Consider the following 42,642-nt stretch of genomic DNA (forward strand, 5'->3'; position numbering starts at 1 on the left):
AGTGTTCCCCGATTTTCCTACCGGGGGACTTGGCGTCCGTCTATGTTGGCGACCGGGGGAAGAGCGATGCGTCAGCGCCGCGTCCCGTCCGGTGAGAGGGCATTTATGGGCGAGGACGAGTCGGGTCAAACTCTTTTTGCAATTTTATTTCAATTTTTTTGGGGATTTGCCGCTAGGGACCGGAATCATGGGGGTTTGGGCAGGTCAGCATCGCTGCCAGACATCCGGTCGTTACGGGAACATGACAGTTTATGGTTGAAGACACAGCACCTGGAATAACCGACTCTGGCTTTGCCAACCGCGTGAAAACCGCGGTTTTCTGGCGATCGGGCAGCCAGATCGTGAGCCAGCTGGTGATGTGGACCACCACGCTTGCGGTGATCCGAATCCTCGACCCATCCGATTACGGCCTGTTCGCGATGACGCAGGTGGTGATGGTGATGCTCACCTTCCTCAACGGATACGGCTTTGCCAGCTCGCTGATCCAGCAGGAGCGAATCGATCGCTTCCGCGTGCGCCAGGCCTTCGGGCTGCTGCTGATTCTCAACTTCGGCATCGCCGCGATCCAGTTCACCGCCGCACCGGCCATTGCGGCCTATTACAACCAGCCGATGGTGACCGACCTGCTGCGCTGGCAGACCATCATGTATATCGCCACGCCCTTCATGGCCGTGCCCGAGGTGCTGATGAGCCGCGCGCTCGATTTTCGCAGGCTGGCGATCGTCAATCTGGTCTCGGCCTTTGTGTGCGCGACCACCTCCATCGTCTGTGCGCTGTCGGGATGGGGTGTGTGGACATTGGTCGCCGCGCCCGCATCGATGGTGTGGACCCGCGCGATCGGGCTGTGCATCGCGCAGCGGTTCATCGTCTGGCCAAGCTTCAACTTCAAGGGCACCGGCGCGATGATCGGCTTTGGCGGGGCAATGCTGACCAGCCACCTTTTGTGGAGTATCCAGACCCAGGCCGACGTGCTGATCGCCGGCCGTGCGCTCGATCCGCACGCGCTGGGGCTCTATGCCGAGGCGCTGTTCCTGGCGCAGATGTTCTCCGCCAAGGTGATTCCCCCGCTCAACGAGGTTGCCTTCCCCGCTTATGCCCGGCTGCAGGCGGAACCTGCGCGGCTGCAGGCGGCGTTCCTCAAGGCTATCGCGCTGATCATGCTGATCAGTTGCCCGGTCTATGCCGGGCTGGCGGTCACCGCGCCCGAGGCGGTCTACACATTGTTCGGCGCAAAATGGCTGGAGATGGTGCCGCTGGTCCAGCTGTTCGCGATCGCGATGCCTTTCATGACGCTGCACGTGCTGATGGCGCCTGCGGTCAATGCGCTGGGCCACCCGCGGATCACGGTGCGCTGCTCGGCCTTTGGCGCGGTGGTGATGCCGCTGATGTTCCTGGTCGGCGTGCAGTTCGGCGTGAACGGGCTGGCGATGGGCTGGGTGATCGGCATGCCGCTCGTGCTCGCCTTTACATTGTGGCAGTCCTGCCCGGTGATCGGGGTGCGGGTGCGCGATGTGCTGATCGCGTGTGCGCCCGGGGTCGGCGCCGCGGCGGCGATGGCGGCCCTGGTGTGGACGATGCGGGTGGGCCTGGCAGGCGCGCTCGACAGCAATCTGGGCGAGGTGATGGCGCGGCTGGCGCTGCTCGCTGGGCTTGGTGCGCTCAGCTATGTGCTGCTGCTGCGGATGCTGGCCCCGCAGATGCTGCGCGATGCCATCGGCCTGCTGCGCCGCCAGCCCCCGCCGCTGGAAGAGCCGGTCGCCGCCTGACGCGGATCAGCCTGCCGCACCGAAATGCCGCAGCACCGCGTGAGCGATCGCCTGCGCGTCGGCCCAGGTCGCATCGAACCCGCGCGCATCGCCATAATAGGGGTCGGCCACCGCCTGCCCCGTCCGTCCCTCGACCAGATCGAGCGCCAGCCGCACATCGGCGCGGTGCGCGCGCGGAGCAATGGCGTGCAGCCCGGCCAGATTGTCGTGATCCATCGCCAGGATCAGGTCGAACCGGGTGAAATCATCCACCCGCACCTGCCGCGCGCGCAATCCGGCAATATCGACGCCATGCCGCGCGGCCACCGCGATCGCGCGCTTGTCGGGCGCATCGCCGGCGTGCCAGCCGCCGGTCCCTGCCGAATCGACCGTCCAGCCAAGTCCGCGCCGCGCGACCTCGTGGCGCAGCGCGCCGTCTGCCAGCGGCGACCGGCAGATGTTGCCCAGGCACACGAAAACGATCGCGGGCAGTCGTTCAGCCATGGCACGGTCTCTTTCCTCAAGGCGCAGCGGCGCTCCGTCGCACGCGCCCGATAGGCGCTTGCACGAACCCGTCGCTCTGCTAGCCAAGGTGCGGGACAAGAACAAGCAATGGGAGATGCGGCCACGTGACGGGAACAATCGGTACTCTGGACACCCCCAACCCGGATCATCCGGCAGACCCGGCGGATGTGCCCCCGTCCGCCGCAACCCACGCATCGCCTTATGCCTGGTATGGCCTTGGCATCCTGTTTCTCGTCTATGTGCTCAACTTCATCGACCGGCAGATCATCACCATTCTGGCCCCCGACATCAAGGCGGACCTGGGCCTGGACGATGCCGATATCGGCTTCCTCTATGGCACCGCCTTTGCGGTGTTCTACGCCCTGTTCGGCATTCCGCTCGGGCGACTGGCGGACAGCTGGCACCGGGTGCGGTTGCTGACCCTGGGGCTGGCGGTGTGGTCGGCGATGACCGCGCTGTCGGGCTTTGCCAAGAACGGCACGATGCTGGGTCTGGCGCGGATGGGCGTGGGCGTGGGCGAGGCGACCGCCAGCCCGTCTGCCTATTCGCTGATCTCGGACATGTTCCCCAAGCGCATGCGCGGCACCGCGCTCGCGATCTATTCGGCGGGGCTGTATTTCGGCGGCGGCATCTCGCTGATGATCGGCGGCTTCATCGTCGCAGGCTGGAACAACGCCTATCCCGGCGGCGGCCCGATGGGGCTGGTCGGATGGCAGGCTGCGTTCCTTGCGGTGGGCGTCCCCGGGCTGCTCCTCGCGGCCTGGGTCGCGACATTGCGCGAGCCGGTGCGCGGTCTGGTCGATGGCCTGCCTACCCCTCCGGCAGCAGATCCGTTCCGCGGCTTTCTGCAGGAGCTGTTCGCGGTGATCCCGCCGTTCACGCTGATTTCCGCAGCACAGCGCGGCGCTGCAGCGCTGGCCACCAACGTGGCGGCCATCGCCATCATCGCGCTCGCCGCCACCGGGCTGATCTGGCTGACCGGAGCGACGCTCCAATGGATCTGCATCGGCGTCGGCTATTATGCCGTCTTCTCCTGGGCGTCCTCGCTCAGGCGCCGCGATTCGGCCACCTTTGCGCTGATCTGGGGATCGCCCGCATTTCTCTACACCATCCTGGGCTATGGCTGCGTCGCCTTCCTGTCTTATGCCTCGACCGCATTCGGCCCCAGCTATGCGGCGCAGGTGCTCGGCGAATCGACCGCGCGGATCGGCTTCTGGCTCGGCGGCGGCGGCGCGGCGGGTGGCTTCCTTGGGGTGATCATGGGCGGACGGATGTCCGACTGGCTGCGGGCGCGGCATGAATCGGGGCGGATCATGGTCATCGCCTTCGGCCTGCTCACGCCGGTCATTCCGATCTATCTGGCCTTCACCACGGCTTCCGATCCTGCATCGGATATGGATTTCGTGCGCTTTGCCATCTTCGCATCGCTCGCCAACATGTTCGCAAGTTCGGCACTGGGGGCAGCGGCTGCAACCACGCAGGATCTGGTGATGCCGCGGATGCGCGGCACCGCGACCGCGACCTTCTTCCTCGCAACCACCCTGTTCGGGCTGGCGCTCGGGCCCTATCTTGCCGGGCAGATGTCGGTGGTCACCGGCAGCCTGTCGACGGGCGTGCTGTCGATCCTGGTGATCGTGCCTGCAGGGATCGCGCTGCTGCTTGCCGCCTATCGCAGCGTGCCGCTGGCCGAACGCACCGTGGTCGAACGCGCGCGCGCGGCTGGCGAGGATGTCTGATATAAAAATCCGGGCGATGCCGCTGGCACCGCCCGGATCGGGATAAGTCAGGTTAAGGTGAATCAGGCGAGCATGCGCACGCCAGGTTCGCGGTCGTAAAAGCGCGTTGCTGCGGCCTTGATGAAATCGTCGCCAGAGCCGGTGACGCCCGCATCGGGTTCGACGCCTGCCTTGTCGAGCAACGGCTTGGCCGCCTTGGAATGCCCGATCGCCTTGAGGTGGCCAAAGGCATCCATCGCGAACTGCACAGCAGCGCCTTCCTTGAGCAGCATCTTGGTGCCGTCGTCCGAGAGCACGATCGCCACCGCATCGAACAGCTGGCTGGGGCTTCCGGCGAGCTGGCCGTCGGCCTTGCGCAGCTTGCCGTCGGAAAGCTTCGCCCCGCCCACCTTGGGCGCGACGACGAACACGGTGGCTCCGGCGTTTTCGATGGCCTTGGTCAGCGTGTCGAGTTCGCCTGCATCGGTACCGTCGGCGATCAGCACGCCAACCTTGCGGCCCTTGAGCGTCGCTTTCATGTTCTTGTGGATCGACAGCTTGTCCGAAGGCTTCATGTCGACCGGCTTGCGCGCAGCTTCCGCCTTGGCAGGAAGCTCGATGTTCAGGCCATCGGCGACGCGCTTGGCGAGATCTTCATCCACGTTGCGCAGATTGGCGACCATGCGCGCGGGCACCTGATCAAGATCAGCGACCTTCGACAGCTCGAACACGAACGACGAGGCGATATGCGCCTGTTCATTCTCGGTCTGTGAGCGATAGAACAGCCGCGCCTGGCTGTAATGATCGGCAAACAGCTCGGCGCGTATGCGCAGCTTGTCGCCCTGCTCGTCCGGGCCGCTGGCAAGGTTGGTGGTGGCAAACCCCTTGGCAGCGCTTTCACGCGGCCCTGCTTCCTCGCCATGCTCGGCAAGCGAGTTGGGCTCGTAATTGGCGCGGCCCTTGGGGACCATGGTCTGCATCATGCCATCGCGCTGGAAATTGCCGAACGGGCAGCGCGGGGCGTTGACAGGGATCTGGTGGAAGTTGGTCGTGCCCAGACGCGACTTCTGCGTATCGAGATAGCTGAACAGACGGCCCTGCAGCAGCGGATCGTTCGAGAAATCGATTCCCGGAACGATGTTGGTCGGCAGGAAGGCGACCTGCTCGGTCTCGGCGAAGAAATTGTCGACGTTGCGGTTGAGCGTCATCGTCCCGATGATCCGCACCGGCACATCCTCTTCGGGGATGAGCTTGGTGGCATCGAGAACGTCATAGGGCTGCGCATCGGCGAATTCCTGGTCGAACACTTGGATGCCGAGCTCCCATTCGGGAAAGTCGCCGCCGTCGATGGCTTCGAACAGATCACGGCGGTGATAGTCGTTGTCCGCCGCCTGCAGCTTCAGCGCCTCGTCCCAGATCGTCGACTGGATGCCGAGCTTGGGCTTCCAGTGGAACTTGACGAAGCTCGCCTTGCCAGCGGCATTGACCATCTTGAAGGTGTGGACGCCGAAGCCTTCGATCATGCGAAGCGAGCGCGGCAGGGTGCGGTCGGACATCGCCCACATCAGCATATGGGTCGATTCGGGCATCAGCGACGCCCAGTCCCAGAAGGTGTCGTGCGCGCTGCCCGCCTGCGGATAGCCGCGATCGGCCTCCATCTTCACTGCATGCACCAGATCGGGGAACTTGATCGCGTCCTGGATGAAGAACACCGGGATGTTGTTGCCGACGAGATCCCAGTTGCCCTCACGGGTGTAGAACTTGACCGCAAAGCCGCGCACGTCGCGCGGGGTATCGACCGATCCGGCGCCGCCCGCCACGGTGGAAAAGCGCACGAACACCTCGGTCTTCTCGCCCTTGGTGAAGACCGCCGCGCGGGTCAGGTCGGAAATGTCGTCGGTCGCCTCGAACACGCCGTGCGCGCCGGTGCCACGTGCATGCACGATCCGCTCGGGGATACGCTCGTGGTCGAAATGGAAGATCTTTTCGCGCAGCACGAAATCCTCGAGCAGCGTGGGGCCGCGCGCGCCGGACTTCAGGCTGTTCTGGTTGTCGGATATCGGCATGCCATGGTTGGTGGTAAGCACGGGGGTGTCGCCGCTCGCCTGCTGATGGGTTTCGCCGCCCTGGCCGGTGGTCGTTTCGTGCGCGGATTTTGTCATGCGTAGCTCCTGCTGATCATCGATCAACGCACGGATTACAGGGCCATGGGGGCCTTTCAGGTCGCGCGCCAACCAGGCGCACTCGCGCCGTTGCGCCACCTACGCGCCGGTGCGGCAATGCGATGCATGGGGCAGAAGAGAATCTGGCGCGGTTATTTGAGGATCTGGTTCATCTCGATCAGCGTGCCATCGGGGTCGAAGAAGTTGCACCCGCGCACCCGGATCACCGGACCGCCATTGCGCCCCGGATATCCCTGCATCCTGGGCGGCGCGGTCATGGTGACGCCCGGGATTTTGGCAGCGGCGGCACAGCGGCCGTCGACATCATCGGTGTTCATCACGATCACCGTGCCGCCGGGCCCCATGCGTTTGGGATAAGGGCCCGGATCGGGCAGCGGCGGACTGACCCACTGCATCAGCCCGATCCAGCCGATGAACGGATCGTTCGAATTGAGCAGCACCAGCCGCGCCTTGGCCCCCGGCTCGCCTGCGGGCAGCGCAACGCCGCTGGTCTCGACGACGGTATCGTAATTGACCTGCAGGCCGACGACATCGCGGTACAGCCTCAGCGAGGCTTCCATGTCGCGCACGATCAGCGTGACACGGCGGATATCGGTGGGCAGCCGCTGCGCGGGCGCTTCGACTCCTGGAGACCTGGGGGGCGAGGCGGTCGCGGGCTTGTCCTGCGCGTGGGCGGTGCAGGCGCAGAGGGCCATCGGCACCATCACGATCCACAGATTGTTGTAGCCCATCATCCCTGTCCTTCCACCGCGCCGCTTGCCAGCAGCGCCTCGATCCTCGCCTCGTCATAACCCAGCCCCGCCAGCACGCTCTTCGTATCCGCGCCCGCCTCCGGTAGCGCCGCATGCGCATGGGGGCGCGCGCCGTTCATCTCGATCGGCAGCGTCGGCAGCATCGTGGTCGTCCCGTCGCTCAAGGTCACTGGCTCGAGCCCGCCGCTGGCGAGCAGGTGCGGATCGTCGAACATGTCCTCGGGCCGTCCGATCGGCGCGAACGGCAGGCCCGTGCCTTCGAGCCTGGCGATCAGATCGTCGCGCTTCCACGTCTGCACGAGCGCGCGGATTTGCGGCATGATCCGGTCGCGCGCCAGCACCCGCGCGGTGTTTTCGCGGATGCTCTCATCCGCCCACAGATCGTCGAGCCCGAACAGCGCGCAGAACTTCTCCCACAAGGCATCTGTGACCACGCCGATGAAGATCGGCTTGTCGTCGGCGGTCTCGAACACGTCGTAGATCGCCCAGGCGCTGATCCGCGCGGGCATCGGCGCCGCCGGTTTGCCGGTCACCGCAAGCTGCGCCATGTGCTGGCCGATCAGGTAGATGGTGGTCTCGAACAGCGAGCTTTGCACCTTCTGCCCCCGTCCCGTGCGATGGCGCTCCTCGACCGCGGCGAGGATCGCGATCACCCCGAACATGCCGCCAGTGACATCAATGACGCTCGACCCCGCGCGCAAGGGGCGTCCGGGCGGTCCGGTCATATAGGCAAGGCCCCCCATCATCTGCGCGACCTCGTCGAGCGCGGTGCGCTCCTCATAGGGTCCGGGGAGAAAGCCCTTCTCGCTGCAATAGATCAGCCGCGGATTGCTGGCAGCGAGCGCCTCATAGCCCAGCCCCAGCCGGTCCATCGCCCCGGGGCGGTAGTTTTCGATCAGGATATCGGCACCAGCGGCCAGATCGCGCGCCACCGCCAGCCCGTCGGGCGACTTGAGGTCGAGGCAGATGCTCGCCTTGTGGCGGTTGTACATCGGGAAATAGCCCGCGCCCGATCCGATCAGCTTGCGTGTACGGTCGCCACCGATCGGCTCGACCCGCACCACCTCGGCGCCCAGCGAGGCGAGGATCGCGCCCACAGCCGGGCCCATCACCATATGCGTGAACTCGACGACCTTGAGGTTCTTGAGCGGTTGCGGACCGGTCATGCGGTTTGCCTTTCAAAACCCAGCGGCAGCCCCGCATCGGGGGTGAAGCCGTAGAGAGGTTCGCCCGGCAGTGCCTCGGCGAGGATGGCGCGCACCGCGAGCAGCGCGTCGAGATCGATGCCGGTATCCACCCCCATCGCCTCGAGCATGAACACCAGGTCTTCGGTGACGATATTGCCCGAAGCGCCGGGCGCGAAAGGACAGCCACCCAGCCCGCCGAGGGAGGAATCGAGCGTGGTGATTCCCTCGTCGAGCCCGGCAAGCGCATTGGCAAGCCCCAGCCCGCGCGTGTTATGCAGATGCAGCGTGGTCATCCGCTCCGCGCCGACCTCTGCCCTGACAGCGCGGACCAGCCGCCTGACCTGCGCCGGGTTGGCATAGCCGGTGGTGTCCGAGAGGCTGAACTCCTGCGCGCCGGCCTCGGCCGCCGCGACCGCCAGCCGCACCACGGCGCCCTCGTCGACCGGGCCTTCCATCGTGCAGCCGAACGCGGTGGAAAGGCCGACCGCGAAATGCACGCCCCCTTCACGCGCCAGCACGGCGATCGCAGCGATCTCCTCGAGCATCTCAGCATGGCTCTTGCGCACATTCTTGAGGCTGTGTGTCTCGGACATCGAGAACGGGATCGAGATCGCATGCGCGCCCGCTTCCACCGCCCGCGCCGCGCCCTTGGCGTTGGGGACCAGCGCCACGACGTTGAGCCCGGGAATGGTCCGCGCGTATGCCACGATCTCGGCGCTGTCGGCCATTTGCGGGAGCAGGCTGGGCGGCACGAAGCTGCCCACCTCGATCTCGCGCACGCCTGCGGCGGCTTCAGCCGCAATCCAGCGTTTCTTCGCCTCGGTGGGCATCACGCGATCGATGCTCTGCAGCCCGTCCCGCGGGCCGACCTCGCTGATCAGCACGTCAGGCATGGTTCTGCTCCAGATAGACCCAGGGGCGCTGCGAACGGTCGCGCGCGTGGAACGCGGCGATCGCCGCGCGGTGTTTGAACGTGAGGTCGATGGCATCGAGCCCTTCGAGCAGCATCGCCTTGGCCTCTCCGTCGATCTCGAAGTGGAAGGTCGCATCCCCGGCGCTGACCGCCTGCGCGGCGAGATCGACATGCACCTGCTGCCCTGCGAGCGGTGCGATCACCTCGGCGGCCAGCACCACCGGGACGATGCCGTTGCGGATGCAGTTGCCGTGGAAGATCGGCGCGAAACTGGGTGCGATGATGCAGCGGATTCCGTATTCGGCGAGCGCCCAGACCGCATGCTCGCGGCTCGACCCGCAGCCGAAGTTGCGTCCGCCGAGCAGCAGCGCGGCCATGCTGTATTCCGGCTGGTTGAGCACGAAATCGGGATTGGGGGTTCGCTCCGCATCGAGATAGCGCCAGCCCGCGAACAGCCCGCCCGCAAGCCCCGTCTTGCCGGTGCTCTTCATCTCGCGCGAAGGAATGATCGCGTCGGTATCGACATTGTCGCGCAGCAAAGGCGCGGCAATCGAGGTCAGCGTGGTGAAAGGTTCAGCCATGGGCGAGCTCCCGCGCATCGGCGATGGCACCCGCGATAGCGCTGGCGGCGACGGTTTCGGGGCTGGCGATGTGGGTTTTCACGCGCAGCCCCTGGCGGCTCTCGAAATTGCGGTTGGTCGAGGAGATCACGCGCGATCCTTCGGCAAAGCTCTCGCCACCAGCAAAGAAGCACATCGAACAGCCGCTCATCCGCCATTCGAAGCCTGCGTCCACAAATACCCGGTCGAGCCCCTCGGCCTCGGCGGCGCGGCGGACCGCGCTCGAACCGGGCACGCAGATCGCGCGGATGCCGGGGGCGACATGGCGGCCCTTGAGCAAGGCAGCGGCGCGGCGCAGATCGGAAAGCCGGGCATTGGTGCAACTGCCGATGAACGCGGCATCGATTGGTGTGCCGATCAGCGGCGCCCCGGCGGCGAGCGCCATATAATCGAGCATTGCTTGTCCGGCGTCGGCCGGCACATTGCCGCTGACCGCAACGCTCGCCTGCGGGCTGGTGCCCCAGCTGACCATTGGCGCGATCGACGCTGCGTCGAGCGTGATTTCAGCATCGAACGCGGCATCATCGGCGCTGCGCAGCGTCTGCCATTGCGCCAATGCCGCATCCCAATCCGCACCCTGCGGCGCATAACGGCGGCCCTTCAACCACGCGAAGGTGACGCTGTCGGGCGCGATCAGCCCGGCAAAGGCCGAGAACTCGGTCGCCATGTTGCACAATGTCATCCGCGCTTCCATGTCGAGCGCGGTGACCGCAGGCCCGGCAAATTCGACGACATGCCCCGCCCCGCCGCCTGCGCCATGCGCCGCGATCAGCGACAGCATCATGTCCTTGGCCGTGACCCCGGGCGCCGGCGCGCCAGTGAAGGTGACGCGCATCGCCCTGGGGCGGGTCAGCCGCAGGGTGCCGGTCGCCATCGCATGTTCGGCCTCGGACGATCCGATCCCCCAGGCCAGCGCCCCCAGCGCGCCCTGCGTGCAGGTGTGGCTGTCGGGCGCGATCAGCGTGAGGCCGGGGAGCACGATGCCGAGCTCTGGGCTGACCACGTGCATGATTCCCTGGTCGGGATCGCCCACATCGAACAGCCTGATTCCCGCTGCCCGCGCCGCCGCGCGCGTTTCGGTGATGAACGCCTGACCGCCGGGCATCAGCGTGCGGTCGGTGCGCCCGGGAAGCGTATCGACGATATGGTCCATCATCGCGAACACGCGGCCCGGATCGGCAACAGTCCGCCCGGCATCGCGCAAGGCGTTGAGCGCCGCTGCACCGGTGCGCTCGTGCAGCAGCACCCGGTCGATCGCGACGAGCGCCGCGCCGCCCGGCAGGCATGCCACGACGTGCGCGTCCCAGATGCGGTCGAACAGGGTGGTCACCGATTTCCCTCCCCCTTGATGGGGGAGGGTTGCGCAGACTTGGCGAGCACAGCGAGCCTAGTCGAAGCTGGGTGAGGGTGAATGCGCCGCGCCAGCGTTGCCGCGACGCCGCTCACCCTCATCCAACTGCGCCTAGTCGGCAAAGCCGACAAGGCTGCGTATCCTTCTCCCATCGAGGGAGAAGGTTTGGTCAGATGCCGCTCACGCACCCGCCGCCATCTCCGCTTCGACCGCGCGCCAGTCATGGCTGACGCGAGTTTCCTGGATCGCGGTGCGGGTCTCGAGCAGGCCGTTGCGGATCCAGTGCCAGGTGCGGCAACGCGAGTTGCCGTCGTCGGAGATCTGGATCATCTCGTACAGATAGAGCGAGGGGTCGCCCTGACGCTGCCAGTAGAGCATCACGGTGCGGTTGTATTCGTCGAGCCCGACCTCGGCGGCCCAGCCGACGATCAGATCATTGTCCCACCACACCCGCTTGTCGCGATAGTCTGCGGGGAATTCGCGGATTTCGGTGCGGCCGTCGGGCCAGGTGTAATGGTTGGTCTGGTGATAGGGGAAAGGCCCGTCATCGGGGAAACGGCAGAACAAGCGGCTCTGGTGCTCGTCGATCTTCTCGCCGGCGGCGTTGTAATAGGTATACACCCCGTCCCACACGCCTTCGTGGCGCGCCAGTATCGGCATGTCTTCGCGTATTCCCATGATCCTTGCTCCTTATCGGGTGTTGAGGGCTTCGCACAATGCACGCGCCGCTGTCGCGCGCAGCAGTGCGCGGTGTTCGCGTGCCAGATAGTCCGGGGTGATGTGCACAGGGTCGAACGCGATCGCCTGGGCGGCGCCGACGGCATGATGCGGCACGAAAAAGTGCCGCGCGCGCACGATCTGCCATGCGCGGATCAGGTGCGTGCCATAACGGTCGGGCGAAAGATCGGGAAACAGCAGCGCGGGATCGCCCTTCGGCGTGTCGGGAAGCCGGATATCGCCGATGCCGAAATGCCCGGCGACCGCATCGATCACCTTTTGCCAGGGCGCCCAGAGTGTCGGCGCCGCGCCCGCCCAGCCGTCGGACAGGCCATGGCCGGGCAGATCGATCGCCAGCGCGCCCGGCGGCACAGCGGCAAGCTCTTCCCCCGGCGCATGAAGACGCAGCACGCCCGCGCCAGGGTCGCCCCGCCAGTGGATCAGGCCGCAAAAATCGCCGGTGTCGATACCGACAAAGCCCGCATCGGCGGTTTGCGCGGGGGTCACCACTGCGGCCTGCGGCAAAGCACGCAGGAAATCGAGGCTGAGCGCCTGATGATCGGCTGGGGTGGCGCATTTCTGCGCACGCCAGAGCGCAGGCATATCGCCCAGCCGGTCGATATGCGTCTGCAGCGGATCGCCATCATAGGCGCTGATCAGCACCGGCGGCGTTGCCGCATCGGGCGGCGGAATGTCGCGGGCTGCGCGCAGCACCGCGCCATAGCCTGCGCGATAGGCATCGCCCGCATCGAGCATCTCGCGGACCGCCATATCGACTCGCGCGACATCGGCATGCGCGCCGGGAAGCCGTGCGGCATCGCGAACATCGAACCAGGGGAAGAACCAGCTCTGCTCGAGGATCCGGTTCCACAGCCACACCAGATGCTCGCCATAGGCCGATGGCTGGAACGGCGGCAGATAGGATTGCCCGAAGACCGCCATCTCCTGCGGAGTCCAGATGGCATAGCCGCCGATGGCAAGCCCGGTGAACCGCTCGGGATAGCGCTTGAGCGCGGTCACCAGGATGATCCCGCCCGAATGGAAGCCATAAGCCGGGCACGCCGGCAGCCCCAGCGCGTCCATCAGATCCACCAGCGCATCGGCAAAATCATTGATGTCGGCAATGTCCGGCAACGGGTCGGACTGGCCGAAACCCGGCGTGTCGGGCGCGATGCAGGTGAAATGGTCGGCCCAGCGCTCCATCAACGGGGCATATTCGCCGCTGTTGCGCGGGCTCTGGTGGACCATCAGCAGCGGCGGTCCACTGCCCGCCATGCGGTAATGCACGCGACGACGCTGGCCATCGGGCAGCGGCACATCGACATAGTGGCGGGTGATCCGAGTCATGCCCTAATTTGTCCGGACAAATTCATCTCGACAAGCCCTTTTTTTTTTGTTATTATGCTCTCGAATCGGAAATAAGTGGAGGAACCATGGAGATTGTCGGCACCCGGATGATCCGCGAGGACAAGACCGCAAGGCAGTTGTTCGAAGCGGTGATGGCCAATCCGGCGCGCAACAAGTTCGGCTTTGGACAAAAGCTCGCGATCATCAATGTCGACGTGCAGCAGGCCTATACCCGGATCGACATGTTCAAGACCGCCTACGAGACCGACCCCCGCCAGATCGAACACATCAACACCATCTCGCGGCTGGCACGCGAGAAGGACATGCCGGTGATCTGGAGCCGCGTCGCCTACAAGGACGATGCCGCCGATGCAGGGGTCTGGGGCACGCGCACCGACACCCCCGACAGCCTGCAGAACATCCGCTATGACAGCGAGCGCCACGCCTATGATCCGCGCTGCGAGTTCGGGCCACACGACCTCCACTACACCAAGCGCATGCCCAGCGCGTTCTTCGAGACCCCCCTGGTGAGCTATCTCCAATTCCACCGCGTCGACACCGTCGTCGTCACCGGCGGCAGCACATCGGGCTGCGTCCGGGCGACCGCGGTCGATGCCTTGAGCCACGGCTATCGCACCATCGTGCCCATCGAAACCTGCGCCGACAAGCACGAGAGCTATCACTTCGCCAACCTTACCGACCTGCAGCTGAAATACGCCGATGTCGAGCCGGTGCAGACGGTGATCGACTGGCTGGAGGCGCGGTGATGGAGGCGGTGCACGGCGACCCGCAACTCTACGACTTTGCCCCCTGGCGCGGGCGCCCCAAGGTCCGCTGGCCCGGCGGCAAGAGCTGCGCCGTGTGGGTCGCGCCCAACCTTGAATATTACGAGATCGACCCGCCCGCCAATCCGCACCGCAAGAGCTGGACCAAGCCGCACCCCGATGTCGTCGGCTATGCGCACCGCGACCACGCCAACCGTGTCGGCCACTGGCGGATGGCCGAGGTGATGACCCGCCACGGCTTTCCCGGATCGGTCAGCCTGTCGGTGGCGCTATGCGATCATATTCCCGAAGTGGTCGAGGACGCCCGCCAGCGCGGGTGGGAGTTCTTCAGCCACGGCATCTACAACACCCGCTACAGCTATGGCATGGACGAGGCGCAGGAGCGCAGCATCATCGAGGACAGCATTGCGACCGTTCAGCGCGCGACCGGGCAGCGCATCCGCGGCTGGCTCGCGCCTGCGCTCACCCACACCCCGCGCACGCTCGACCTGATCGCCGAATATGGCCTCGATTACACCTGCGACCTGTATCACGACGACCAGCCGACCGATGTGAAGACCGCATCCGGGCGGCTGACCGCGATCCCCTATAGCCTTGAGGTCAACGACCATTACGGCTTCTTCATCTACAACATGAGCCCGCGCGACTATGCCGATACACTGATCCGCCAGTTCGAGCGGCTGGCGAAGGAGGGCGAGGCGCAAGACGGCCCCGGCGGCACGGTGATGTGCATCCCGCTGCACAGCTATCTGATCGGCCAGCCGCACCGCATCGGTCCGTTCGAGGAGGTCCTGCGGCATATTGCTGCGGACGGCCGCGCGTGGATCGCGACTGCGGGCGAGATCGTCGATGCCTGGCGGGAGCAGCAGGCATGAGGGCTATGCTGACGCAAACATTCTCTCCCTCGACGGGAGAGAATAGGCAGGCTTGGCGGCTTGCCCGCCTAGCCGGACTTAGAGGGGGTGGAGCGGTTGCACTCACCCTCTCCCGGCTGCGATTAATTCGCTTCGCTCATAAGTCTCCGCTGCCCTCTCCCGTCAAGGGAGAGGGGTTTGAAGGAGCTGTCGCATGACGCTCGACCCCAGCTATCTCGAATACCCCCACCGCCGCGTCGGGATGGACCATGATCTGTACCCCTACAGCAACCTGTTCACCCGCCCGCCTGTCGTCTGGCCGGACAGCAAGGCCGTTGCGATCTGGCCGGTGATCAGCCTCGAATGGTTCCCGATGGTGCCCAGCGACACCCCGTTCCGCGCGCCGGGGCATATGCAGACCGCGTATCCCGACTATCGACACTATACTGCGCGCGAATATGGCACGCGGATCGGGCTGTTCCGGCTGCTCGATGCCTTCGAGGCGGTGGGGGCGAAGGTTTCGGTCGCGTGCAACGCCGCGATCGCGACGCGCTACCCCGCGATCATCGAGGCGCTGAAGCAGGGCGGGCACGAGATCGTCGCGCATTCGACCGACATGAACGGCACGATCGCCTCGGGCCTTTCCGAGGATGACGAACGCGCGCTGATCGCCGAGTCGCTGGACACGCTCGAACAGGCGAGCGGCACGCGCCCGCGTGGCTGGCTCTCTATCGCGCGATCTCAGTCGTTCGCCACGCCCCGGCTGCTGGCAGAGGCGGGTGTAGACTACATGTGCGACTGGGTGAACGATGAGCTGCCCTATCGGATGACCACCGAGGCGGGCGGGATCTTCAATTTGCCGCTCAACCACGAACTGTCCGACCGCCAGATCATCAATGTCCAGCAGCAGTCGGTCGACAGCTATGCGCAGCAGATGCGCGATGCCTATGGCTGGCTGGCGACCGAAGCGGCGACGCACGGCGGGCGGATGCTGCCGCTGCACCTGACGCCTTACATCATGGGGCTTCCGTACCGCATCGATGCGTTCGAGGCATTGGTGCGCTGGCTCAGCGAGCAGCCGGGCGCGTGGTTTGCCACCGGAAGCCAACTGCTCGACCACTGGAGCGCGCAGGCATGAAGGTCATCAACCCGCGCACCGGCGAGGCGGATTACCAAATCGCGCCGCTGGATGCTACCGCCGTACAGGCCGAGGCGAAGCGGCTGCGCGCAGCACAACCGGCCTGGACGGCGCTGGCCCCCGAAGAGCGATCGGCGATCCTGCATCTTTGGGCCGAGGCGGTGGTGGCGCACCGCCAACCTTTGCTCGAAGCGCTTACGCTCGACACCGGGCGGCGTCGGATTTCGGAGATCGAGGTCGATGGCCTTCCCGGCACGATCCGCCGATGGGCTGACCTCGCGCCCCGCCTGATCGCGCAGCACAGCCGCGACAATCAGCCCAGCGCGCACCCCACCGTGCGCAACAGCACGCGGCTCGTCCCCTATCCGCTGTTCGGGGCGATCGCGCCGTGGAACTTCCCGATCGTGCTCTCCACCATCGATGCGATCCCCGCGCTCGCCGCCGGGTGCGCGGCGCTGGTGAAACCGTCCGAGGTCACCCCGCGCTTCATCGCGCCGCTGATGGAAACGGTCGCCAAGGTGCCCGAACTCGCCGCAGTGCTGAGCTTCATCGAGGGCGATGCCGCCACCGGCCAGGCTTTGGTCGATGCGGTCGATTATGTCTGCTTCACCGGATCGGTCGCAACCGGCCGCAAGGTAGCAGAGGCGGCAGCGCGCGCCTTCATCCCTGCCAATCTGGAACTGGGCGGCAAGGACCCGATGATCGTGCTGGAGAGTGCCGATCCGGTTTCCGCTGCACATCTGGCCCTGCGCGCCAGCATCGTCGCCACCGGACAGGCGTGCCAGTCGATCGAGCGGATCTATGTCGCACGCACTATCTACCAGCCGTTCCTCGATGCACTGGTCGAGGCGGCCCAAAAGGTGCGGCTCAATTATCCCGATATCGCGATGGGCGACATTGGCCCGTTCATCTTCGGTCCTCAGGGGGCGAAGGTGCAGGCGCAGATCGACGAGGCGGTGGCGATGGGGGCGAAGGTGTTCACCGGTGGCAGCGTCGAGACCCTGGGCGGCGGCCGGTATTTGAGGCCAACGGTCATCGCCGATGCGACATCGGACATGGGCGTCGTGCGCGACGAGACCTTCGGCCCGGTGCTGCCCGTGATCGCGTTCGATGACGTCGAGGATGCGATTCAACAGGCCAATGACAGCGTCTACGGCCTGTCCGCCGCTGTTATCGCTGCCACCGCCGAGGAGGCGGAAAGCGTCGCCGTGCGGCTGGAAGCGGGCGCGGTGTCGATCAACGACGGATCGATGACATCGATGGTCTGGGATGCGGAGAACAGCTCGTTCAAGCTTTCCGGGATGGGTCCTTCGCGCATGGGGGAGAGTGGGCTGCTGCGCTTCTTCCGGCTACAGGCGCTGATCCGCCAGACCGGCGCGCCGCTGCCGCTCGCCGCTTATGCAGAGGACGCCCCGCGATGAGAGATACGCTCGCCAAGGCCATGCCCGCCCTGTTCGCGCACGAAGGGCTGTGGGACGGGGTGTACCGCCATCTCGATGCCGATAGCCAGTTGATCGACCAGCACCGCATGCGCACCCGCTGCGAATTTCCCGCAAGTGGCGAGTTCGCTTATGTCCAGCACAACCACCTGATCTGGCCCGACGGCCGCGAGAACCGGCTGAGCTTCGGCGGCATCTTGCGCGATGGCCGATTGTGGTGGGACACCGACCGCTTCCATGGCCATGGCTGGGAAACGCTCGACAACGTGCTGATGCTGACGCTGCACCGCAAGGACGAACCCGGTATGCGCTTCACCGAGATGATCCAGATTTCCGATGATGGCGAATCGCGCGCGCGCACCTGGCAATGGTTTCGCGATGGCACGCCGTTCAGGCGGACCTTGTGTGACGAACGGCGCGTTTCGCGCGATCCGGAGGCTGTTCTATGATTACCCCCCTGCTGATGATGGCTGCCGCCACCGATGGCACCTCGACCACCGCACCGCCGTGCGATTCTCCGGTGGTGATGGTGATCGCCGGGCCCACGCACGACCGCGAGCGCATGGCCGCTTATGGCAAGGCGATCGCCGACAGCAAATTGTACGAGAAACTGGGCGGCTATTACATCAACATCCCCCGTCCGCTCGCGACCTTCGAGGGCACGCCGCCTGCGGGCTACACCGTGCTGATGGTGCGTTTCCCGTGCCTCGCCAACGCGCAGGCGTTCTGGAACTCGAAGGAGTATCAGGACAAGATCAAGCCGCTGCGGCTCGATCCATCGGCGGGGGATTACACCGTCACCGTCTATCCCGAAGCCCCGCTGCGCGGGGATCTGGTCGGCAAGGTCGGCGACAATGGTTATACCGCCGGTTTCGATCGATCAGGAATAGAACAGTCGAACGGCAAATAACGTCAGCGGTTGCGCAGACCCAGCCGGTCGTCGTCATCCACAAGCGTGAGCCGTCCATCCCAATCCCACAGAACGAGGTTGAGCGCCTCCACCGGGGCACCGCGCGCATAGCTCGGGACGATGATCCCGGCATGGCCTTTCGCAACCGCGGCTTCGGCCAGATCCTGCGTCGGGACCGGCTTGCCCGCCAGCATCCGGTCACGCCAGGCGGGGTCGGAAAGATCTGCTGGTGTCATGCCGAACGGATTGAGGGCAGTCTCGTCGCGGCCATCTAGCAGTGGCCCGATATCGGCTTGATAGGCGACCAGGGTTACGGGCTGAAGCGTGCCGACCTGATTGGCCTCGCGCACCGCGGTCTCCGGAGCAAGCGAGGTGTAGAGCGCGGGCCGACCGATCCGGTTGAAGCGTCCACCAAAGCGCGCGGCCCCCTCCCCCGATAGCGGCGCGCGCGACCAGACGGGATTGTGGGCGCGGTAGAGCAGCCCGGCAAAATGCATGGGATCAGGCGTGGATGCCGGCGTCGACGGCATCGATATAGGTCAGCACGTCGTCTGCGCGGTTGCCCTGCACCAGCTGCATCGCCGTCTGTCCTGAAAAGCCGGGGAGCGGCTCCGAGCGATACCAGGCATAGGCGAGCAGCGCCGAGCCGAACCGCGGCTCCACCTTGTTGAGCACCTCGACCATCTGGCGGATGCGGCGCTGCGTGCGATCAGAGGCGATCCGGTCCTTGCGCTGGATCGCATCCTTGCCCAGCCCGAGTGACCGCGCGAGCTCGTCGCTTGTGGTGCGCAAAGCCTCGACGATCTTGCGCGGGGCGAACGCGCCATGTTCGGCATAGTTCTGGATTGCCATACGACTACTCCACAAATCCTGACGCAATATAGCGTCAAAATCTGCGGCAATCAAGCCAGGGCTGGTTACCGCTCCAGTTCGACCAGCTCGTACCGCGCCAGCATGCCACCGTCGATGGCACCATAAACGAATACCGAATCGGCATCCGCGGTGACCCACATGTCGTAGGTCGGGTGGGTGTTGCCGCCCATGCCCGGGCCCAGATCGTCGATATAGCGGTAGTGGCGGCAGGCGAAGGTGCCGGCTTCCACCGTCTTTTCCTCCTCGCCGACATATTCGAGGCCGATCAGCACCTCGGCGATCAGCGGCGGGGTGGCGCCGCGATGGTCGGGTGAGGGCAGGAAGCAGCGGACATTGCGCCGGTGCGGGCCCTTGCTCACATCCATCACCCGGGTCATGAAGCCATCGCCTGCGATCGGGTGCGTGCCGAAGCCATCGAAATGACCGCCCACCGCAACCCGCTGCGACACCCGCCCGATCGACGGCCCGAAGCTTTCGCACTCGATCACGCCAGCGGCGGCATCGTGCCGCATCCAGCCCGACCCCATGAACGCATCGCCCACGGTCAGGTGGACGTGCAGATGTTCAGGCACCATGTCGGGACCGATGCCATAGACGATATCGCGCAGCACCTTGGGCTCGGGCTCCTCGATCTCGCAGCGCGCGCGCATGATCGTCCGGCCATCGCCATGATGCGTGAAGCTGAACCATTCGCGCCCGCGCTCCTGGTCCATGATGTGCGGTTTCTTGCTGGTGTAGCGGATCTTGCCGCTGACGGTGCGGTGCTGCATCACAGGTCCTTCAGTTCGCGGCTCAGCTCTTCGACAGGCTTGTCGTCGGCCTGCATCGCCTCCATCATCTGCTGCGGCCCACGCATGACCCGCGCGATATATTCGCGGATCATAGCGGCGCGCTCATAACCGGCCTCACGATCGGGCCTGTAGCCTTCGATATCGGCGCGGCTGATCGTGCCCCTGGCGTCGAGCAGGCGCTCGATCGTGTCCATCCGCTCGCGCATCACCGACACCTCGCCGATCACCGCCATCAGCATCGAAAGCATCTTTTCCTTGTCGGGATCACCCAGAAAATCGGGGCGCTTGCCCTTGGCGCGCGCATTGGCGCGGGTCATCCAGTCAACGGGTTCGGTCATTCTAACCTCCGAAGGGTCCGGTCCCCTGCGAAGGCAGGGGCCCATCTCCCGAGCTTGCGTATCGATGCACCGGTGCGTCAGCGGCACCGGAAGGAGATGGGCCCCCGCCTCTACGGGGGACCGGGAAACTTATTCCGGCCGTCCGCCCTTCCACGCGCCGTAAGCGTGCCAGACCGCGGCGCGGCCGTGATCCTCTTCCTTCTCGTCGCCCGCCGAAGGGAAGATTTCGGTATCGACCACCGCGCGCACGCCGGTGACGAACAGGTCGCTTTCGGCAAAGCCCGACTGCTGCATGATCGTCTTGAGATCGAGCGCATGCATCGCCGACCAGAACGGTTCGTTGTTGTTGAACGCATCCCAGTCGCGGATGAACTGCTCGTAGAGCGGCATTGCGTCCGAATATTGCGGCTGTTCCAGATGCAGCATCAGCCCGCCGGGTTTGAGCACGCGAAAGCCCTCGCGGATGATGCGCGGCAGCGCGGTGCCGCTGGTCTCGTGCAGGAACATCGTCGTCTGCACCCAGTCGAAGCTCTCGTCCGACCAGCGCGACAGATCCTCGGCATTGGCCTGGACGAAACGGATGTTGGTCGCGCCCAAGGACTGCGCGCGGGCATGCGCATACCGCAGCGAGGGCGCGGCGGTATCGATCGCGATGATCTCGCTTGTCGGAAAGGCGAGCGCCAGGGGCACGATGTTGTGCCCGACGGTGCAACCGATATCGAGGATGCGCTGCGGCTGCCAGCCGGGGCGTTGCTCGCGCGCCCATTTGACCAAAGCCTGGCCGCCGCCATCCGAAAGCGCGCCCAGACCGCCTGCGGTGGTCGCGAAGATGCCGCAGTCGTAATTCGCGCCGGCGGAAACATCGCCGGGGATTTCCTCGCCATGATAGCTGCCGGGCATGCAATGGATGTCGATCGCGCTCTGGTAGCGCGGGACGGCGACCTTGGGATCGAGCTCGAGCGTGTCGCGTCCCTCGTTATACTGGCGCGCCTTGGCGTTCAGCTCGTCAAGCTGGCGCAGGACCATTGCGCGGCCGTTCTGCTGGCGCATCTCCATGCTGTTGCGCTTGAGCGCCGACCAGAAGCGGTGGTGCGGATCGCGATTCATCGCATGGCGGATCTCGAACCGGTCCTTGGGCTCGCGGCCGTGCTCGGCGACAAAGCCGGGCAGCACGCGAGTGTCGTACGCCTGCTTGTTGCCGGGGCCCAGAGTGCCCGAAAGGTACTTGTTGAGGTTGGCGAGAAAGTCGAACCGCGCCGCCTCGTCGTGGCTGGGCTGCGGCGACACGCCGTGCAGCGCCACCGCGGTATAGGGCGGTGCGACATCGAATTGGTGCGTCATATCAGTCCCTCTTTGATCATCCGCTCGATCACCTGCTCCTGCACGCGCTTGAAATAGTCGCGGTCGGGCACTTTCACCGCGCCGCCCTCGAGCATGCCATCGGCCGGATGACGCACGGTGCCATAGGCCGCCGCGAACAGCTCGAGCCGCTGGCGCGCGAGATAGTTGGTCATCCCCGGGGTGCGCCGCGCGGTGCGCAGCGCATTAAGATCGATATCGGCAAAGGCGGTGAAGGTCTCGCCGCTGTTCGATTCGGCGACCACCCGGCCCTTCCAGTCGACGATCTGGCTGTTGCCGTCGGCGCTCGCGAGCGGGAGGCCGGTGCCTTCGATGCCTGCGGTGTTGGCCGAGACGACATAAGCGAGGTTCTCGAACGCGCGCGCGCGCTTGGCGATCGCCTTGTTGGTATCGATCGGCGATCCGATCTCGGACGAGGAGTGCAGGAAGATCTCGGCGCCGCGCAGCGCGTGCGCGCGGGCGATCTCGGGATAGAGAATCTCTTCGGACGCGATCGCGGCCATGTTGCCGATCTCGGTGCGCGCCACCGGAAACACACCATCCAGGCCATAGACGTCGAGATACTTCGCCCACACATCGTGCGGGGTCGGCGCAAACATCGAGTTCAATCGGCGATAGCGCAGCACGACATCGCCCGAAGGCGCAATCAGGAAGCTCGCCTGGAAATAGAGACCCGGAAAATTGGGATCGACCTCATAGGCATTGCCCGCGAGGAACAGCTTGAGGTTCTGCGCGACCTTGCCCAGCGCCTCGTATTCTTCCCCCTGCATCTCGAACGCGGCGAGCGCGGCGAAATCGGGGATCGAGATGCGCCCCGGATAGCTGGTGAAGAGATATTCGGGAAGCACCGCGAGCTTCACCGGATACCCGCCATATTGCTCGATGAAGATGCGTGCGGATCGGATCTTGGTCTCGACCTCGCCAATCATGCCAAGGATCTGCGCGCGTGCCGCACCGCGATCGGGCGCGCGCTCGACCGAGCGGGCGGCAAGCTGCATCGCGACCGCGGCATAAGGCGCATCAGCCGCCATGGACGGTGCCTCCTTCGCAAGCGCAGGGTCGAACGGCAGCGCGCCTGCGATCATCGCGGCCAGAACCATGCGGCGTTCGAGTTCCATCGGCGTTCATTCCAGTCCCAGGCTCCCCGGGTTCATCAACCCCTTGGGGTCCACCGCCCGCTTCAGGGCGCTGAGAATATCCCATGCGGCAGGATCAAGCGAGGCCTTCAGCGGATAGGTGCGCGCGATCTGCAGATGCGTGGCCTCGAGCGAGCGGAAGATCGCGATGATCCCTGCACGCAGCTCCGCCACCAGCGCGCGCGCCTCGAGGCCTTCGGGAAAGCCCTTGAGCTTTTTGAGGTGATCGGGCTCGACCGCCGCGCGGTGCAGCGGGTTCATCGCATCGGGCCAGAAGAACACCGGCTCGATCAGGCAGGCCGAGCGGCTGACCGCGGCCAGCATCGCGCCCGCATTGACATCGAGCCGGGTCATGGCCTCGGCGTTCTCGGCATACAGCGCCTCGATCCGCTCCCAGGCCTCGACCAGCCGCGAGTGCGGCAGAAAGCCGTGCACCGGGACCCAGCGCTCGCCATCGGGGCCGAGCATCGAATTGGGCGGCGGGAACGGGTTGGCGCGCAGGATCTTGGGGATCGAGTTCTCGATTGCCGTGCCGCCATAAGCGGCGATGATCTTCCCGATCTCGGCCATCTCGGCATCGACCGCTTGGCTGTGGCGCCCCTCGGCGATGGTGTGCAGCGAGAACGGCACGTCCTTCAGGAACGAGCGCCCGGCGGTGACAACCTTGGCGCCTTCCTTGAGCGCTTTCCAGGCAGAGCCCTGCGACTTCATCATGTTGAGCAGCGACTTGGCGTCCTTGGCCAGGCTGTCGCGCTTCATCCGCTGCGATTGCAGATAGGGATCGAAGGCGAAGCTTTCCGCAGCCAGCCCCTCGCGCGCGATCTCGCTCATGGATCCCAGCAAGCCTGCGTGATCGGGCAGCGAGAACGAGCCATAGGCAAAGGCGGTCGCCTCGCGCACCAGCCGCAGCGTCACCCGCGCCTTTACCCCGAACGCGCCGGTGTCGGCGGCAAACAACCCGGTGAGGTCGGGACCAAAGGGTCGGAAGAAATCGCTGCCGGTGCTGATGATACGGCCATCGGCGAGCACGACGTCGAAGCACAAGGCGCTGTCGACCACCGATCCGTTGCGTGCGCCCCAGAAGGTGCCGTTCTGGCTCATTCCCCCGCCGACCGCCGCGCGCAGACCCGAAAGCGTGCCCCAGCTCGGGCAGCGCAGGCCCATGGGTTTGAGCGTATCGTGCAGCTTGGCCCAGGTGCAGCCCGCCTCCACCGTCACGGTCATGTCGACAGGGTTGATGGCGATGACGGCATCGAGCGCGGAGGTATCGACCAGCACGAAATCGCCATCCGAATAGACATAGCCGCCGGTATAGCTCATCCCGCCGCCGCGCGGGACGATGGCAAGGCCCTGGCCCGTCGCCGCCGCCACGCCGCGCGCCAAATGCTCGACCGTCGCCGGGCGCAGCACCGCTAGCGGCTGCCGCCCGGTGGAATAGACGTCGTGCGCAAAGAAATCGCGCGTCGCAGCGTCGGTCAGCACTGCGTCTGCGCCGGCGGCAGCCGTCAACGCATCGACCGCGCCCGTGCCGGTTTCAACCATGTTTGCCATCACGCAGTCTCCGTCTCAGGGGTGGCTTTCGGCGCAATCCCCGCCGAGGCCTCGCTCAGCACCGGATAGCGACCCAGCAGCATCAGCAGCGCGCCGCCGATGATGTATCCGAAGATCGCGATAAACAGGATCTGGTCATAGCTGCCGGTCGAATCGCGCACCGAGGAATAGATGATCGGCGAGATCGCCGAGAACACGCCGAACGGCATGTAGAGCATGCCGTAGATCTTGCCGTAATGCGCCATGCCGAAATAGCGGCCGGTGAGGTACGCGATCAGATCGCTCTCGGCGCCTGCGGCAAACCCCAGCAGGAAGCCTGCGAGCGCCGCCAGCGTGAAGCCGGGCGCGGGGTCGAGCAGGATCCAGCTCGACAGCGCGGGCAGGCACAGCAGCGGAAACGCCACGAACCCCGCCCAGAAGCGGTCAAGCAGCAGCCCGGTGATGATCCGCCCGCTCAATATGCCCAGCCCCAGGATCCCCATCACCGAGGCCGCGCCCTGCGCCGGAATGCCCCGGTCGGCGAGCATCGCGGGCATGTTGATGAATGCGCCGCCGAACGTGAGCGCGATGAACAGGATCGATGCCCAGATCAGCCAGAAGCGATAGTCGCGCAGCGCCTCGCCCAGCGTCACGCCAGTCAGGCCGCCGCTGGCCGACTTGATTCCCTGCGGCTGCTCCTCCGGCCGGGGCTCGCGGAACAGCCAGATGCACACCGGCAGCGCCACAAGCAAAGGCAGCATGCCCACTATGCCAAACATCGCGCGCCAGCCATGCGCCTCGATTGCCCAGACCGCGAGCTTGGGGACGGTGAGCGCTGCAAGGCTGGTGCCCAGCAGCAACAGCCCCAGCGCCAGCCCGCGGCTCTTGTAGAACCACATGTTGATCGCGCGACTCCACGTCACCGGGGTCGACCCGATGCCGACCAGCCCGACCAGCAGCCACAGAAGATAATAGGCCCACAACACCGGTGGGGTCAGCGCCAGCGCGGCAAAGGTGACGCCGAAGCCGAACAGCGACCACAAGGCAATCCGCCGCACGCCATAGGTATCGGCCAGCCAGCCGAACACCGGCGCGAGCAGCGCTGCCACGACACCAAAGATCGTGATCGGGGTGAGGATCTGGGTGGTGGTCCAGCCGAATTCCTGGGTCAGCGGCGCAATGGTGAAGCCGATGACGTTGAACGGAATCGGCGAGGCGCCGCAGGCGACCCCGATGACACCGGCAAACAGCACCTTCCAGCCCAGCGCGAATTCGCCGCGCGCAGCAGGAGCGCCGGAATGGGGGGCGCCGCCTGTGGCCAGATCGTCTGCCTTAGTTGCCAACGCCGTGCTCCCGTCCGTCGCTTTGCCCGAAGGCTATCATGGAATTCGAGCCTAGGCGAACGGCGAGCATCGCGTGCGGACACGCGATGCTCCATCCGCCAGACGGCCAAAACGAGGGCCTAGAAATTGTAACGCGCACGCACCGTCCACATCATCGGTTGGTTGAGATAGCTGTAGTTCGACAGCGAGGACTGAATGAACTCCTCGTTGAAGCAGTTGGTGCACTCCACCGCGAGCTGCCAGCGATCCTCGGGCCCGTTGAGCGCGAGCCCCGCATTGATCAGCCAGGCCGCCGGGCTTTCCGATCCGGTGATGAACGCGCCATCGCCGAACGGGTTGGCAGGCGTGGTGCGGCCACCGCGGGTGACCGCCTGGTTGTAGATCGACAGGTTGGCGATCGCGACTTCCTGGCGCGAACGATAGCTGGCGTTGACCGAGGGGACCAAGGTCAGCCCGCTGTCGCCCAGCGGCGCCTTGTAGCTGCCGCCCAGCGCCAGCGACCAGTCGGGCGTGCGCACCGGGGTTGCGATGGTGCCGTTGGCGGTGACGATCCCGGCGGCGCAGGCAGGCGCGTTGTTGACCGGGGTTCCGGCCGGCGCAGAGTTGGCGCTGGCGGGAATCTGCCCCGCCGCCAGCTGCGCCCGGCACGCCGCAAGCTGCGCCTGGACGTTCTGGATGCCGAACGCATCGTTTCCGGCGGGGGCGTTGGGAACGCGGTAATTATCGTCCTGATAGCCGACATTGGCATAGAGCGTCAGCCCGGTGACCGGGGCTACGGTTAGCTCGGCCTCGATGCCCTTGTTGCGGTAATCGGCAAAGTTGCGGGTGAGGAAGGTGATCGCCCCGGTGGCCGGGTTGAGCAGACCGGCGAGGATCTGCAGGTCGCTGACATCCATCCAGAACGCGGTGACGTTGGCGCGCACCTTGTTGTCGAAGAACTCGCTCTTGAAGCCAGCCTCATAGCTCCACACCCGTTCCTCGTCGAAGGGCAGGAACTGGCTGGGCGCGGTGGCACGCGCGTTCCAGCCGCCCGACTTGAAGCCCTTGGTCGCCGAGGCGAACAGCAGGATGTCGTCGCTGGGCTTGTAGTTGAGCGCAAAGCGCGGCGTCCATATCTTGACGTTCTGGCTGCGCGGGATGGCCACGCCATTGGCCGCGCGCAGGTTGACATTGGCCATGCACGTCGCCTCGACCGTGCCGTCGTTGCACGAGGCGCGGTTGTCGGCGATCGACACGTTCTTGGTCTCGTCGGTATAGCGCACGCCTGCGGTCAGCTTGAGCTGATCGGTGATGTTGAAATCGGCCTGGGCGTAACCGGCATAGGCCTTGGTGGTATTGCGGATGATGCGATCGCCCAGCAGCAGCGAGACCGCAGGCGAGATCGAGAACACGTCCCCCAGATCGGTGCGGTTGCGCTCGTCGATGTAGAAGAAGCCCGCGACATAATCGACCAGCCCGTTGCCGAAGCTGCCGTCGAGCTTGATTTCCTGGGTGAACTGCTGGTGCTGGCCGTCGTTGAGGATGGTGAAGCCGCCGCGCGCATAACGCTGGACGGTCGGGAACGGCACGCTCACCGAGGGGCCGCCGCGGCCATCGAAGAAGTCGAGCGCGAACTGCTGGGTCAGGCTGACATAGCCGGTGATCAGGCTGAGCGTGGTGTTGTCGGCGATGTCGAACGCCAGGTTCGAGGTGATGAGGTCGGTCACCGCCTGCTGCCCCAGCCCATAGCCCGCCTTGCGTCCCGAAATCGCCAGCGGTGCATAAGGGGTTGCCGATGCGGGGGTCTCGCGCAGCCCGGTGGTGGCGAAACGGCCGCTGCAATCGGCGGGGTTGGCCGGGTTGCAGGTGAAGTTGAGGATGTTCTCGCCCTCCGACACCATATGCGCATAGCTCGCGCGCCAACGGGCCCATGGGGCAAGCTCGCCGCGGATGCCCAGCCTGACGCCCCAGCCGTCGTCATCGTTCAGCCGATCGCCGGTCGAGACGTTCTTCACATAGCCATCGTCATCCTGCCAGTAGCCCGACAGCTTGACCGCGAAGCTGTCCGCCAGCGGCAGATCGATCGATCCGCGCACAAGCTTGCGGTCGAACCGGCCATAGCCGACCTCGCCATAGCCGCCGATGGTGTCGCCGGGCTCTGCCATGATGACGTTGATCGCGCCGCCGGTGGTGTTGCGGCCAAACAGCGTGCCCTGCGGCCCGCGCAGCACCTCGACCCGCGCGACATCGAACAGCGAAAGATTGTTGGCGTTCTGGCGCGAGAGGTAGATGTCGTCGACATAGGTGCCGACCGGCGGATCGAAGGTCGCGATCGTCTCGGTCGAGCCAAGGCCGCGCAGGAAGTAGGCGTTGGCCGAACCGATGCCGGTGTTGTTCTGCGCCACGAGGTTGGGAACATACTGGCCCAGCTGCAGCGTGTTGGACACGCCCTGGTCGCGCAGCTGGTCGGCGGTGAACGCGCTGATCGCGATCGGCACGTCCTGCACGCTTTCCTGTCGGCGCTGGGCAGTGACGATGATCTCGCTCAACCCCTGCTGGGTTTCCGATTCGCTCGTCCCTGCCTGATCGGCGTTCTGGGCATAGGCCGGGGATGCAAGTGCGACCGCGATCGCTGAGGCAGCAGTTGCCAAACGTAGATTGATCATCGTGAAACTCCCTGAAAGCCGGTTGGTATCGATCCGCCTGACATTCATTTTTTTCTTGCAAATTGTCCGGACAAATCTGCAATGTCAATCGGCTTTATGGAAGATTCTGGCGGGAGACGCTCATTGGCATGGTCTGAAATTGCGTACCCATCGCTGGTCTATGTGCATCTGTTGCTGTTCGTGTTGTGGCTGGGGGCGGATGTCGGCGTGTTCCTGCTGGGCCAGCATTTCCGCAAACGGCACGATTATTCGCTCGACCAGAGGCTGGCGCTGCTCAAGCTGCTGGTGCTGGTCGACATGACCCCGCGCAGCGCCTGGGCGTTGATGGTGCCGGTCTCGCTTTCCGTCCTGAAGATGGGCGGATGGTGGGATCTGCCGTTTGCGCTGCTGGCGGCGGCCTGGGTGATCGGCGGGGTGTGGCTGTGGCTGGTGTGGGATGCGCACGCCCACGACCAGACCCCGCGCGCGGCGCGCGACCGGCGCTACGAGAACGCCTTGAAATACGCGCTCACCGCCTTCTATCTGTGGCTTGGCGCCCAGTCGCTGCTCACCGGCGCGCCGCTGGCGCCGGGCTGGCTCGCGTGGAAGGCGCTGTTGTTCGGGGCGATCTTCGTCGCCGCGATCGGCATCGATGTGTCGTTCAAGCCGGTCGGTCCGCAGCTGATGCGGCTGCTTTCCGAAGGGTCGAGCGACGCCACCGAAGTCCCGCTGCGCCGGACGATGGACCGCACCCGGATCTGGGTCATGGCGATCTACATCCTGCTCGTCGTCACCTCGTGGCTGGGAGCGGTCAAGCCCGGCCTCTAGCACGCCGCGCCGGGTGCCGCCCGGGCGCCAGGCGGTGTCGTATTCAAGCAACACAGACCCGCCAATTCGCCTGGCGAACAAAATTTGTCTGGACAACTTGGCGATCTTGAGGTGTTCTGCACCGCCTAAGGGAGACAAAAAACCACTTTAGGGGGATTCACATGACACACAGGTTCAAGGCGTCCTTGCTCGCAGTTTCCGCGCTCACCAGCGTGCCCGCCATGGCCCAGCAGGAAGCCGCCCCTGCCAGAGGGGCCAGTGACGATGTGATCATCGTGACCGCGCGCAAGACCGAAGAGACGCTGCAGGAGGCGCCAACCACGGTTTCGGTGGTCACCGCTGCGGCGATCGACCGGCTCGGCCTCGACAACCTCACCGATATTGCCAAGACCGTCCCCGGCCTCGTGTTCGACGACACTTTCGGCCGCGATGCCAACCGCCCGGTAATCCGCGGCCAGGCCAACATTCTGGGCCAGTCGGGCGTCGCCTTCTTCATCGACGGCATCTATTATTCGGGCTCGCTCGCCGATTACGACGTCGACACGGTCGAACGCTTCGAAGTGGTCAAGGGCCCGCAATCGGCCCTGTATGGCCGCAACACCTATTCGGGCGCGATCAACCTCATCTCCAAGGTGCCGGGCGATACCTGGACCGGCCGGGTGCAGGCCGACATCGCCGAGGATGACCGTTATGAGGTGACCGCCAATGTCCGCGGACCGCTGGCGCCAGGCCTGGGCATCGCGCTCGGCGGCCGGGTGCTCGACAATGCCGGCGCCTTCCGCAACGCCTTTGACGGCACCAAGATCGGCAAGCAGCAGAGCTATTCGGGATTCGGGCTGTTGCAGTTCAACAATGGCGGCCCCTTCCGCGCCTCGCTGCGCGCCAACTACAACGTCCTCGACGATGGCCAGCCCGCGATCTTCGCGCAGCCGGCCAACGCCAACAACTGCTTCCCCGACAACAGCGCTTTGTATCGCGGCCAGAGCCGCTATTTCTGCGGCACCATCCAGCCGCAGCAGGTCAACACCGATTACCGCCGCCAGTTCGTCGATCCGGAAAATGTCGGGCTTGAGTCCAAGACGCTCAATGCAGCGTTCCGGATGGATTTCGACTTCACCGACGAGCTGACGCTGACCAGCCTCACCGGCTACAACCGCCGCACCGCCAACACCAAGACCGACGGCGATTATTCGCCCAACAGCTTCAACATGGTGATTTTCGCTTATGGCGCGACCGGTCCTGCGCCTGCCCCCATCGTTCCGCCGCGCACCACGCGATTCACCGCCTTTGCAACATCGGTGCAGGATTTCACCTTCTCCAACCGCCAGGTGACCGACGACTGGTCGCAGGAACTGCGCCTTGCCTATGAGGGCGAGCGGATCCAGCTGATGCTGGGCGGCTATTATTTCGATCAGAGCGATGTCTCGCGCGACACCCGCATAGTGCCGCCGGGGTCGCTGGCGCGGGCGCAGGCCAATTCGGCTGCGGCGACCGCATCCTTGTGCGCGCAGCTGCCAACCTGCGGCATCTTCACGCCGATCAACGTGACCGCCGCCAACCTGCCCGAATCGCGGAACATCAATCAGTTCGATATCGAGAACAAGGCGATCTTCGGCTCGGCCACCTTCGACATCACCGATACCCTCTCGTTCTCGGCAGAGGGCCGCTATGCCGAGGAGCAGATCCGCCAGACCACCTTCACCTTCAACAACGGCCAGGCGCTGCCCGCCCCGCGCGTGGTGCAGGCGACGTTCAAGGAATTCACCCCGCGCTTCACGCTGAGCTGGCAGGCCTCGCGCGACAACCTGTTCTATGCCGTCTATGCCGAGGGCCAGAAGCCCGGCGGCTTCAACAGCAACCAGGCGATCCTGGCGGGCTTTCCGACCTTCGATCCGGAAGACAACAAGACCTATGAAATCGGCACAAAGAACACCTTTTTCGACGGCAAGCTGACCGCGAACCTTGCGCTCTATCACACCGAGGTGAAGGGCTATCAGATCACCCAGAACGTCTCTGTGCCACCCAACCAGGTCTCGCTGACCCGCAACGGCGGCGATGCGCGGGTCAACGGCGCCGAGCTCGAGCTGCTGATCCGGCCGGTGCGCAATTTCACCGTCACCGCCAACTACAGCTATGTGAACGCCAAGTTCACCGCCGGAACCGACGAGAATCTGGGCCTGATCAACGATCTGATCGACGACCGGCTGGCCAACTGCTCGACCGGGGACCAGTTCCCCAACATTGCAGGCTGCCAGTCGCTATTCGGATCGATCCGCGGCAAGCGCGTTCCGCGCGCGCCTGCGCACACCATGTTCGTCGATGTCGATTACCGCAGGCCGGTCAGCAGCGAGTGGGACTTCTTCGTCGGCAGCAACGTCAACATGGTCTCGACCAGCTTCGACCAGGTGCTGAACTTTGCCGAGACCGGCGGATCGGTGGTGGTCGATGCCCGGCTGGGCTTCCAGAGCGACCGCTTCCGCGTGATGGCCTATGCCCGCAACCTGTTCGACGAGGATTCGGTGGCGCAGATCATCCGCTATGCCGATGCCAATGCCGACCTGCGCCGCAACTTCATCGCAGGGCTTCGCCCGCCGCGGCGCATCGGCATCATCCTGACCGCCAGCTTCTGATCTTCCGCAACGCCTGCGCCCTCCCGTTCAACCGGGAGGGCCACAATTAACCCCCGGAACCGCAAGGCTCCGGGGGTCTTTTTTGGTCAGTCAAGCCGCTCCCCTGGACGGGGAGGGGCTTTGACTTGCCTCAGTGCGATGCCGCAGGCTTGGTGCCGTCCTTCGCCCGCTTGGCGTCGATCTTCTTCTTGAACACCGTCCATGTCGTCTCATTGGGGCGGGCATCATCGACCGGCGGGGCGGCGGTGTATTCGGGATAATAGGTCGCGATTTCCTGCTTCATCACCTCAGGCAGCTCGTCGAAGCTCTTGAGCTTCACCCCCATCGCGTTGAACACCATCTGGCCCTGGCGGCCTTCCATCATCATCCAGGGCATCCAGTCAGAAATGCGAACCCAGGCTACGGTGGGGTTGACCGAGGCGACCTTGGTGTCGAGCGTCGATGCGGGCATCGAGAAATCGAAGATCTCCATCGCGTGGTACTTGTTGCCGACATAGTCCTGATAGTCGCCCGCCAGCGGGTTGACGTAATAGAGCGGTGCCTCGAAGCCCATCAGCAGCATGTCGCCCATGCGGGTGAGCGCGATCGAATAGGGCTTGCCGTCGGCGCCGATCGGGAAGCTGGGGCGCGAGTTCACCGGATCGTTGGCGATGTGCATCACCTCGACGGTCTTGCCGGTATAGGGGTTCTGCCAGTTGCGCAGCACCTCGCCGGTCTTGGGGTCGAGATACAAAGTGATCTCGCGGCTGACCATGCGATAGCCGGTGCCGCGCTGGGCATCGGTCACCGTCACGCACTGGCGGATGTTCATCCCTTCCATGTTGAACAGGTGCTTGTCGGGCTCGCCATCGCGGCGGCTGAAGATCTTGCCGGCCCAGCGATATACCGCGGGCACGTTGTCCTTTACGCCGCACTGGGTGCGCTTCATGATCTCCAGCGCGTCTTCGGGTTTGGCAGGGTCGAGCGTGCGGGCTTCAGCCGGGGCGCTCAAGGGAATTGCCGCCAGCAGGGCAGCCAGAGTGAGTGTGCCGATACGCATAATGTCCAAGTCCCTCCATGTTTATTGCCATTTGTTCTTGACTTTAGATTTGTCCGGACAAATTGTGAAGGGGTAAATCGCATTCTGGCAAAGGGGTTCCGGGAAAAATCATGTTCGCTGCCAACAGTATCCTGTTCGTGCCTGGCTCGCGCCCCGAGCGCATTGCCAAGGCGCTGGGCAGCGCCGCCGATTGCGTGTGCATCGACCTTGAAGATGCGGTTGCGCCTGCAGACAAGGACAGCGCGCGCGACTCGGTTCTCGCAGCATTGCCGCAACTCGACCGTCACCGCGTCGCAGTGCGGATCAACGGCACGATGACTCGCGCAGGCCTCAAGGACATCATCGCGCTCGCCGAATCGGGCCACGCCCCCGCGCTGCTGCTGGTGCCGATGGTCGAGCATGAAAGCGAGATCGTGCAGCTTGCGCGCGTGCTCGACAATCCTGCCACGCAGCTGGTGCCGCTGGTCGAGACCGTGGCCGGCCTGCACCGCGCGCACCGGATCGCTGCGCAGCCGGGGGTAGCCGCGATGATGTTCGGCGGCGGCGACTTTTCCGCGCAGCTGGGGGTCGAGCTGGCCTATGATCCGCTGCTCGTCGCGCGCGGCCAGTTCATCATGGCTTGCGCCGATGCCGGCGTGCCCGCGATCGACGTTCCCTTCATCCGCCTCGACGATGCGGCGGGGCTCGCCGACGAATGCCGCAAGGTGCGCAGCCTCGGCTTTGCCGCCAAGGCCGCGATCCACCCGGCGCAGGTCGATGCGATCAACACCGCGTTCGGCGCGGATGCCGCAGCCCTTGCCGAGGCGCGCGAGGCGATCGCGGCCTATGAGGCCGCCGGCGGAATGGCAATTCGCCACAACGGAAAGATGCTGGAGGCCCCCATCGTGGCGCGGATGCGCGCGATGGTGGCCCGTGAAGCCCAAAAGAACGAAAAGGAGACAATCGATGCGTGATGGAGCCATGGAAGTAGCACCGGGCCGCTTTCGCGAGACCTTCGGCCGCGCGTACGAGGATTTCGTGGTCGGGCATATCTATGAGCACCGGCCCGGGCGCACCATCACCGATGCCGACAATGTGTGGTTCACGCTGCTGACGATGAACACCCATCCGGCGCATTTCGATTACGAATATGCCAAGAAGACCGAGTTCGGCAAACCTCTGGTCTGCTCGCCGCTCACCGTTGCATTGATGGTGGGAATGAGCGTGTCGGATGTCAGCCAGAAGGCAGTGGCGAACCTGGGCTGGGACAATATCCGCCTGACGAACCCTGTGTTTCCCGGCGACACGCTCTACGCCGAGAGCGAAGTACTCGACAAGCGCGAGTCCTCCTCGCGCCCGGAACAGGGGATCGTCACGGTCAAGACCGTCGGCAGGAACCAGCATGGCGATGTGGTATGCACTTTCAGCCGCACCATGCTGATCTGGAAGCGCGGATTTGGCCCTTCGGACGATTGACGCGCAGGGCACAGGGATGATGATCCTCGCGGCCATATGGTTGGCGGCGAGCAGGGGTAGCGGACGGAGTATTGAACATGGCAAGCCTGCCAAAAGAAGAGATGCGCACGATCGACGCGGATGAGGAGGCGGCCTTTCTCGACGCCATCGACCGCTGGATCGAACGTGAGGTCAAGCCCGTGGTCATGCACCACGACCACAACGACATCTGGCCCGAGGAGCTGGTCGCGCAGATGGTCGAAATGGGGCTGTTCGGCGCCACCATCGGCCAGGAATATGGCGGCCTCGGCCTGCCTGCGACGACCTATGCCAAGATCGTCGCGCGGATCTCGTCGTACTGGATGGCGATCACCGGCATCTTCAACTCGCACCTGATCATGGCGTGCGCGGTCGAGCGTTTCGGCACCCCGGTGCAGAAGGCCAAATGGCTGCCCAAGTTCGCCAGCGGCGAGATTCGCGGCGGGCTTGCGCTGACCGAGCCCAATGCCGGCACCGACCTGCAGGCGATCCGCACGACGGCGGTCCGCGATGGCGATCACTATGTCATCAACGGCACCAAGACCTGGATTTCGAACGCCATCAAGGGCAGCTGCTTTGCGCTGCTGGTCAAGACCGACGCCAAGGCGGACCCGCGCTACAAGGGGATGAGCCTGTTCATCGCCCCCAAGCAGGAAGGCTTCACCGTCGGCAAGAAGTTCGACAAGCTGGGCTACAAGGCGATCGACAGCGCCGAGCTGATCTTCGACAACTATCGTCTGCCTGCCGAGAACCTGATCGGCGGGGTCGAGGGCCAGGGCTTCTTCCAGGCCACTGGCGGTCTCGAGCTGGGCCGCATCAACGTCGCCGCGCGCGGTGTCGGGCTGGCGGATGGATCGCTGCGCCTTGCCACCGAATATGCGCAATTGCGCCAGACCATGGGCAAGCCGATCGCCGACCATCAGGCGATCCAGCTCAAGATCGGCGAGATGGTGACGCGCGCCCGCGCCGCCCGGCTGCTGACGCTCGATGCCGCCGAAGCCTATGACCGCGGCGAACGCTGCGACATGGAAGCCGGCATGGCGAAGTACTTCGCGTCCGAAGCCGCGGTCCGCAATTCGGAAGAGGCAATGCGCATCCATGGCGGCTATGCCTATTCCAAGGAATACGAGATCGAGCGCTATTATCGCGACGCGCTGCTGATGTGTATCGGCGAGGGCACCAACGAGATGCAGCGGATGATCATTTCCAAGCAATGGGTGAAGCGGAACCCGGTTTGAGCGAGGAGCAACTGGCATGAGGCTGCCGCTGACCGGTTATCGCATCTTGTCCGCCGAGCAATATGGCGCCGGACCCTATGGCACGATGTTCCTGGCGCAGATGGGCGCGGAGGTCATCAAGATCGAGCCGCCGAACAAGCCGGGACAGCCGGGCGGCGACACCGCGCGCGCGGTGGGGCCGCATTTCCTGCGCGAGAACGAAAGCCTGTATTTCCAGACCTTCAACCTCAACAAGAAGTCGCTGACGCTCGATCTGCAGAGCGAGCGCGGGCGGGCGATCCTGCGCGATCTGGCCGCGACATCGCACGCGATGGTCAATAATCTGCGCGGCGACCTGCCAGCAAGGCTGGGGCTCGATTATGCCGCGCTGGGGCCCATCAACCCCTCGATCGTGTGCGCGCATCTGTCTGCTTATGGCCGCGACAACCCGCGCGCCAAATGGCCGGGCTATGATTACCTCATGCAGGCCGAAGCCGGGTTCCTGTCGCTGACCGGCGAACCCGATGGCCCGCCGGTGCGCTTTGGCCTGTCGATCGTCGATTTCATGACCGGGACACAGATGACGGTCGGCCTGCTCGCCGCGATGCTCGATGCGCAGCGTTCGGGCACCGGCTGCGACATCGATGTCGACCTGCTCTCCACCGCCGCGCACCAGATGAGCTATCCCGCCGTGTGGTACATGAACGAGGCCGATGTCACCCCGCGCGCCCCGCGGTCTGCGCACCCGTCGGTCACGCCGAGCCAGATGTTCCGCTCCGCCGATGGCTGGATGTTCGTGATGGCGCAGTTGCCCAAATTCTGGACGATCCTCGTCGATACGATCGGCCGCAGCGATCTGAAGGATGATCCGCGCTTCCGCAAGCCCGCCGACCGGTTGGCCAATCGCGATGTGTTGACGGAGGTGCTCGATGCGGTGTTCGGCACGCAGCCGACCCAGCATTGGGTCGACCTGCTCTCGGGCAAGGTGCCGGTAGCGCCGGTGCATGACCTTGCCAGCGCGATGGACAATCCGTTCCTGCAGGAGACCGGCATGATGCAGCAGGTCGAGCACCCCGACCGCACCGAGCTGCGCGTGCTCGCCAGCCCGATCCGGGTCGATGGCCAGCGGCTGCCCGCGCGCGCCGGGCCGCTGCTCGGCGCGGACAATGACGACGTGCTCGCCAGCATCGGCCTGTCGGCGGACGACATCGCCGCGCTCAAACGCGACGGCATCGTCTGACCCATGGGCAAGCTTTCCGGCATCACCGTGATCGACCTGTCGCAGTTCCTGCCGGGGCCGATGCTGACGGTGATGATGGCCGATCAGGGCGCGGACGTGATCAAGATCGAGCCTGTGGCGGGTGATCCTGCGCGCCAGATGGCGCCGTTCGAGCAGGACCAGTCGGTGTGGTTTCGCAACCTCAACCGCGGCAAGCGCAGCGAGGTCATCGACCTAAAGAGCGACGCGGGCCGCGCCAGGCTGACAGAACTCATCAAGACCGCCGATGTCTTCGTCGAGGGCTTCCGCCCCGGGGTGATGCAGCGGCTGGGGTTCGATTATCCCGCGGTCAGCGCGATCAACCCGGCTATCGTCTATTGCTCGGTCTCCGCTTTCGGCCAGGCTGGGCCGCTCGCGCATCATCCCGCGCACGATCTGGCGGTGCAGGCGCTGTCGGGCTTTCTTGCGGTCAATGACGGAGCCGATGGCACTCCCGTCGTCCCCGGCGTCCCGTCCGCCGACATGGCCGCTGGCCTCACCGGGCTGTCGGCGGTGCTGATGGCGCTGATCGGGCGGCAGCGCACCGGCAGGGGCGACTATGTCGATATCGCGATGTTCGACAGCCTGCTGCCCTGGTGCGCGCATATCGCCGGCAGCGCGATCGCAGGCGGACCTTCGCCGCGCTCGGCCACCCAGCGCTCGCTGGGCGGCGCAGGCTTCTATCAGGTCTATGCCACACACGATGGCCGCCACATTGCGCTGGGCGGGCGCGAGATGAAATTCGTGCAGGTGCTGCTGACCGCGCTGGACAGGCCCGACCTGATCCCGCTGGGCGAGGCCGATGCCGGACCTGCGCAGGCGCCGCTGATCGCCTTTCTGCGCGCAACCTTTGCCAGCCGCAGCCGCGACGAATGGGTCGCATGGTTCGAGGACAAGGACGTCGCCTTCTCCCCCGTGCTCGATTTTGCCGAGGCGCTGGCCAGCGATCATGTGACCACCCGCGGCCTGCTGGTCGAAGCGGGCGGCGCGCACCAGATCGCGCCCGCGATCCGCTTTGCGGGCGAGCCTGACTGGCAACCGGAGGAAGCGCCGGGGCTCGGGACCACGCAATGAGCGCAGCGTTACCCCTCGACGTCGATGTGCATCGAATAGGCGAAGCGGTCGCCGGGATGGTGACTGACCGACATTTCGAACATCCGCCCGTCCTGGTCGTGATAGCAGCGCAGGATGCGCAGGCATGCGCTGCGCCGCGGAATGTCGAGCGCGGCGGCGACTTCGGCGCTGGCGGGCACGGCCTGGATATCCTGCGTCACCCGCGACATCGACAGACCCGCCGCGTTGCTGATGAACTGGAACAGAGTGTTGCTTCCCGGGTTGATGGTCTGGTCGGCGGCATCGGCAGCGGGCAGGATTTCCTCGACCGCGCGCTTGAGGTCGGCGATGACGTAGGCCTCGGTCAGCGCGATCGGTTGGCCATCGGCAATCTGGCGGCGCACCCCGCGGAAGCGGAACCACTTGTCGCTGACCGGCATCGCGATCTGCACCGCGATCGCCTTGGGCAAGGATTGCAGCCCGAGATGGTCGTAGGCGATGCGGGTATCGCGCGCATATTGCAGGATTTCGCCCACGTTCGACAGCGGCTGGTGCAGCGCACCGCCGCGCGCGGCCGCCGGTTGCACCACGGTGCCCGAACCCCGCCTGCGCGCGATCAGGCCCTCGTTCTGCAGCCGCCGCAGCGCCTCGCGCACGGTGAAGCGGCTGACGCCATATTCGGCACACAGCGCGCTTTCGGTGGGAAAGCCGCTGCTGCCTGCAAGCTTGCCCGACAGGATCAGCGCGCGAAGTTCATCGGCAAGCTGCTGATAACGGGGCTTGTCGCCCCCTTTCTCAGGCACCTTTTCCATCAGGGTGTCGGGCGCCTCAACGGGGCTGTTCAACGCGTGCTCCTGCTCCAGTGGCGGGCTCGGGAATTGGGCACATGACCGCCGCGAGCCTCACCCAGCGGCTTAGCGCACATTTGGCCCGTTCGCCAAATGAAAGCGACCGCATGCGCGCCCGGCTGCACCTGCTCGATTGGCTGGCGTGCGTCGCAGGTGCGCGGGCTACGCCGGTCGCCGCCGTGGCACGGACCGCCGAGCCCGACATCCTCACCCGCGCCGCCTTGCTCGGCAATGTGCTCGAGATGGACGATGTCCACCGCGCAGCCCTGCTCCACCCGGGTCCGGTGATCTGGCCGTCTGCGCTGTCCGCCGCACGGCAGGAAAAGTGCGGCATGGACAGCCTGCTCGATGGCGCGGTGCGCGGCTATGAGGCGATGATCGCGGTGGGCGCGACCTTCGATGCGCACCATTATGCGCACTTCCACCCGACATCGACCGCAGGCGGATTTGGCGGCGCGGCAGCGGCAGCCTCGATCTTCGCGCTCGACACCGAAGCAACGGGATGGGCGCTGGGCAATGCGGCATCGGTGACCGGAGGCTTCTGGCGGATGCGCCACGAGGACGTGATGACCAAGGCGATGCATGCCGCGCGCGCTGCGCTCGAAGGCCTGTGGCTGGCGCGGCTGGCCCGCGCCGGCCTGACCGGGCCGGTGCAGGCGCTGGAGGGCGAACAGGGGCTATATGCCGCGATGGTCGAGCATCCCAAGGCGATGGAACTGGGCCCGGACTGGCTGATCCACGCGGTCAGCTTCAAGCCCTGGGCGGCGTGCCGCCACGCGCATGCGGCGATCGATTGCGCGATCGAACTGCAGGCGGCGGGCAAGCTGAACCTTCCGGTCGCCGTTGAGACCTATGCCGATGCGATCCGCTTTTGCGACCGACCGCACCCGGTGACCGAGCTCGACGCGAAATTCTCGATCCAGCACGCTGTTGCCGTCATCGCCGATGGCCGCAAGGCGGGTCCCGAGGACTTCACCGCGCAGGCGATCGCGGCCCTGGCCGACAAGCGCGCACAGGTGAGCGTGCGCGAGGCGGAGGAGTTCACGCGCGTCTACCCCGCACATTTCGGCGCACGGGTGATCAGCGACACTGCCCAGATGACGCTCGCGGACACGCGCGGCGACCCCGAGCGCCCGGCGAGCCCCGAGATGCTCGGCGCAAAGCTGCGCTCGCTGGTGCAATGGGGCGGGCTGAAGCCGGTCGAGGCGGATCGGGCGCACGAAATCGCGCTGCACGGCACCAGCATCGGCCCGCTGCTCGCCTTGCTCGAGGACTGGCTGGCATGAGTGCAACCTGCGACCTGCTGGCGTTCGTCCGTGCCGATCATGCGCTGCCGGAGCATGTGCGCGCCGCCGCGCTGCACCTGCTGGGCGATACGCTGGCGGTGGGCGCCGCCGGATCCACCGCTCCGGGGGCCGAGGCCGTGCTGGCCGCAGCGCGCGGCTGGGGTGAGGGCGAGGATGCGCGGCTGATCGGTTCGTCCGAACGCCTGCCCGCTGCGTCTGCCGCGTTCGTCAACGGCTTTGCCATCCATTGCCTCGAATGGGATGCGGTGCACGAGCCCGCCGTGGTCCACGCGTTGTCGGTGGTGACTGCGGCACTGGGCGCGAGCATCGACCGGATGGGCGGCTGCGATCGCGAGGACGCGCTGGCAGCGCTTGCGGTGGGCGTCGATATTGCTGCGGGCTTGGGGCTCGCCGCGACCAGCCCGCTCACCTTTTTCCGCCCCGCCACCGCAGGCTGCATCGGCGCGGCGCTGGCGGTGGCACGGATCGAGAAGGTGGAGCGCCTCGAGGACGTGCTGGGCCTTGCCTATTCCTCGCTCGCCGGCACGATGCAGGCGCATGTCGAAGGCTCGATCGCGCTGCCGCTGCAGATCGCCAACGCCGCGCGCGCCGCCATTGCCGCGGTCGATCTGGTCAAGGCCGGGCTGACCGGGCCGCATGATGCGCTCGAAGGGCCGTTCGGATATTTCACGCTGTTCGATTCCGGCGACCTTGGCACCTACACCCGAGAGCTGGGCCGCATCTGGCGGATCGCCGAGATCAGCGTGAAGCCCTATCCTTCAGGCCGCGCCAGCCATGCGGTGCTGGGGACTTTGGCAGACCTCAAGCTCGATCCCGATCATGTCGAAGCCATCGAGGCGCATGTTCCGCCGCTGATCACCCGGCTTGTCGGCCGCCCGGTAAGCGCGGACATGACACCCGCTTATGCGCGGCTGTGCCTGCCGATGCTCGCTGCGCTGATGATCACCGATGGCCGCATCGACCCGCGCCGGTTCGTGCCCGAAACGCTGGCGGACCCCGCGCTGCAGGCGCTCGCGTGCAAGCTCACCATCACCGTCGACGGCAATCCCGATCCCAATGCGCTGTTCCCGCAAGCTCTGGTGGTGCGCCTCGCCGATGGCAGCACCATCGAGCGCGCGATTCCGCACACTTTGGGCAGTCCCGATGCGCCTTTGTCCGCGGCAGGCACCGCCGCCAAGCGTGCGCTCGCCCGTGAGCTGGCAGGCGATGTCCCCGATGCGCGGCTGTTCGACGATCCGCTTGTCTACTTCACAAACCCCACCTGTTTGTCCCGAGCGCAGTCGAGGGACGTGGCGCAACGTCCCTCGACTGCGCTCGGGACAAACGGAAAAGGAGCAACAGTCCTCCCATGACCTTCCCCAGCTATTTCGAAGCCTTTGACGCGAAACAGATGCTCGCCGATTACCCGGTCGGGGATGCGTTCACGCAGCGCTATACCGGCATGAGCCGCGACGAGCTTTTCGCCATCCAGGACCGCCAGTTCCGCCGCCTGATGCAGCGCGGCTGGCAGATCCCGTTCTACCGGCGGCTGTGGGGCAATGCGGGGATCGAGCCGGGGGATATCAAGGGCCTCGCCGACATCATCAAACTGCCGGTGTACGACAAATCGGACCTGATGGCCTCGATCGCCGACCACCCGCCGTTCGGCGATTTCGCCGGGATCGACAGCAGAGATCCAGGCCGCGCGCCTGCCATCTTCCACACAACCTCGGGCACCACGGGACGCCCGCAGGCCTTGCTGTTCGGCCCCAAGGGGCGCGAGATCACCAATCTGCTGGTGGGCCGCATGTACCGCTGGCAGGGCCTCCAGCCCACAGACGTCATCCAGTCGGTCTATGGCCATGGCATGATCAATGGGGGGCATTACATCCGCGAGGCGGTCACCCATTTCACCAACTCGCTGTTCCTGTCGGCAGGCACCGGTATCGAGACGCGCTCGCTCAATCAGGTGGGTCTGATGGCCGATTTCGGGGTTACCGTGCTGGTCGGCTTTGTCGATTACATCCGCAAGCTCGCCGAAACTGCTGCTGCCGAAAAGCTGATGGAGCAGATCAACATCCGCATGATCTGCGGGCATCTGGGCACCGAGGACCGCGCCTCGGTCGAGGCGGCCTGGGGCGGGGCCAAGGCGTTCGACTGGTATGGCGTGGGCGATACAGGTTCGATCGCGGGCGAGGGCCCCGAGCGCGACGGGCTGTATGTGTGGGAGGACGCGCAGTATCTCGAATTGCTCGATATCGATACCGGCCATCCGGTTGCCCCCGGCGAGACCGGCGACATGGTGGTCACCTGTCTGTTCAAGGACGATGTCGCCCCCTGCATCCGCTTCAACACGCACGACATCACGCACGAGCTCACCGGCGCCAACGCCACCGGCATGGCGTTCAAGCGCATCGCGGGCTTCAAGGGCCGCAGCGACAACATGGTCAAGTTGCGCGGCATCAACGTGTTCCCGCACGCCATCGGCGCGCTGATCGAGAACCGCGCCGACCTGACCGGCGAGTTCGTCTGCCGCCTGGTGCGCGACGCCGCCACACAGCGCGACGACATGACGGTGACTCTAGAAAGCCGCGGCGGCACTGACTCCAGCGCGCTCGCCGAACTGCTGCGCCGCGGCCTGGGGGTCGAGGTCAGCGTCGATCTGGTCGCGCCCGGAGGCACCGCCCCGCTGACCCAGATCGATGTGCGGCAAAAGCCGATCCGGCTGATCGACGAGCGGGGGGTATGAGGGCGGCCAACCTTGCTCCCCTCCCTGGACAGGGAGGGGCTGGGGGTGGGTGGATGCGAGCACCACTGTCGGCTCCATCTCGCCTA

General features: G+C 65.5%; 38 protein-coding genes. 18 read left to right on the top strand and 20 right to left on the bottom strand.

Features of this window, described 5'->3' with window-relative positions; genetic code table 11:
- The first annotated feature begins 251 nt into the window (after nucleotides 1-251).
- Entirely contained in the window at nucleotides 252-1,766 is a 1,515-nt protein-coding gene (locus IP68_RS18615) for a lipopolysaccharide biosynthesis protein (protein WP_054136526.1), read from the top strand.
- Nucleotides 1,767-1,772: 6 nt separating this feature from the next.
- On the opposite strand, the gene IP68_RS18620 is transcribed toward IP68_RS18615, so the two are convergent.
- Complete coding sequence (locus IP68_RS18620) at nucleotides 1,773-2,249, bottom strand: low molecular weight protein-tyrosine-phosphatase (protein ID WP_054136527.1); 477 nt, start codon at nucleotides 2,247-2,249, stop codon at nucleotides 1,773-1,775.
- Between the two features lie 125 nt (nucleotides 2,250-2,374).
- On the opposite strand from IP68_RS18620, the gene IP68_RS18625 reads away from it, so the two are divergent.
- Nucleotides 2,375-4,006 carry a spinster family MFS transporter gene (locus IP68_RS18625; RefSeq protein WP_369814878.1) on the top strand — a complete coding sequence of 544 codons (1,632 nt, stop codon included), beginning with the start codon at nucleotides 2,375-2,377 and terminating at the stop codon, nucleotides 4,004-4,006.
- 62 nt (nucleotides 4,007-4,068) lie between these two features.
- Here the strand turns inward: IP68_RS18625 and IP68_RS18630 are convergent, their stop codons facing one another.
- From IP68_RS18630 to IP68_RS18665, 8 genes are all read right to left on the bottom strand, one after another.
- Entirely contained in the window at nucleotides 4,069-6,147 is a 2,079-nt protein-coding gene (locus IP68_RS18630) for a catalase (RefSeq protein WP_054136559.1), read from the bottom strand.
- 152 nt (nucleotides 6,148-6,299) lie between these two features.
- Nucleotides 6,300-6,899 (bottom strand): VOC family protein, encoded by a 600-nt coding sequence (locus IP68_RS18635; RefSeq protein WP_197275864.1) that lies wholly within the window; start codon nucleotides 6,897-6,899, stop codon nucleotides 6,300-6,302.
- On the bottom strand, nucleotides 6,899-8,086 hold the full coding sequence (locus tag IP68_RS18640) for a CaiB/BaiF CoA-transferase family protein (RefSeq protein WP_054136530.1): 1,188 nt from the start codon (nucleotides 8,084-8,086) through the stop codon (nucleotides 6,899-6,901). The genes IP68_RS18635 and IP68_RS18640 overlap by 1 nt, the downstream gene beginning before the upstream one ends.
- Complete coding sequence (locus IP68_RS18645) at nucleotides 8,083-9,000, bottom strand: hydroxymethylglutaryl-CoA lyase (protein WP_054136531.1); 918 nt, start codon at nucleotides 8,998-9,000, stop codon at nucleotides 8,083-8,085. The genes IP68_RS18640 and IP68_RS18645 overlap by 4 nt, the downstream gene beginning before the upstream one ends.
- The gene (gene leuD / locus IP68_RS18650; RefSeq protein ID WP_231684159.1) at nucleotides 8,993-9,601 is read right to left on the bottom strand and encodes a 3-isopropylmalate dehydratase small subunit; all 609 of its coding nucleotides are present in this window, start codon (nucleotides 9,599-9,601) and stop codon (nucleotides 8,993-8,995) included. Before leuD ends, IP68_RS18645 begins: the two co-directional genes overlap by 8 nt.
- Nucleotides 9,594-10,970, bottom strand: coding sequence for a 3-isopropylmalate dehydratase large subunit (locus IP68_RS18655; protein ID WP_054136533.1), 1,377 nt, complete (start codon nucleotides 10,968-10,970; stop codon nucleotides 9,594-9,596). Before IP68_RS18655 ends, leuD begins: the two co-directional genes overlap by 8 nt.
- Nucleotides 10,971-11,171: 201 nt before the next feature.
- A complete protein-coding gene (locus IP68_RS18660; RefSeq protein WP_054136534.1) occupies nucleotides 11,172-11,669 on the bottom strand; it encodes a hypothetical protein in 498 nt (165 codons plus the stop codon).
- 12 nt (nucleotides 11,670-11,681) lie between these two features.
- Nucleotides 11,682-13,055, bottom strand: coding sequence for an alpha/beta fold hydrolase (locus tag IP68_RS18665; protein ID WP_054136535.1), 1,374 nt, complete (start codon nucleotides 13,053-13,055; stop codon nucleotides 11,682-11,684).
- A gap of 86 nt (nucleotides 13,056-13,141) precedes the next feature.
- Between IP68_RS18665 and IP68_RS18670 the strand changes: the two genes are divergently transcribed.
- From IP68_RS18670 to IP68_RS18695, 6 genes are all read left to right on the top strand, one after another.
- Entirely contained in the window at nucleotides 13,142-13,822 is a 681-nt protein-coding gene (locus IP68_RS18670) for an isochorismatase family protein (RefSeq protein WP_054136536.1), read from the top strand.
- Nucleotides 13,822-14,715, top strand: coding sequence for a polysaccharide deacetylase family protein (locus tag IP68_RS18675; protein ID WP_054136537.1), 894 nt, complete (start codon nucleotides 13,822-13,824; stop codon nucleotides 14,713-14,715). The genes IP68_RS18670 and IP68_RS18675 overlap by 1 nt, the downstream gene beginning before the upstream one ends.
- A 193-nt stretch (nucleotides 14,716-14,908) precedes the next feature.
- Complete coding sequence (locus tag IP68_RS18680; protein ID WP_054136538.1) at nucleotides 14,909-15,832, top strand: polysaccharide deacetylase family protein; 924 nt, start codon at nucleotides 14,909-14,911, stop codon at nucleotides 15,830-15,832.
- Nucleotides 15,829-17,253: an aldehyde dehydrogenase family protein gene (locus tag IP68_RS18685; RefSeq protein ID WP_054136539.1), complete on the top strand. Its 1,425-nt coding sequence runs from the start codon at nucleotides 15,829-15,831 to the stop codon at nucleotides 17,251-17,253. Before IP68_RS18680 ends, IP68_RS18685 begins: the two co-directional genes overlap by 4 nt.
- Nucleotides 17,250-17,720 carry a hypothetical protein gene (locus tag IP68_RS18690; RefSeq protein ID WP_231684162.1) on the top strand — a complete coding sequence of 157 codons (471 nt, stop codon included), beginning with the start codon at nucleotides 17,250-17,252 and terminating at the stop codon, nucleotides 17,718-17,720. Before IP68_RS18685 ends, IP68_RS18690 begins: the two co-directional genes overlap by 4 nt.
- Entirely contained in the window at nucleotides 17,717-18,181 is a 465-nt protein-coding gene (locus tag IP68_RS18695) for a DUF1330 domain-containing protein (protein WP_054136540.1), read from the top strand. The genes IP68_RS18690 and IP68_RS18695 overlap by 4 nt, the downstream gene beginning before the upstream one ends.
- A 2-nt stretch (nucleotides 18,182-18,183) precedes the next feature.
- Here the strand turns inward: IP68_RS18695 and IP68_RS18700 are convergent, their stop codons facing one another.
- From IP68_RS18700 to IP68_RS18740, 9 genes are all read right to left on the bottom strand, one after another.
- Nucleotides 18,184-18,678: an RES family NAD+ phosphorylase gene (locus IP68_RS18700; protein WP_054136541.1), complete on the bottom strand. Its 495-nt coding sequence runs from the start codon at nucleotides 18,676-18,678 to the stop codon at nucleotides 18,184-18,186.
- Nucleotides 18,679-18,682: 4 nt separating this feature from the next.
- The gene (locus tag IP68_RS18705; RefSeq protein WP_054136542.1) at nucleotides 18,683-19,033 is read right to left on the bottom strand and encodes an antitoxin Xre/MbcA/ParS toxin-binding domain-containing protein; all 351 of its coding nucleotides are present in this window, start codon (nucleotides 19,031-19,033) and stop codon (nucleotides 18,683-18,685) included.
- Between the two features lie 65 nt (nucleotides 19,034-19,098).
- Nucleotides 19,099-19,824, bottom strand: coding sequence for a hypothetical protein (locus tag IP68_RS18710; RefSeq protein WP_054136543.1), 726 nt, complete (start codon nucleotides 19,822-19,824; stop codon nucleotides 19,099-19,101).
- A complete protein-coding gene (locus IP68_RS18715; RefSeq protein ID WP_054136544.1) occupies nucleotides 19,824-20,183 on the bottom strand; it encodes a hypothetical protein in 360 nt (119 codons plus the stop codon). Before IP68_RS18715 ends, IP68_RS18710 begins: the two co-directional genes overlap by 1 nt.
- Nucleotides 20,184-20,312: 129 nt before the next feature.
- Entirely contained in the window at nucleotides 20,313-21,524 is a 1,212-nt protein-coding gene (locus IP68_RS18720; protein WP_054136545.1) for a class I SAM-dependent methyltransferase, read from the bottom strand.
- Nucleotides 21,521-22,660 carry a nitrilase-related carbon-nitrogen hydrolase gene (locus IP68_RS18725; RefSeq protein ID WP_082382496.1) on the bottom strand — a complete coding sequence of 380 codons (1,140 nt, stop codon included), beginning with the start codon at nucleotides 22,658-22,660 and terminating at the stop codon, nucleotides 21,521-21,523. Before IP68_RS18725 ends, IP68_RS18720 begins: the two co-directional genes overlap by 4 nt.
- Before the next feature lie 6 nt (nucleotides 22,661-22,666).
- Nucleotides 22,667-24,229, bottom strand: coding sequence for an FAD-binding oxidoreductase (locus IP68_RS18730; RefSeq protein ID WP_054136546.1), 1,563 nt, complete (start codon nucleotides 24,227-24,229; stop codon nucleotides 22,667-22,669).
- On the bottom strand, nucleotides 24,229-25,551 hold the full coding sequence (locus IP68_RS18735) for an MFS transporter (protein ID WP_054136547.1): 1,323 nt from the start codon (nucleotides 25,549-25,551) through the stop codon (nucleotides 24,229-24,231). Before IP68_RS18735 ends, IP68_RS18730 begins: the two co-directional genes overlap by 1 nt.
- Before the next feature lie 119 nt (nucleotides 25,552-25,670).
- Entirely contained in the window at nucleotides 25,671-28,196 is a 2,526-nt protein-coding gene (locus tag IP68_RS18740) for a TonB-dependent receptor (protein ID WP_231684164.1), read from the bottom strand.
- 123 nt (nucleotides 28,197-28,319) lie between these two features.
- On the opposite strand from IP68_RS18740, the gene IP68_RS18745 reads away from it, so the two are divergent.
- Together IP68_RS18745 and IP68_RS18750 are read left to right on the top strand one after the other, a co-directional pair.
- Nucleotides 28,320-29,003, top strand: coding sequence for a hypothetical protein (locus IP68_RS18745; protein WP_054136548.1), 684 nt, complete (start codon nucleotides 28,320-28,322; stop codon nucleotides 29,001-29,003).
- 161 nt (nucleotides 29,004-29,164) lie between these two features.
- Nucleotides 29,165-31,633, top strand: a complete 2,469-nt coding sequence (locus IP68_RS18750) for a TonB-dependent receptor (RefSeq protein ID WP_054136549.1) — start codon at nucleotides 29,165-29,167, stop codon at nucleotides 31,631-31,633.
- Nucleotides 31,634-31,763: 130 nt separating this feature from the next.
- On the opposite strand, the gene IP68_RS18755 is transcribed toward IP68_RS18750, so the two are convergent.
- The gene (locus IP68_RS18755; protein ID WP_054136550.1) at nucleotides 31,764-32,672 is read right to left on the bottom strand and encodes a DUF1838 family protein; all 909 of its coding nucleotides are present in this window, start codon (nucleotides 32,670-32,672) and stop codon (nucleotides 31,764-31,766) included.
- Nucleotides 32,673-32,782: 110 nt separating this feature from the next.
- Between IP68_RS18755 and IP68_RS18760 the strand changes: the two genes are divergently transcribed.
- From IP68_RS18760 to IP68_RS18780, 5 genes are all read left to right on the top strand, one after another.
- A complete protein-coding gene (locus tag IP68_RS18760; protein WP_054136551.1) occupies nucleotides 32,783-33,625 on the top strand; it encodes a CoA ester lyase in 843 nt (280 codons plus the stop codon).
- Complete coding sequence (locus IP68_RS18765) at nucleotides 33,618-34,127, top strand: MaoC family dehydratase (protein WP_054136552.1); 510 nt, start codon at nucleotides 33,618-33,620, stop codon at nucleotides 34,125-34,127. The genes IP68_RS18760 and IP68_RS18765 overlap by 8 nt, the downstream gene beginning before the upstream one ends.
- A 77-nt stretch (nucleotides 34,128-34,204) precedes the next feature.
- Nucleotides 34,205-35,383: an acyl-CoA dehydrogenase family protein gene (locus tag IP68_RS18770; RefSeq protein WP_054136553.1), complete on the top strand. Its 1,179-nt coding sequence runs from the start codon at nucleotides 34,205-34,207 to the stop codon at nucleotides 35,381-35,383.
- A gap of 16 nt (nucleotides 35,384-35,399) precedes the next feature.
- Nucleotides 35,400-36,602: a CaiB/BaiF CoA-transferase family protein gene (locus tag IP68_RS18775; protein WP_054136554.1), complete on the top strand. Its 1,203-nt coding sequence runs from the start codon at nucleotides 35,400-35,402 to the stop codon at nucleotides 36,600-36,602.
- Nucleotides 36,603-36,605: 3 nt separating this feature from the next.
- Nucleotides 36,606-37,694, top strand: a complete 1,089-nt coding sequence (locus tag IP68_RS18780; protein ID WP_054136555.1) for a CaiB/BaiF CoA-transferase family protein — start codon at nucleotides 36,606-36,608, stop codon at nucleotides 37,692-37,694.
- 8 nt (nucleotides 37,695-37,702) lie between these two features.
- Here IP68_RS18780 and IP68_RS18785 read toward each other — a convergent pair whose 3' ends face one another.
- A complete protein-coding gene (locus IP68_RS18785; protein WP_054136556.1) occupies nucleotides 37,703-38,518 on the bottom strand; it encodes a GntR family transcriptional regulator in 816 nt (271 codons plus the stop codon).
- Between the two features lie 110 nt (nucleotides 38,519-38,628).
- Here IP68_RS18785 and IP68_RS18790 point away from each other — a divergent pair, with 110 nt between their 5' ends.
- From IP68_RS18790 to IP68_RS18800, 3 genes are read left to right on the top strand one after another with little or no spacing between them, the layout of a single operon-like run.
- Nucleotides 38,629-39,807 (top strand): MmgE/PrpD family protein, encoded by a 1,179-nt coding sequence (locus IP68_RS18790; protein WP_054136557.1) that lies wholly within the window; start codon nucleotides 38,629-38,631, stop codon nucleotides 39,805-39,807.
- On the top strand, nucleotides 39,804-41,180 hold the full coding sequence (locus tag IP68_RS18795) for an MmgE/PrpD family protein (RefSeq protein ID WP_082382500.1): 1,377 nt from the start codon (nucleotides 39,804-39,806) through the stop codon (nucleotides 41,178-41,180). The genes IP68_RS18790 and IP68_RS18795 overlap by 4 nt, the downstream gene beginning before the upstream one ends.
- Nucleotides 41,177-42,556 carry a phenylacetate--CoA ligase family protein gene (locus IP68_RS18800; RefSeq protein ID WP_054136558.1) on the top strand — a complete coding sequence of 460 codons (1,380 nt, stop codon included), beginning with the start codon at nucleotides 41,177-41,179 and terminating at the stop codon, nucleotides 42,554-42,556. Before IP68_RS18795 ends, IP68_RS18800 begins: the two co-directional genes overlap by 4 nt.
- Nucleotides 42,557-42,642: the final 86 nt, after the last annotated feature.

The organism is Blastomonas sp. AAP25, from assembly GCF_001295965.1.
GTDB lineage: Bacteria > Pseudomonadota > Alphaproteobacteria > Sphingomonadales > Sphingomonadaceae > Blastomonas > Blastomonas fulva.

What these genes read in the sequence shown, in the direction of transcription:
- IP68_RS18695 (WP_054136540.1), top strand. Translation starts at nt 17,717, where the DNA reads ATGATTACCCCCCTGCTGATGATGGCTGCCGCCACCGATGGCACCTCG.
- IP68_RS18700 (WP_054136541.1), bottom strand. Translation starts at nt 18,678, where the DNA reads ATGCATTTTGCCGGGCTGCTCTACCGCGCCCACAATCCCGTCTGGTCG.
- IP68_RS18690 (WP_231684162.1), top strand. Translation starts at nt 17,250, where the DNA reads ATGAGAGATACGCTCGCCAAGGCCATGCCCGCCCTGTTCGCGCACGAA.
- IP68_RS18635 (WP_197275864.1), bottom strand. Translation starts at nt 6,899, where the DNA reads ATGGGCTACAACAATCTGTGGATCGTGATGGTGCCGATGGCCCTCTGC.
- IP68_RS18775 (WP_054136554.1), top strand. Translation starts at nt 35,400, where the DNA reads ATGAGGCTGCCGCTGACCGGTTATCGCATCTTGTCCGCCGAGCAATAT.
- IP68_RS18740 (WP_231684164.1), bottom strand. Translation starts at nt 28,196, where the DNA reads ATGATCAATCTACGTTTGGCAACTGCTGCCTCAGCGATCGCGGTCGCA.
- IP68_RS18780 (WP_054136555.1), top strand. Translation starts at nt 36,606, where the DNA reads ATGGGCAAGCTTTCCGGCATCACCGTGATCGACCTGTCGCAGTTCCTG.
- IP68_RS18620 (WP_054136527.1), bottom strand. Translation starts at nt 2,249, where the DNA reads ATGGCTGAACGACTGCCCGCGATCGTTTTCGTGTGCCTGGGCAACATC.
- IP68_RS18750 (WP_054136549.1), top strand. Translation starts at nt 29,165, where the DNA reads ATGACACACAGGTTCAAGGCGTCCTTGCTCGCAGTTTCCGCGCTCACC.
- IP68_RS18770 (WP_054136553.1), top strand. Translation starts at nt 34,205, where the DNA reads ATGGCAAGCCTGCCAAAAGAAGAGATGCGCACGATCGACGCGGATGAG.
- IP68_RS18710 (WP_054136543.1), bottom strand. Translation starts at nt 19,824, where the DNA reads ATGCAGCACCGCACCGTCAGCGGCAAGATCCGCTACACCAGCAAGAAA.
- IP68_RS18675 (WP_054136537.1), top strand. Translation starts at nt 13,822, where the DNA reads ATGGAGGCGGTGCACGGCGACCCGCAACTCTACGACTTTGCCCCCTGG.
- IP68_RS18720 (WP_054136545.1), bottom strand. Translation starts at nt 21,524, where the DNA reads ATGACGCACCAATTCGATGTCGCACCGCCCTATACCGCGGTGGCGCTG.
- IP68_RS18680 (WP_054136538.1), top strand. Translation starts at nt 14,909, where the DNA reads ATGACGCTCGACCCCAGCTATCTCGAATACCCCCACCGCCGCGTCGGG.
- IP68_RS18795 (WP_082382500.1), top strand. Translation starts at nt 39,804, where the DNA reads ATGAGTGCAACCTGCGACCTGCTGGCGTTCGTCCGTGCCGATCATGCG.
- leuD (WP_231684159.1), bottom strand. Translation starts at nt 9,601, where the DNA reads ATGGCTGAACCTTTCACCACGCTGACCTCGATTGCCGCGCCTTTGCTG.
- IP68_RS18645 (WP_054136531.1), bottom strand. Translation starts at nt 9,000, where the DNA reads ATGCCTGACGTGCTGATCAGCGAGGTCGGCCCGCGGGACGGGCTGCAG.
- IP68_RS18715 (WP_054136544.1), bottom strand. Translation starts at nt 20,183, where the DNA reads ATGACCGAACCCGTTGACTGGATGACCCGCGCCAATGCGCGCGCCAAG.
- IP68_RS18755 (WP_054136550.1), bottom strand. Translation starts at nt 32,672, where the DNA reads ATGCGTATCGGCACACTCACTCTGGCTGCCCTGCTGGCGGCAATTCCC.
- IP68_RS18630 (WP_054136559.1), bottom strand. Translation starts at nt 6,147, where the DNA reads ATGACAAAATCCGCGCACGAAACGACCACCGGCCAGGGCGGCGAAACC.
- IP68_RS18765 (WP_054136552.1), top strand. Translation starts at nt 33,618, where the DNA reads ATGCGTGATGGAGCCATGGAAGTAGCACCGGGCCGCTTTCGCGAGACC.
- IP68_RS18640 (WP_054136530.1), bottom strand. Translation starts at nt 8,086, where the DNA reads ATGACCGGTCCGCAACCGCTCAAGAACCTCAAGGTCGTCGAGTTCACG.
- IP68_RS18800 (WP_054136558.1), top strand. Translation starts at nt 41,177, where the DNA reads ATGACCTTCCCCAGCTATTTCGAAGCCTTTGACGCGAAACAGATGCTC.
- IP68_RS18665 (WP_054136535.1), bottom strand. Translation starts at nt 13,055, where the DNA reads ATGACTCGGATCACCCGCCACTATGTCGATGTGCCGCTGCCCGATGGC.
- IP68_RS18725 (WP_082382496.1), bottom strand. Translation starts at nt 22,660, where the DNA reads ATGGAACTCGAACGCCGCATGGTTCTGGCCGCGATGATCGCAGGCGCG.
- IP68_RS18660 (WP_054136534.1), bottom strand. Translation starts at nt 11,669, where the DNA reads ATGGGAATACGCGAAGACATGCCGATACTGGCGCGCCACGAAGGCGTG.
- IP68_RS18615 (WP_054136526.1), top strand. Translation starts at nt 252, where the DNA reads ATGGTTGAAGACACAGCACCTGGAATAACCGACTCTGGCTTTGCCAAC.
- IP68_RS18760 (WP_054136551.1), top strand. Translation starts at nt 32,783, where the DNA reads ATGTTCGCTGCCAACAGTATCCTGTTCGTGCCTGGCTCGCGCCCCGAG.
- IP68_RS18705 (WP_054136542.1), bottom strand. Translation starts at nt 19,033, where the DNA reads ATGGCAATCCAGAACTATGCCGAACATGGCGCGTTCGCCCCGCGCAAG.
- IP68_RS18730 (WP_054136546.1), bottom strand. Translation starts at nt 24,229, where the DNA reads ATGGCAAACATGGTTGAAACCGGCACGGGCGCGGTCGATGCGTTGACG.
- IP68_RS18670 (WP_054136536.1), top strand. Translation starts at nt 13,142, where the DNA reads ATGGAGATTGTCGGCACCCGGATGATCCGCGAGGACAAGACCGCAAGG.
- IP68_RS18685 (WP_054136539.1), top strand. Translation starts at nt 15,829, where the DNA reads ATGAAGGTCATCAACCCGCGCACCGGCGAGGCGGATTACCAAATCGCG.
- IP68_RS18790 (WP_054136557.1), top strand. Translation starts at nt 38,629, where the DNA reads ATGCGCGCCCGGCTGCACCTGCTCGATTGGCTGGCGTGCGTCGCAGGT.